At 74.6% G+C, this 43,446-nt stretch carries 37 protein-coding genes and 1 tRNA gene; 15 read left to right on the plus strand and 23 right to left on the minus strand.

All coding sequences use genetic code 11. The annotated features are described in order from the left end of the window. The 4 genes from ACFPBZ_RS24895 to ACFPBZ_RS24910 all read right to left on the minus strand — a co-directional run. A partial coding sequence (locus tag ACFPBZ_RS24895) for a hypothetical protein (protein ID WP_378038811.1) occupies positions 1 to 1,036 on the minus strand: 1,036 nt, incomplete at its 3' end. Between the two features lie 121 nt (positions 1,037 to 1,157). After that, a complete protein-coding gene (locus ACFPBZ_RS24900) occupies positions 1,158 to 2,138 on the minus strand; it encodes a ribose-phosphate diphosphokinase (RefSeq protein WP_378038812.1) in 981 nt (326 codons plus the stop codon). A gap of 2 nt (positions 2,139 to 2,140) precedes the next feature. Continuing rightward, positions 2,141 to 3,637, minus strand: a complete 1,497-nt coding sequence (gene glmU, locus ACFPBZ_RS24905) for a bifunctional UDP-N-acetylglucosamine diphosphorylase/glucosamine-1-phosphate N-acetyltransferase GlmU (RefSeq protein WP_378038813.1) — start codon at positions 3,635 to 3,637, stop codon at positions 2,141 to 2,143. 86 nt (positions 3,638 to 3,723) lie between these two features. Further along, positions 3,724 to 5,496, minus strand: a complete 1,773-nt coding sequence (locus ACFPBZ_RS24910) for a GGDEF domain-containing protein (protein WP_378038814.1) — start codon at positions 5,494 to 5,496, stop codon at positions 3,724 to 3,726. A 148-nt stretch (positions 5,497 to 5,644) separates the two neighbouring features. On the opposite strand from ACFPBZ_RS24910, the gene ACFPBZ_RS24915 reads away from it, so the two are divergent. Beyond that, positions 5,645 to 6,376, plus strand: coding sequence for a phosphatase PAP2 family protein (locus ACFPBZ_RS24915; RefSeq protein WP_378038815.1), 732 nt, complete (start codon positions 5,645 to 5,647; stop codon positions 6,374 to 6,376). Positions 6,377 to 6,388: 12 nt separating this feature from the next. Here the strand turns inward: ACFPBZ_RS24915 and ACFPBZ_RS24920 are convergent, their stop codons facing one another. The 5 genes from ACFPBZ_RS24920 to ACFPBZ_RS24940 form a co-directional block, all read right to left on the minus strand. Further along, a complete protein-coding gene (locus ACFPBZ_RS24920) occupies positions 6,389 to 6,802 on the minus strand; it encodes an ATP-binding protein (RefSeq protein ID WP_378038816.1) in 414 nt (137 codons plus the stop codon). A gap of 93 nt (positions 6,803 to 6,895) precedes the next feature. After that, positions 6,896 to 7,144, minus strand: coding sequence for a hypothetical protein (locus ACFPBZ_RS24925; protein WP_378038817.1), 249 nt, complete (start codon positions 7,142 to 7,144; stop codon positions 6,896 to 6,898). 67 nt (positions 7,145 to 7,211) lie between these two features. Beyond that, positions 7,212 to 7,685 carry a MarR family winged helix-turn-helix transcriptional regulator gene (locus ACFPBZ_RS24930; protein WP_378038818.1) on the minus strand — a complete coding sequence of 158 codons (474 nt, stop codon included), beginning with the start codon at positions 7,683 to 7,685 and terminating at the stop codon, positions 7,212 to 7,214. Between the two features lie 71 nt (positions 7,686 to 7,756). Continuing rightward, entirely contained in the window at positions 7,757 to 8,152 is a 396-nt protein-coding gene (locus ACFPBZ_RS24935) for an NUDIX hydrolase (protein WP_378038819.1), read from the minus strand. A 21-nt stretch (positions 8,153 to 8,173) separates the two neighbouring features. After that, positions 8,174 to 8,244: transfer RNA gene (locus ACFPBZ_RS24940), tRNA-Gln, on the minus strand. Positions 8,245 to 8,599: 355 nt separating this feature from the next. Here ACFPBZ_RS24940 and ACFPBZ_RS24945 point away from each other — a divergent pair. The 5 genes from ACFPBZ_RS24945 to ACFPBZ_RS24965 are packed head-to-tail and all read left to right on the plus strand — an operon-like array spanning position 8,600 to position 14,092. Continuing rightward, positions 8,600 to 10,240 (plus strand): sugar transferase, encoded by a 1,641-nt coding sequence (locus ACFPBZ_RS24945; RefSeq protein WP_378038820.1) that lies wholly within the window; start codon positions 8,600 to 8,602, stop codon positions 10,238 to 10,240. Positions 10,241 to 10,264: 24 nt separating this feature from the next. After that, positions 10,265 to 11,545, plus strand: coding sequence for a class I SAM-dependent methyltransferase (locus ACFPBZ_RS24950; RefSeq protein WP_378038821.1), 1,281 nt, complete (start codon positions 10,265 to 10,267; stop codon positions 11,543 to 11,545). A 22-nt stretch (positions 11,546 to 11,567) separates the two neighbouring features. Next, on the plus strand, positions 11,568 to 12,395 hold the full coding sequence (locus ACFPBZ_RS24955; RefSeq protein WP_378038822.1) for a sugar phosphate nucleotidyltransferase: 828 nt from the start codon (positions 11,568 to 11,570) through the stop codon (positions 12,393 to 12,395). 4 nt (positions 12,396 to 12,399) lie between these two features. Then, complete coding sequence (locus ACFPBZ_RS24960; protein ID WP_378038846.1) at positions 12,400 to 13,041, plus strand: PIG-L deacetylase family protein; 642 nt, start codon at positions 12,400 to 12,402, stop codon at positions 13,039 to 13,041. A 25-nt stretch (positions 13,042 to 13,066) separates the two neighbouring features. After that, positions 13,067 to 14,092: an NAD-dependent epimerase/dehydratase family protein gene (locus ACFPBZ_RS24965; protein ID WP_378038823.1), complete on the plus strand. Its 1,026-nt coding sequence runs from the start codon at positions 13,067 to 13,069 to the stop codon at positions 14,090 to 14,092. Between the two features lie 39 nt (positions 14,093 to 14,131). On the opposite strand, the gene ACFPBZ_RS24970 is transcribed toward ACFPBZ_RS24965, so the two are convergent. Next, positions 14,132 to 14,671, minus strand: a complete 540-nt coding sequence (locus ACFPBZ_RS24970; RefSeq protein ID WP_378038824.1) for a dTDP-4-dehydrorhamnose 3,5-epimerase family protein — start codon at positions 14,669 to 14,671, stop codon at positions 14,132 to 14,134. Between the two features lie 79 nt (positions 14,672 to 14,750). Here ACFPBZ_RS24970 and ACFPBZ_RS24975 point away from each other — a divergent pair, with 79 nt between their 5' ends. The 3 genes from ACFPBZ_RS24975 (at position 14,751) to ACFPBZ_RS24985 (ending at position 20,760) form a co-directional block, all read left to right on the plus strand. After that, entirely contained in the window at positions 14,751 to 15,914 is a 1,164-nt protein-coding gene (locus ACFPBZ_RS24975; protein ID WP_378038825.1) for a class I SAM-dependent methyltransferase, read from the plus strand. A gap of 194 nt (positions 15,915 to 16,108) precedes the next feature. After that, positions 16,109 to 18,385 carry an O-antigen ligase family protein gene (locus tag ACFPBZ_RS24980; protein ID WP_378038826.1) on the plus strand — a complete coding sequence of 759 codons (2,277 nt, stop codon included), beginning with the start codon at positions 16,109 to 16,111 and terminating at the stop codon, positions 18,383 to 18,385. A gap of 8 nt (positions 18,386 to 18,393) precedes the next feature. Further along, a complete protein-coding gene (locus ACFPBZ_RS24985) occupies positions 18,394 to 20,760 on the plus strand; it encodes a YveK family protein (RefSeq protein ID WP_378038827.1) in 2,367 nt (788 codons plus the stop codon). 376 nt (positions 20,761 to 21,136) lie between these two features. Here ACFPBZ_RS24985 and ACFPBZ_RS24990 read toward each other — a convergent pair whose 3' ends face one another. From ACFPBZ_RS24990 to ACFPBZ_RS25000, 3 genes are all read right to left on the minus strand, one after another. Further along, the gene (locus tag ACFPBZ_RS24990) at positions 21,137 to 22,174 is read right to left on the minus strand and encodes a glycosyltransferase family 4 protein (protein WP_378038828.1); all 1,038 of its coding nucleotides are present in this window, start codon (positions 22,172 to 22,174) and stop codon (positions 21,137 to 21,139) included. Further along, complete coding sequence (locus ACFPBZ_RS24995; protein WP_378038829.1) at positions 22,171 to 24,153, minus strand: glycosyltransferase; 1,983 nt, start codon at positions 24,151 to 24,153, stop codon at positions 22,171 to 22,173. The genes ACFPBZ_RS24990 and ACFPBZ_RS24995 overlap by 4 nt, the downstream gene beginning before the upstream one ends. 90 nt (positions 24,154 to 24,243) lie before the next feature. Continuing rightward, a complete protein-coding gene (locus ACFPBZ_RS25000; protein ID WP_378038830.1) occupies positions 24,244 to 26,049 on the minus strand; it encodes a flippase in 1,806 nt (601 codons plus the stop codon). A 111-nt stretch (positions 26,050 to 26,160) separates the two neighbouring features. Between ACFPBZ_RS25000 and galE the strand changes: the two genes are divergently transcribed. Then, complete coding sequence (gene galE, locus ACFPBZ_RS25005; protein WP_378038831.1) at positions 26,161 to 27,099, plus strand: UDP-glucose 4-epimerase GalE; 939 nt, start codon at positions 26,161 to 26,163, stop codon at positions 27,097 to 27,099. A 70-nt stretch (positions 27,100 to 27,169) separates the two neighbouring features. Here the strand turns inward: galE and ACFPBZ_RS25010 are convergent, their stop codons facing one another. From ACFPBZ_RS25010 to ACFPBZ_RS25020, 3 genes are read right to left on the minus strand one after another with little or no spacing between them, the layout of a single operon-like run. Beyond that, positions 27,170 to 27,832, minus strand: a complete 663-nt coding sequence (locus ACFPBZ_RS25010; RefSeq protein ID WP_378038832.1) for a hypothetical protein — start codon at positions 27,830 to 27,832, stop codon at positions 27,170 to 27,172. Beyond that, the gene (locus tag ACFPBZ_RS25015; protein WP_378038833.1) at positions 27,825 to 28,931 is read right to left on the minus strand and encodes a glycosyltransferase family 4 protein; all 1,107 of its coding nucleotides are present in this window, start codon (positions 28,929 to 28,931) and stop codon (positions 27,825 to 27,827) included. Before ACFPBZ_RS25015 ends, ACFPBZ_RS25010 begins: the two co-directional genes overlap by 8 nt. Then, positions 28,928 to 30,133, minus strand: coding sequence for a glycosyltransferase family 4 protein (locus ACFPBZ_RS25020; protein ID WP_378038834.1), 1,206 nt, complete (start codon positions 30,131 to 30,133; stop codon positions 28,928 to 28,930). The genes ACFPBZ_RS25015 and ACFPBZ_RS25020 overlap by 4 nt, the downstream gene beginning before the upstream one ends. Before the next feature lie 273 nt (positions 30,134 to 30,406). Between ACFPBZ_RS25020 and ACFPBZ_RS25025 the strand changes: the two genes are divergently transcribed. Next, positions 30,407 to 31,465 (plus strand): glycosyltransferase family 4 protein, encoded by a 1,059-nt coding sequence (locus tag ACFPBZ_RS25025; protein WP_378038835.1) that lies wholly within the window; start codon positions 30,407 to 30,409, stop codon positions 31,463 to 31,465. Between the two features lie 134 nt (positions 31,466 to 31,599). Continuing rightward, positions 31,600 to 32,496 carry a phytanoyl-CoA dioxygenase family protein gene (locus tag ACFPBZ_RS25030; RefSeq protein WP_378038847.1) on the plus strand — a complete coding sequence of 299 codons (897 nt, stop codon included), beginning with the start codon at positions 31,600 to 31,602 and terminating at the stop codon, positions 32,494 to 32,496. A gap of 51 nt (positions 32,497 to 32,547) precedes the next feature. Here ACFPBZ_RS25030 and ACFPBZ_RS25035 read toward each other — a convergent pair whose 3' ends face one another. Further along, positions 32,548 to 33,888 carry a glutamate-1-semialdehyde 2,1-aminomutase gene (locus ACFPBZ_RS25035; RefSeq protein ID WP_378038836.1) on the minus strand — a complete coding sequence of 447 codons (1,341 nt, stop codon included), beginning with the start codon at positions 33,886 to 33,888 and terminating at the stop codon, positions 32,548 to 32,550. A gap of 466 nt (positions 33,889 to 34,354) precedes the next feature. On the opposite strand from ACFPBZ_RS25035, the gene ACFPBZ_RS25040 reads away from it, so the two are divergent. From ACFPBZ_RS25040 to ACFPBZ_RS25050, 3 genes are read left to right on the plus strand one after another with little or no spacing between them, the layout of a single operon-like run. Continuing rightward, positions 34,355 to 34,666 (plus strand): hypothetical protein, encoded by a 312-nt coding sequence (locus ACFPBZ_RS25040; protein ID WP_378038837.1) that lies wholly within the window; start codon positions 34,355 to 34,357, stop codon positions 34,664 to 34,666. A 22-nt stretch (positions 34,667 to 34,688) separates the two neighbouring features. Further along, positions 34,689 to 35,474 (plus strand): hypothetical protein, encoded by a 786-nt coding sequence (locus ACFPBZ_RS25045; RefSeq protein WP_378038838.1) that lies wholly within the window; start codon positions 34,689 to 34,691, stop codon positions 35,472 to 35,474. Continuing rightward, the gene (locus ACFPBZ_RS25050; protein WP_378038839.1) at positions 35,471 to 36,418 is read left to right on the plus strand and encodes a polysaccharide deacetylase family protein; all 948 of its coding nucleotides are present in this window, start codon (positions 35,471 to 35,473) and stop codon (positions 36,416 to 36,418) included. Before ACFPBZ_RS25045 ends, ACFPBZ_RS25050 begins: the two co-directional genes overlap by 4 nt. 59 nt (positions 36,419 to 36,477) lie before the next feature. Here ACFPBZ_RS25050 and ACFPBZ_RS25055 read toward each other — a convergent pair whose 3' ends face one another. The 6 genes from ACFPBZ_RS25055 to ACFPBZ_RS25080 all read right to left on the minus strand — a co-directional run. Next, positions 36,478 to 37,455, minus strand: a complete 978-nt coding sequence (locus tag ACFPBZ_RS25055) for a hypothetical protein (RefSeq protein ID WP_378038840.1) — start codon at positions 37,453 to 37,455, stop codon at positions 36,478 to 36,480. Positions 37,456 to 37,685: 230 nt separating this feature from the next. Then, positions 37,686 to 39,392, minus strand: coding sequence for a glycine/sarcosine N-methyltransferase (locus ACFPBZ_RS25060; RefSeq protein WP_378038841.1), 1,707 nt, complete (start codon positions 39,390 to 39,392; stop codon positions 37,686 to 37,688). 248 nt (positions 39,393 to 39,640) lie between these two features. Beyond that, complete coding sequence (locus ACFPBZ_RS25065) at positions 39,641 to 40,846, minus strand: OmpA family protein (protein ID WP_378038842.1); 1,206 nt, start codon at positions 40,844 to 40,846, stop codon at positions 39,641 to 39,643. Further along, positions 40,843 to 41,892 carry a hypothetical protein gene (locus ACFPBZ_RS25070; RefSeq protein WP_378038843.1) on the minus strand — a complete coding sequence of 350 codons (1,050 nt, stop codon included), beginning with the start codon at positions 41,890 to 41,892 and terminating at the stop codon, positions 40,843 to 40,845. Before ACFPBZ_RS25070 ends, ACFPBZ_RS25065 begins: the two co-directional genes overlap by 4 nt. Beyond that, the gene (locus tag ACFPBZ_RS25075; RefSeq protein WP_378038844.1) at positions 41,889 to 42,617 is read right to left on the minus strand and encodes a hypothetical protein; all 729 of its coding nucleotides are present in this window, start codon (positions 42,615 to 42,617) and stop codon (positions 41,889 to 41,891) included. Before ACFPBZ_RS25075 ends, ACFPBZ_RS25070 begins: the two co-directional genes overlap by 4 nt. Next, positions 42,617 to 43,446, minus strand: an 830-nt coding sequence (locus tag ACFPBZ_RS25080) for a hypothetical protein (RefSeq protein WP_378038845.1), incomplete at its 5' end; no start/stop codon positions are given. The genes ACFPBZ_RS25075 and ACFPBZ_RS25080, both read right to left, overlap by 1 nt.

A 43,446-nucleotide genomic window follows, 5' to 3' on the forward strand; every position in this document is an offset into this window, starting at 1 on the left:
ACAGGCTCGCCGCCGACGCCCCGGCCGGGGCGAGCGCGGCGACGGCGGCGACGGCGGCGGCGGCGCGGGCCGCCCCGCCCGGGTCGTCCCGGCCGGAGGCCGACCGGTCGGGCTCGGGGTAGAACTCGGCCCACCACACCGGGAGCCCGGTGCGCTCCCGCAGCCAGGACGTGGTCGCGGCGAACCGCTCGGCCGCGGTGACGGCGTCGGTCACGAGACCGCCGTCGCGGGTCGCGGTCCCGCCGTCGACCACGACGAGGTCGGCCACGCTGTGGTTGGCCAGCCAGTACTCGACCGCGGCGAGGGCCCGGCCGTCGGTGACTCCCCACGGGCCTCGCAGGTCGCTGGGCGCGACGTCGCCGGACGCCCAGAGGTCCATCGGGACGTACGGGCCGCCGACGAGGACCTCGGGCCGGGCACGCTTCACCGCCGCCGCGACCCGCTCGTAGAGGTCGGTGTAGCCGGCCGCGTCCCAGCCGCCCCGGGCCTCGTCGTAGAAGCCCTTGAACTCGTTCCACACGAGCACCGCCGCCACCTGCGGGTAGCGCGCGACGGCGCGGGCGGCGAGGGCCGCGAGGTCGTCGTAGTGCCGGGGGAGCGGGGCCTCCTCGAGACGGCCGAAGTCGGTGGTCCCCGGCGGCGCACCCTTCATCCAGTCCGGCGCCCCCGCGACGGTGAGCACCGCCCGGCCGCCCGTGCCCGCGATCAGGGAGAACCGCGGGTCGAGCGAGGACCAGTCGTCGGCGCCGGGCGCGGGCTCGGGGTTGAGGGCGCCCCAGCCCATCAGGTGCTGGTTCTGCCACCGGCCGGCGCCGGCCAGGACGGCGCGCCCGCGCGCGAGGGCCTCCGGCGGGTCGGTGGGCGCGAGCGAGTACTCGACGTGGGTGACGCCGAGGTCGAGCGGGCGGGCCTGGCGCGTCCAGCCCCAGCCCGGCCCGTCGTCGTAGGCCTCCGGGATCGTGCGCGCGCAGCCCGCGAGGCCCGTCGTCAGGACGGCGCCCGCAGCGAGGAACGAACGTCGGCCGAGCGGCGGCATGACGGCACCCTAATGGCCGACGTCGTCCTGCTGCGTCCGCACACGCGCCGCCTCCCCTGAGGGAGCGAACGGCACTCCCGCTGCTTCTATGCGAGCGAGAGTGCCGTTCGCTCCGGCGGGGTCAGGCGTTGCCGTCGAACAGGTTGGTCACCGAGCCGTCCTCGAACACCTCGCGCACCGCGCGGGCGATCAGCGGCGCGATCGAGAGCACCGTGAGGCCCGGGAACCGCTTCTCGTCGGGGATCGGCAGCGTGTTCGTGACGATCACCTCGCGGGCGCCGCAGGTGGAGAGCCGCTCGACCGCGGGGCCGGAGAGCACGCCGTGGGTGGCCGCGATGACGACGTCGGACGCGCCGTCCTTCAGCAGCGCCTCGGTCGCCTTCGCGATGGTGCCGCCGGTGTCGATCATGTCGTCGACGAGGATGCAGCAGCGACCCTCGACGTCGCCGACCACGCGGTTCGCGACGACCTCGTTGGGCCGGGTCTTGTCGCGGCTCTTGTGGATGAAGGCGAGCGGCACCCCGCCCATCGTGTCGGCCCACTTCTCGGCGACGCGGACGCGGCCGGAGTCGGGGGCGACCACGGCGAGGTCCTCGCCGGAGTAGGCGTCGCGCAGGTGCTCGGCGAGGACCTTGTTGGCGAGCAGGTGGTCGACCGGGCCGTCGAAGAAGCCCTGGATCTGGTCGGTGTGCAGGTCGATCGTCATGATCCGGTGGGCGCCCGCGGTCTTGAGCAGGTCGGCCACGAGCCGCGCCGAGATGGGCTCCCGGCCGCGGTGCTTCTTGTCCTGGCGGGCGTACCCGTAGAACGGCACGACGGCGGTGATCCGCTTGGCCGACGCCCGCTTCAGGGCGTCGATCATGATCAGCTGCTCCATGAGCCACTGGTTGATCGGCTGGGTGTGGCTCTGCAGGACGAAGGCGTCGCAGCCGCGCACCGACTCCTCGAAGCGCACGAAGATCTCGCCGTTGGCGAAGTCGTACGCCGCCTGCGGGGTGATCGTGACGTCGAGCTCCTTCGCGACCTGCTCGGCGAGCTCCGGGTGGGCCCGTCCGGAGAAGAGCATCAGGCTCTTCTTGGGGGTCGACGACACTGCGCTCACGGTCACTGCTCCTCCTGGTCGCGCCGCTCGGGCGGCCGGACGGAGTCGTCCGGTCCTCCCTCGGGCGAGGTCGACGCCCGGCCGGCCGCCTCGGCGGCCGCCGTGCCCGGGCGCTTGCGCTCCACCCAACCCTCGATGGTCCGCTGCGGGCCCGAGGAGACGGCGAGGGCGCCCGGAGGGACGTCCTCGCGCACCACCGTGCCCGCTCCCGTGTACGCGCCGTCGCCGATGGTGACGGGCGCCACGAAGGTGTTGTCGCTGCCGGTCCGCACGTGGTCCCCGACGACGCTGCGGTGCTTGGTCACGCCGTCGTAGTTGACGAACACGCTGGAGGCACCGATGTTGCTGGCCTCGCCGATGGTCGCGTCGCCGACGTAGGTCAGGTGCGGGACCTTCGACCCGCGCCCGATCGAGGAGTTCTTCACCTCGACGAACGTGCCGATCTTCCCGCGCTCGGCCAGCTCGACGCCGGGGCGCAGGTAGGCGAACGGGCCGACCGAGGTCTCGGGGCCGACGGTCGAGTTGCTGCCGTGGGTGCGCACGACGGTGGCGCGCGCGCCGACCGTCACGTCGGTCAGCGTGGTGTCGGGGCCGACGGTGGCGGCCTCGCCGACGGTGGTGCGGCCGTGCAGCTGGGTGCCGGGCAGCAGCGTCACGTCGCGCTCGAGCCGGACCCCGACGTCGACCCAGGTGGACCGCGGGTCGACGACGGCCACCCCGGCGCGCATCCAGCGCTCCAGCACGCGCCGGTTGAGCTCGGCGCCGAGCGCGGCCATCTGCACGCGGTCGTTCACCCCGGCGATCAGCCACGGGTCGGACAGGGCGACGGCTCCGACGGCGAGCCCGTCGCGGTGGGCCACGCCGATCACGTCGGTGAGGTAGAGCTCGCCCTGGGCGTTGTCGGTGCCGAGCCCGGAGAGCGCCGTGCGCAGCAGTTCGAGGTCGAACGCGTAGACCCCGGAGTTGACCTCGGTGATCTCGAGCTGCTCGAGCGAGGCGTCGGCCTGCTCGACGATCGCCGTCACGCCGCCCTTCTCGTCGCGCACCACCCGGCCGTAGCCGGTGGGGTCCTCCATCTCGGCGGTCAGCAGCGTGACGGCGTTGCCGGCGTCGTCGTGCTCGGCGACCAGCGCGCGCAACGTCGCCGCGTCGAGCAGCGGGACGTCGCCGTAGGAGACGAGCACGGTGCCGGAGGCCCCGGTGGGCAGGGCGTCGACCCCGCAGGACACCGCGTGCCCGGTGCCGCGGCGCCGGTCCTGCACGGCGGTGCGGACCTCCCGGCCCAGCTCGGTGCCGATGAGCTGGCAGTGGGTGCCCACCTCCTCGCGACCGTGGCCCACCACGACGACGAGGTGGGTGGGACCGGCGCCCGCGGCGGCGTGCAGGGCGTGCCCGAGCAGGCTGCGACCGCCCACGGGGTGCAGCACCTTCGGCGTGGCCGACCGCATGCGGGTGCCCTCACCCGCGGCGAGGACGACGACCGCAGTCGGGGTCGGCACGGATCGACGCTCCTGGGGGCTCGGGGCGGTGTCTCGGAGAGCGGGGGGCTCGGCGCGCACCGGCCGCCCCGGTCACGGGAATCGTCTCACCCGCCGACGGCGAAGCCCCCCGCCGGGGTGTCGGTGGCCGCGTCGAGGACGACGGTGCCCCCGCCGGCCCGCTTGGCCTCGTACATCGCGCGGTCGGCCCGGGCGAGCAACGTGCCCGGGGTGAGGCCGGAGTGGCCGGTGCCCGCGACGCCCACCGAGACCGAGACCCACGACCCGTCGCCGACGGGCACCGACGCCACCGCGTGGGCGGCGCGCTCGAGCGCGGCCCGCGCCGAGGTCTCCGAGCTGCCGGGCAGCACGACGACGAACTCGTCGCCGCCGTAGCGCGCGACCACGTCGTCGGCCCGCAGGCACCGCCGCAGCGTCTGGGCCACCTGCCGCAGCACCTCGTCGCCGCGGGCGTGCGACATCCGGTCGTTGATCGTCTTGAACCGGTCGACGTCGACCATCGCGATCGCCAGCCCGCCGGTGCGGCCCGCGAGCGTCGTGAGGTGGCCGGCGAGGACGTCGTCGAGGGCGCGCCGGTTCGGCAGCCCGGTCAGCGGGTCGGTGACGGCCTGGACCGCGACCTCGCCGTGCTCCCGGCGCAGCTGCTCGTGCGCGATCCGGGTGGTCAGCGACAGCACGCGCGCCTGCTGCAGCGTCCACAGCTCGTGCTCGAGGTCGACGGTGTAGTCCCGCAGCGCCCGCGCGGAGGCGCGGTCGCCCGGTCCGTGATCCCCGGGCCCGCGGCCGTCGGTCGTCCGGGCGAGCTCGCGGCTGACGGCGAGCAGCAGGCTCGGTTCGCCGCGCGGACGACGGTCGCGGACGGCGGCGAGCGTCGCCGCGGCCTCGTCGTCCCGCCCGGTCGCGACGAGCGCCCTTGCCCGCCCGAGCGCCACGAGCAGGTGGTCGACGAGCCCGGGGCACGGCACCTCGAGCGGGCCGAGCGCGTCGAGGTCGGTCGGGGCCGTCACCCCGGGAGCGGTCCAGCCCTCGCGGCGGCGCGCCAGCGCGACGACGGCCCGCAGGCCGCGGCGGTGCTCGTCGGAGACCAGCGCGGGCTCCGCGCGCAGGGCGCCGGCGCGCAGGGCGGCCTCGTCGAGGTGGGCCGACCCGTCGCGCCCGGCGCGCTGCAGGCGCAGGCCCCACGCGGCCAGGACCCGGATGTGCTCGTGCTCGCACCGCGCCGCCGCGAGCGGGTCCCCGTCGTCGGTGGCGATCACGCGGGCGCGGGTGAGCAGCGGCTGGGCCACCTCGTGCAGGCCGAGCGAGGTCAGCGTGGTCGAGACGAGCCGGTAGGTGTCCTGCAGGTTGGCCCGGTGCTCGCGCGCGGTCGGCGCGTCGTCCACCGCCGACTGCTCGTCGAGCCGGGTCAGCGCCCCGGTGACGGCGGCGAGCGCGGCCTCCTCGTCGTCGGCGAGCATCGCCCGGCGGGCCAGCAGCGCCTCCGCGTCGACGGCGAAGAGCGTGAGGCCGTGCTCGGCCACCACGGCGACGAGCTCGTCGAGCAGGCGCTCCGCGGCCTCGGTGCCGACCGCGGCGGCGGGCCCGGTGCCGCCGCCGCGCACGGCGAGGTGGGCGGCCGCGGCCTCGCGCAGCAGGATCGCGCGGGTGGCCGGGGCGGTGCCGGCGCGGGTGCGGTCGACGAGGTCGGTGAGCGTGGCGAGCTCGGCGCCCGGACGGGGGTGCGGGACGCGCGCGGCCCGGGCGCCCGCGGCCCGGGCGAGCGCGATGAGGGACTCGCGCGGGATCGCGTCGGGGTGGCCGTCCGGGCTCCCGGTGGGTCGCCGCCGGTCGCCGACGAGCCCCGCCGGACCTTGTCCCATCCTCACCCCTCACCGTCGGGTCCGGGCCCGCCGTGCACACTCTCGGTCACGGACAGCGGAGGCTCCGTCGCTCGGTGTCACTCCGGATTCTGCACAGGCGGGCTCCGTGGGCGCCGTCCGGGTCGGGGAGTACGACAGGAGGGCCCTCGTGACGTCACCGGTCTGCCGCCCGGATCCCCTCGTGGTGCGGCGGGACGCCCCCGGGCGTCCGCGGCCGCTCGTCCGTCCGGCGCAGCGGCGGTGGGTCGGCCCCGTCGTCGGGACCGGGGCGGTCGTCCTCGGGGTGCTCGCCGCGCGCTACGCCGGCGACGGGCGCGCCGGCCGGGTGGACCGTCTCCTCGCCGAGCTCGTCCCGATGCGCCACGGCCCGACCGCGGTCGCGGGCGAGGCGCTGGTGGTGCTCGGCGACCCCGTGCCCGTCGCGGTCACGATGCTGCTGCTCCTCGGCCTCGCGTGGTGGGGCCGCGGCGGCCGGGGCCTCGCCCTGGTCCTCGTCGGCCCGCCGGCGGCGATGGTGACCACGTCGCTCGTGCTCAAGCCGATCATCGGCCGCACCCGCGGGGGCGAGCTCGCCCTCCCCAGCGGCCACACGACCGCCGTCGCGTCCCTGGCGGTGGTGGCGGCCCTGCTCGTCGTGGGCTCGGACCTGTCGCGCCGCGCCCGCGCGACGAGTGCCACCGGCCTCGGGCTGCTCGTGCTCGCGGTCGGGCTCGCCCTGGTCGGCCGGGGCGTCCACTACCCGACCGACGTCGTCGCCGCCCTCGCGGTGGTCGCGGTGGTGGTGCCGCTCGCGGCCCTCACGGTGGACGCCTTCGCCGACCTCGGCGAGACGGCCCGGCCCGACGACGAGGTCACCCGCCGCCTGCCCGTCCTGCGCTGACCGCGCGCCGGGTCAGCCCTGCGCCGTCGCGGCGGTCCCGCGGCGCAGGGTGACGACGGTGCCCGGCTCCCCGCGGTCGACCCGGGCCTCCGCCAGACTCTCCATGAGGGCGATCCCGCGGCCGCGGGTGGTCGGGCCGGTGTCGGGCTCGCGCCAGTGGCCGGCGTCGGTGACGACCACGGTGACTTCCGTGCCGTCGACGCGGGCCGTCAGCGTCATCGACCCGGGGGTGACCCCCTCGTAGGCGTGGTCGACGACGTTCTCGAGGGCCTCGCTCGCCGCGAGGATCAGGTCGTCGCCGAGGTCGGCCGCCTCGTCGTCGGGACCGAGGGCGTCGGCGAGCCAACGGCGCAGCGCGCGCCGGAAGGTGCCGACCTGGGCCGGCAGGGCCTCGGCGACGAGCTCGAGGGGGTAGTGCGGGGTCACGGTCGCAGGCTCCCGGAGGGCGGGACGTGGGCGCTGACCTCGACTGATGCCCCGCCCGTGGGGCGACCAAACCGGAGCGGGGAGCCGAACGGCTCAGGCGGTGGTCCGGACGCGCTGTTCGACCGGCAGGTACCCGGTGCGGTCGTCCAGGGGGGTCCGGACGTCGTAGCGGCACTCGTCGTGCACCACCGCCGGGCCCCACACCCACACCCGCGGGGCCTCCCGCGGGGCGAGGCCCACGACCCGCACCGTGCCGTCCGCCGCCGGGGACACCGGCCGGCCGCACACGGGGCAGCTGGGTCCGGTCGCCCGGGCGCCGCGGGGACGGGAGGTCTGGGGCACCCGATCAGATTGCCCCCCACCGAACGGAGTGGCAAGGCCCGACCGGGCGGAGGGGGCGACCGGCGGGTCAGGCCTCGGGCATCGTGGCGGCGCGGAGGCGCTCGGCGAGCTCGTTCAGCTGCCCGCGCAGCACGGCGAGGTCGCTGCCGTCGAGGCCGGTGGCGCGCTCGACCTCGTGCTGCACGGCGCGCGCGGTCTCGTAGAGCTCGCGACCCTCGTCGGTGCAGGCGATCTCGAGCGTCCGCTCGTCCTCGGGGCGCCGCCGGCGGGTGACCCGGCCCTGCTTCTCCAGGCGCTTGAGCAGCGGGGAGAGGGTGCCCGAGTCGAGGTGGAGCTGGTCGCACAGGAAGCCCATGGAGACGGCCCCGTGCTGCCACAGGACGAGCATCACGGCGTACTGGCTGTAGGTCAGCCCGAGGGCGTCGAGCCCCTGCCGGTAGCAGGCCGTCATCGCCCGGGATGCCGAGTGCAGGGCGAAGCACAACTGCCCGTCGATCGTGAAGGAGCTGTGCGGCCCGGCGCTCGCCTCGGCGGTGGTCATCGGACCAGGGTAAACGCCGAACCCGCCCGAGTGGACGGGTTGACCGTGCGGGTATGCGGCGACACGGACGGTCACAGCAGTCCGGCACGGTCGAGGTGGGTGAGGAGATCGGTGGTCAGGGGCAGTTCCACCATCTCCGCGGGCGAGAACCAGCCGGCGTCCGCGGCGTCGTCGCCGGCCCGCAGCGTCCCGCCGACCGCCTCGGCCAGGAAGTCGTGGATCTCGTAGGTCACCCCCGCGGGACCGGGGCGGTCGAGGACCAGCCACTCCCGCCCCACCACGACGACGATGCCGGTCTCCTCGGCGACCTCGCGGGCACACGCCTGCGCGGCCGACTCCCCGGGCTCGACGCGGCCGCCGGGCAGCGTCCAGCGGCCCTGCTGCGGGGGCGTGCCCCGCCGGACGAGCAGGAACCGCCCCCGCCCGTCGCGCACGACCGCCCCGGCCGCGGCCACCCGCTCCGTCACGCCCGAGATCATGCCTGCCCGCTCCGCCGCCTGGATTCGAACCAGGATCATCGGAACCAAAATCCGAGGTGTTGCCCTTACACCACGGCGGACCGCGGGCGTCGCGCCCGCGCGTCCATGGTGACACGCCCGATCCGGGGGCTCCGCCGAGCACGACCGTGACCCGTGGCGCGGCCGTTCGTTGAGGTCCGACAGAGCCGAAGCCGGTTCCGGGGTGGCGTGACTCACCCCGGGCAGGCGCGCAACCCGCCCGGTGCACGTGCGTCCTTCGTGGTGGAGGACCCCGTCCGCTGCAGCGGCGGACGCCGTGTGAGGGATTGGGAGGGTGGGACGAGGATGCGACGGCCACCCTGTCTCCCGACACCACCGCACGAGCGACCAGCGACGTCGGGCACCGCGGGGGCGGACGAGCGATCCCGCCCCGGTGCTCAGAACAGGGGCGAACGCGTGAGCGGTACCGAGCTCGACGGCCGGACCGACCCGGGCGACACCGGCGAGATCCCGGCCTTCCCGAACCGCCGGCCCACCCGGGCCGGGTCGGTCGACACCACCCCCGCGGCGCCTCCGGCGCCCGAGTCGAGGGCCGACGCGGCCCCGTTCGTCGACCCCGACCCCACGGCCCCCGGCTTCATCCGCATCTGGGACGACGAGGGCCCCGGCCAGCCGGGCAGCGTGGCGACGGCCACGAGCTGGCAGTCGAAGTTCGCGCTCTCCGTCGCCGCGAGCGACCTGCTGATCCTCGCGGTCTGTGCCGTCATCGGGGCGCTCGCCGGGTTCGGCGCGGGCAGCGGCACCCAGGGCACCAACCCGTGGATGCTCGCGCTCGTCGCGATGCTGCTGGTCCCGGTCACGCTCGGGTCCGCCCGGGCCTGGGACGCGCGGGTGCTCGGCCAGGGCTCCGAGGAGTGGAGCCGGCTGATGCGCGCGTACATCAGCGCCGCGATCATCCTCGCGCTCGCCGGCCTCGTCTTCGAGCGCACCGGCGTGCGCCCCTGGGTGTTCGGCATCCTCCCGGTGGCGGGCCTGCTGTCCATGGCCGGCCGCTACACGCTGCGGCGCTGGCTGCACCAGGCCCGCAAGCGCGGGCGCGGCCTGCTGCCCGTCCTCGCGATCGGCACCGAGGAGTCGGTGCGCGACCTCATCGAGCGGACCCGCCGCGTCGCCCACATCGGCTGGGTCGTCACCGGCGCCTGCACCCCCACCGGGCTCGGCGAGGACGGCCAGGGCCACGTCGCGGGCGTCCCGGTCATCGGCGACCTCGACTCGCTGCCCTCCTCGGTGCGCTCCGGGCGTTTCGGCGTCGTCGCCGTCGCGCAGACCCCCGGGTGGAGCCCCAAGCGGCTGCACCGCCTGGCGTGGGACCTCGAGGGCACCGGCTCGGAGCTCGTCGTCGACCCCGGCCTCATGGAGGTCGCCGGCCCGCGCCTGCACGTCGCCCCCGTCGACGGCCTGCCGCTGCTGCGCCTCACCGAGCCCCGCCTGTCCGGCGTCCCGCGCATCGGCAAGCTGCTCTTCGATCGGGCTGCCTCGCTCGCCCTCGTCGCGGCGCTCGCCCCCGTGTTCCTCGTCATCGCGCTGTGCGTGAAGCTCGACGGCGGCCCGGTATTCTACCGCCAGACCCGGGTGGGACTGCGCGGCAAGGTGTTCCGGATGGTCAAGTTCCGGTCGATGGTCCCCGACGCCGACCGGCTGCGCGCCCAGGTGGTCGCCAGCGGCAACGACGGGTCCGGCCCGCTGTTCAAGCTGCGCCGCGACCCCCGCGTGACCCGGATCGGCTCGCTGCTGCGCCGCTACTCCCTCGACGAGCTCCCGCAGCTGTTCAACGTCGTCGGCGGCTCGATGTCGCTGGTCGGCCCCCGGCCGCCGCTGCCCGGCGAGGTCGACGCCTACTCCGACGCCGCGAAGCGCAAGTTCCTCGTGCGCCCGGGCATGACGGGGCTCTGGCAGGTCAGCGGCCGGTCCGACCTGTCGTGGGAGGAGTCGGTCCGGCTCGACCTGCGCTACGTGGAGAACTGGTCGCCCGCGATGGACCTGGTCATCCTGTGGAAGACGGTCTCGGCCGTCTTCCGGGGCGACGGGGCCTACTGAGAGTCGTCTGGGACGCTGGACGAGATGACCACCGTGCCCGCCGCCGCCCTGACCTGCCGCCTCTGCGGGTCGACGGAGCTGGAGAGCTTCGTCGACCTCGGGGCCACCCCGCCCTGCGAGCTCTTCCTCACCGCCGAGGCGCTCGAGGCCCCGGAGCCGACGTTCCCGCTGCACCCGCGGGTCTGCCGGAACTGCCTGCTGGTGCAGCTCCCCCCGCTGATCGACCCCGACGAGACGTTCACCGAGTACGCCTACTTCTCGTCGTTCTCGACGTCGTGGGTGGACCACGCCCGCCGCTTCGTCACCGCCGCGACGGCCCGCGCGGGCCTGACGTCGGACTCGCTCGTGGTCGAGGCCGCCTCGAACGACGGCTACCTGCTCCAGCACGTCGTCGCCGACGGGATGCGCGCGGTGGGCGTCGAGCCCAGCGTCAACGTGGGCCAGGCCGCCCGCGACAAGGGCGTGCCGACGGTGACCGCGTTCCTGTCGCCGGAGACGGGCGCCGCGGTGCGCGCCGAGCACGGGCCGGCCGCCCTCGTCGTCGCGAACAACGTCTACGCGCACATCCCCGACGTCGTGGGGTTCACCCAGGGACTGCGGGCGATGGTGGCCGACGACGGCTGGGTGTCGATCGAGGTGCAGCACCTGCTGACCCTGGTAGGCCTGCGGCAGTTCGACACGATCTACCACGAGCACTTCCAGTACTACACGGTCGGCACGGCCATCCGGGCCCTCGCGTCCGGCGGCCTCGACCTGGTCGACGTCGAGCTGGTGCCCACCCACGGCGGGTCGATCCGCCTGTGGGCGCGGCCGAGCGAGCTGGGCGAGTCGCCCTCGCCGGCGGTCGCGCAGGTCCTCGCCGACGAGGCGAAGGCCGGGCTCGACACCGTCGAGGGCCACGCCGGGTTCGCCCGCGAGGTCTCCCGGATCCGCAACGACCTGATGCGGTTCCTCATCGACGCCGCCGACCGCGGGAAGACCGTCGTCGGCTACGGCGCGCCGGGCAAGGGCAACACGCTGCTCAACTACTGCGGCATCCGCCCCGACCTGCTCGCGTACACGGTCGACCGGAACCCCTACAAGCACGGGCGGTACACCCCCGGCACCCGGATCCCGATCCACGAGCCGGAGCGCATCGAGGCCGACCGGCCCGACTACGTGCTCGTCCTGCCGTGGAACCTGCGCGACGAGATCACGGCGCAGCTGGCGCCCGTCGCCGAGTGGGGCGGGAAGCTCGTCTTCCCGATCCCGGCCCTGCAGGTCGTGGAGCCCGGCTCCGGCGCGGCCGTCACCCCTGCCCCCTGAAGTCCACGCGAAGGAAACTGCGGTGAAGGTCGTCCTGTTCTGCGGCGGATTCGGCATGCGCATGCGGGATGGGGACTCCGACGTCCCCAAGCCCATGCAGATGGTCGGTCCGCGGCCGCTGATCTGGCACGTGATGCGGTACTACGCCCACTTCGGCCACAAGGAGTTCGTCCTGTGCCTGGGCTACGGCGCCCACCACATCAAGGAGTACTTCCTCAACTACCGCGAGACCGAGTCGAACGACTTCGTCCTGCGCGAGGGTGAGATCGAGCTGGGCGGGTCCGACATCGCCGACTGGACGATCCACTTCGTCCACACCGGTCTCGAGTCGCCCATCGGGGAGCGCCTGCGCCGGGTGCGCCACCTGCTCGAGGGCGAGGACATGTTCCTCGCCAACTACGCCGACGTGCTCACCGACGCCCCGCTCGACCAGATGGTCAAGCGGTTCGCCGACTCCGACGCCGAGGCGATGCTGCTGGCCGTGCTGCCGCAGGCGGTCTTCCACATCGTCGAGTCCGACGAGGAGGACCGGATCACCTCGATCCACCCCGTCACCGACATGGGCGTGCGGGAGAACGGCGGCTACTTCGTGCTGCGGCCGTCGGTGATCGACCGCATCCCGGAGAACGGGGACCTCGTCGGGGACGCCTGCACGGCGCTCGCGAAGGAGAACAAGCTGATGGGCTACCCGTACGAGGGCTTCTGGCTCCCGGCGGACACGCTCAAGGAGCGCAACCAGCTCGAGGCCTCCTACCGGGCCGGCAGCCGCCCCTGGATGCTCTGGGAGAAGGAGCGGAGGCCCGACCTCCCGCCGCTGGACGGCCTCGTCACGCAGCAGCTGCAGTCCTGACGTGATGCAGCGGCTGGTCCCGGAGCGGCTCGACGAGCTCGTGCTGCTCGGCGCCCACTGCGACGACATCCCCATCGGCGCCGGTGCGACGGTCCTGACGATCTGCCGGGCCCGGCCGGGCCTGCGCGTGCGCGCCCTCGTCCTCTCCGGCGGCGGGACCCCCCGCGAGGCCGAGGAGCGGGCGGCCCTCGCCGCGTTCTGCCCCGGCGCCGACCTCGAGGTCACCGTGCTCGACATGCCCGACGGCCGGCTGCCCCACCACTGGAACTGGGCGAAGGAGGCGCTGGAGACGTTCCGGCGCACCACCGAGCCCGACCTCGTGCTCGCCGGCCACCGCGCCGACGACCACCAGGACCACCGGGAGCTGGCGAAGCTCGTCCCCACCGTCTTCCGCGACCACGCGACGCTCGGCTACGAGATCCTCAAGGCCGAGCCCGACCTCGCCCAGCCGCCGCTGCTGTGGCCGCTGTCGCCGGAGGCGGTCGACGACAAGATCCGCCTGCTTCACGAGCACTACCCCTCGCAGACCGCCCGCACCTGGTTCGACGACGAGGCCTTCCGCGGTCTCGCGCGGATCCGCGGGGTGCAGGCCGGCACCCGCTACGCCGAGGGCTTCCACCCGACCCGCCTGCTGGTGGGTACCTGATCTCCCGAGAAGGAGCTGTTCCACCGTGCGCGTCCTGCTGACCGGCCACCAGGGGTACCTGGGCACCCTGGCCTCCCCGATGCTCGCCGCGGCGGGCCACGAGGTCGTCGGGCTCGACTCCGGGCTCTACGCCGACTGCATCCTCGGCGACCTCGAGCAGCCCGACCCGCCGTCGCTCGCGGTGGACCTCCGGGACGTGACCGTCGACCAGCTCGCCGGGTTCGACGCCGTCATCCACCTCGCAGCCCTGTCGAACGACCCGCTGGGCTCGCTCGCTCCCCAGCACACCTACGACATCAACCACCACGCCTCGACCCGCCTCGCCCGGCTGGCCAAGGAGGCCGGCGTCGGCCGCTTCGTCTACGCCTCGACGTGCTCGGTCTACGGCGCGTCCGGGACCGAGGACGTGCTCGACGAGGAGGCGCCGATGAACCCGGTGACCCCCTACGCCGAGTCGAAGGTGCGCGTCGAGTCCGACCTCGTCGACCTCGCCGACGCCGACTTCGTCCCGGTCTCGATGCGCAACGCGACCGCGTTCGGGTTCTCCCCGCGGCTGCGCGCCGACATCGTGCTGAACAACCTCGTCGGGCACGCCGTGCTCTCCGGGCGGATCCTCGTGATGAGCGACGGCACCCCGTGGCGCCCGCTCTGCCACGGCCGCGACATCGTCGGGGCCGCGATCGCCGCGATGGAGGCCCCCGCCGACGTCGTGCGCGGCCAGGCGTTCAACGTCGGGCGCACCGACAACAACGTGCAGGTCCGCGACATCGCCGAGGCCGTCAAGGTCGCCGTGCCGGAGGCCGAGCTGATCGTCACGGGCGAGACCGGCGGCGACCCGCGGTCCTACCGCGTCGACTTCTCCAAGATCGAGAAGATGCTGCCCGACTTCCGGGTTGCGTGGTCGGTGGCCGACGGCGCCGAGGAGCTGCTGCGCGAGTACCGCGCCCGCGGCCTGACCCAGGAGACGTTCGACAAGCGCTTCACACGCCTCGCCGTGCTGGCGGCCCGGCAGGCGGCCGGGACGCTCGACGAGACGCTGCGCCCGGCCTGACGGCCCGTGCGGGACGTGGGGCGGTGCCCCACGTCCCGCTCACAGGGTGTCCCGCAGCTCCTTCCAGGAGCCGGCGGTGCGGTCGCGCTCGGAGATCGCGGTGACCTCGACCGGCCAGGAGATGGCCAGGTCGGGGTCGTCGTACGCGACCCCGAGGTCCTCGCCCGGCGCGTGCGGGGTGTCGATCCGGTAGCAGACGTCGGCGTCGGTGATCGCCTGGAACCCGTGCAGCAGCCCGGCCGGGACGTACAGGTGGTGGAAGTCGACGTCGTCGAGCCGGAAGCTCGCGACGACGCCGAAGGTGGGGGAGTCGGGGCGGGCGTCGACGAGCACGTCGTGCACCGCGCCGTGGGCCACCCGCACCAGCTTCGACTCGCCCGCGCCGCGGCGGCCGTGCATCCCGCGGATCGTCCCGGCGCGCGAGCGGGACTGGCTGTCCTGGGCCAGCGGCCCGAGGTCCACGCCGTGCTCCGCCGCGATCGCCGCGTCGAAGGTGCGGGTGAACAGCCCGCGGTCGTCCCGGTGCGGGGTGGGGACGAACAGCAGGACACCGTCGATCGTGCTCGTGCGAACCTCCATGCGCGCCACTCTCCCACCCAACCCGGGTCGAGCTCCGCTCCGCTCCGTCTCCCACCCCCTCCCGAGAGGACCCCCGCTCGTGTCGACCCGCGAGGTCAGCGACCCCGTCACCTGCCGCTGGTGCGCGAGCACCACGGGCACCGTCGTGCTCGACCTCGGCGACCAGCCGGCCGCCGACCACTTCCCGGCGCTCGACGACCCGGGCCCCGACCCGGTGCACCCGCTGCGGATGTGGCTCTGCGCGCAGTGCGGCCTGGCCAACCTCGCCGAGGACCCGACCACCCCCGAGGAGCCGCGCGGCGCCGAGCCGCAGGCGATGGTCGACCAGGCCCGTGACGCGGTCGCGCGGGTGCAGGCCGCGGGCCTGCTCACCGGGCCCGACGGCGCCCCGCGCACGACGGTCACCGAGTTCGGCAGCCCGCACGGCGGGTCCTGGCTCGACCTGCTGGAGACCGTCGGCCTCGTCCCCGGGACCGAAGGCGGGCCGGCGGACCTCGTCATCGACTGCTTCGGGCTCATGCACGCCGCCGACCAGGCGGGCGGGCTCGCCGAGCGGGCCGCCGCGGTGGCGCCGGACGGCACGCTGCTGCTGCAGTTCCACACCCTCGCCGCGATCGTGGCCGACGGCGGGTGGAACGCGCTGCGGCACGGGCACTTCGCCTACTACTCGACGCCCGTGCTCGTCCGGATGCTCGCCGGGATCGGCTTCGAGGCCACCCACGCCTTCCGCTTCGACCTCTACGGCGGCACGGTCCTGCTCGCCGCCCGGCGCACCGGGGTGGCCGGCGCCACCGACCTCCCCTCGGTGCAGGGGCTGGTCGAGGCCGAGCTCGCCGCGGGGGTGCTCGACCCCGAGGTGGTGCAGGGGCTCGACGCGGCCACCACGGCCAGCGCGGACGCCCTGGCCGAGCACCTGGGCCAGGCGCGGGACGCGGGCCGGCAGGTCCTCGGCTACGCGGCGGCGTCGCGGGCCGTCCCGCTGCTCAACCGCGCGCGGATCGGGCCCGACCTGCTGCCCGCGGTGGCCGACGGGTCGCCCGGCAAGCAGGGCCGGCGGTTCCCGGGGGTGCCAGTCCCGATCGTCGCGCCCGAGGAGGTCGCCCGGCGCTCGCCCGACGAGGTCGTGCTGTTCGTCACCGACCTGCTCGACGAGATGCGCCGCCGGATGCCCGGGGTCGAGGCCGGCGGGGGCCGGTGGGTGGTGGTCGACCCGGTGGTGCGGGTCGCGCACCCGCTCGGCTGAGAGCCACGTCACCGCCGCGCTACCCGGCGGCGCGGCGCGGCGTCTTGCGGCGGAGATGCTCCGACCGGCTCCCGTTCCCGGCGGGTGGGGGAGCTGTCGGGGGTCGGCCCTAGACTCCCGGGGCGGGCCCCTTCCGCACGGGCAACGGGGACCGTACGAGTCGGACGACACGATCGAGGGATGGGGCGCGAGGCATGACGGCAGTCGAGGCCCGCCGGGCGCCGGGCGCGGGAGCCATCCCCGGGCCCCGGCCCCCCGGTGCCGGGCTGGTGCCGCCCGGTGGCCGCACGTCGCACCTCTGGGTGGCCACGGCCGTCGTCGTGGGGGTGACCCTGCTGGCCGGGCTGGTGACGTTCGTCGGGCTCCTCTCGACGACGAGCCGCTGGCAGAGCACCAGCGAGATCGTCTTCAACAGCACCCAGCCCAACGACGAGAACATCGCCCGCGGATCGCGCTACGTGCAGGACCGGCTGGGCACCTGGGAGCGGATCGGGGCCAGCGAGGCCGTCGAGCGCCGGGCGGTCGAGCTGGGCGCGGCCTCCGGAGGCACGCCGTTCGACGCGGCCGGCGTCACCGTCACCGCCAAGCACCCCACCGGCACCGAGGTCCTCCAGGTCACGGCGACCTCGGACGACGACGCGACCGTCGCGGCCGACTCCGCCACCGCGGCCCAGGCCGTCGTCGACGTCGTCGTGGGCAGCGAGCGGTTCCCGGGCACCGACCGGTCGAAGATCACCGGGCGGGTCGTCTCCGGCGGCGGCCCCGTGGTCGACCACGGTCTGCAGGTCGCCCGCTGGTGGGCGGTCGTCGCCGCCGTCGCGGGCTTCATGCTGTCGCTGCTCGCGTGCTCGCTGCTGCGTCCCGGCCGCTGGGCGCGCGACCTCACGCCGTACACGATCCGTTCCCGACGACGCATGGTCGAGCTCAACCAGGCCGTGATGCACGAGGCCCTGCGCGACCTGATCGTCCACGGGCTGCGCACGCCGGTCGGCAAGGTCACGGTCGGCATCGCCGCCCTCTCGATCGCGGGCTACGGAGTGACGGGGCTCGCGATCTTCCCGCTGCTGCCGGTGCTCGCCGCGGCGGTCTGGACCTGGAAGAAGGCCGACCCGCGCTGGTCCACCGCGGCGCTGCTCTTCTCCGGCGTCGGCGTGTTCCCCGAGAAGGTCGACCTGGTCAAGGTCGGCCCCGTGACGCCCACGGTGCTCGAGGTCGCGCTGCTCCTCGCGCTCCTGCTGATCCTGCGCGGCCGCGGGATCGCGCGGGCGCCGCGGCCGGTGTTCTCCGCGCCGGTCATCGCGATCCTCGTCGCGGCCACGGTCGGCGCGGTGGCCGGGCTCGCCATGGGCGGCGAGTTCAGCCTGATGATCGACAACTACCGGGCGCTCCTCATCGTCGCCACGTTCTTCCCGGTCTACTTCGCCTTCGCCCGGCGCCCCCACCAGCTGATCGCGGTGCTGCTCTCGATCGCCGGGGTGTGCAGCGCGGTCGTCCTGGCCGCCGCCGCCATGGGCTGGAGCCGGCTGCTGGTCGACGAGCGCAGCTCGGTCATCACCGGCCAGTCGACCTCCGAGGTCGCCCGCCTCTCGGGCCCCACCCTCGACCTGTGGGCCCCGCTGCTGATCCTGCTGCTCTCGGCGCTCATGCCCCGCCGGCCCCGCTGGCTCTGGCTCGGGCTGGTCCTCATCGGCGTGCTGCACCAGGCCGCCAGCTTCAACCGCTCCACCTGGGCCCCGCTGATCCTGCTGATCGTCGCCGTCGCCGCGGTCACCCACGGACCGAAGGGCCTCGTGCGCCGGGCCGCGGTGCTCGTCGTCGTCGGTGCCATCGGCCTGACGCTGGCGCTCACCGGCCTCATCGGCGGGCAGGCCGAGGCCATCGCCCAGCGCGCGACGAGCGTCGTCACCGGCCAGGCCTACGGCGAGGACAGCCTCCCCGACCGGTTGCGGGAGAACAGTGCCGCGTACGCCACGCTCGAGCGGCAGCCGTTCTTCGGTGTCGGCGTCGGGCAGTACTACGGCGGGGAGCTCCCGACGTACGACTCCGAGCACAGCCGGACGGTCGTCGACCCGCGGCCCTACATCCACAACCAGTACCTGCGGATCTGGCTGTTCATGGGTGTGCTCGGCCTGTTCGCCTACGCCTTCGCGGGCACCCGCATCCTCGCGGTGGTGCTGTCGTCCTGGCGACGGCGGACACCCGGGGCGCCCATGGTCGTCGTGGTGGGGATGGGTCTCGCCTGTCTCGCCGCCCAGTCGGCCCTGCAGACGATGCTCGTCGACCGACCCGCGATCATCACCACCGTCTCGCTGATGGCTGCCCTGTCCGCGTTCGCCACGTGGTCCCCCTGGCCCACCCGGCCCAGCCCCGACCGGCGCCGTCCCGCGGCCCCGCCCCGGGGTGCCCCGATGCGACCCGCACCGAGTGCCCCGAGACGGCCTGCGGCCCCCGCAGGCACCATGGAGGAGTGAGCTCACCGATGACCGTGTCGTCAGCACTGCGCAAGGCGTGGTGGGTGCTCGTGCTGGGTGTCGTCCTCGGCGCCGTGGTGGGCCTGATCCTCGACCTGCGTGTCTCCGGCCAGGGGTACACCTCGTCGTCCCAGGTCCTGATCTCCGGCGGGGGGTCGCAGGACGCGGACGACGTCTACAACACGAACCAGTACATCAACCAGCGGATGTCGACCTACGCCGAGTTCGCCACCAGCAGCCAGGTGCTCGGGGCGGCGAGCCAGCAGCTCGGGATCGAGCAGTCCGACCTCGCCTCCCGCGTCACGGCCACGGTCGCCGGCGACACCACGGTGCTCACGATCGACGTGCGCGGGGCGAGCCCCGACGACGCCGTCCGCTCGGCGCAGGCCGTCACGCAGTCCTTCACCCAGGCGGTCGCGGTCCTCGAGACCCCCGCCCCCGGGCAGCCGCCGCGCGTCGGCACCGACGTCACCGGCGACCCCACCACCCCGTCGGCGAGCCAGTCCAACTCGGTCCTGCGCGTCGCGGGCGGTGCGCTCGTCGGCCTGCTGCTCGTCCTCGTGGGAGTCGTGCTCTGGGGCTCGCAGTACGTCCGCCGGACCGGGCGCCGGATTTACGCCTGGATCTCCACCGACCCCGACGCCCAGCGCACGCCGATGGGCCCGCCCACCGGGGCGCACCCGGCGATGGGCCCGCCCCCGGGCTTCTACCCGCCCGGGCGTCCGCTGCCCCCGCCGCCCCGCGCGGCCATGCCGCCCCAGCACCCCGGCCCGGCCGTCGACCCGACGCCCACCACGCCGGTCCCCGCGAGCGTGCTCGCCGCGGCCGCGAAGGCCGCGCAGGCCGGCAAGGGTGGGCCGGGCTCGGCCGAGGCCACGCAGCGTGTGAACCCGGCGGGCAAGCCCGACGGTGAGAACAAGTCCGGCGGGTCCTCCTCGTCCGACGCGGCCCCGTCCCCGGGCGGGTCGGCTTCGGGCGGGTCGCCTGCGGGCGGGTCGTCCTCGGGCGGTTCCTCCTCCGGTGGGTCGTCCGGGGTGAAGGAGGCCGCCGCGGGCGCAGCGGCCGGTGCCGCGGGTGCCGCCGCGGCGAAGAACGGGGCCGCGAAGAACGGGACCCCGGGCACCACCCAGGCCGCCGGCGTCAACGGCGTGAAGCCGTCGGGCCCGCAGGCCGGTGGCCCCCAGCAGCCGGGCCAGCAGGGCAGCGTCCCGAAGCCGACCGGGCAGAAGCCGGGTCCCCAGCAGCAGTCCGGCCCGCAGCCGTCGTCCGGTCCGCAGGGCTCGCAGGGCAACGGAGCCCAGGGGAACGGCTCGCAGGGCAACGGCCCGAAGCCGACCGCGGGACCGGGCGGCCAGAAGCCGTCGGGTGCCCAGAAGCCGTCGGGTGCCCAGCAGTCGTCCGGTGCCCAGCAGTCGTCGGGGTCCCAGCAGTCCGGGGCCCCGGGCAACGCCCCGAAGCCGTCGGGGTCCCAGCCGGCCTCCGCGCCGCAGGGCGGCTCGACCCCGAACGGGCGGCCGACGCCGTCCCCCGCGGGGTCGTCGAAGCCCTCCCCGAACAAGCCGTCGGCCGGCCCGGCTGCCGCCGGTGCCGCGGCCGGTGCGGCCGCGGCGGCGGGTACCGCTGCCGCGGGTCGGGCCTCCGGGCCCACGCCGGGCTCCGCGCAGAACGGCACGCCGGGGGCGCAGGGTGCCCAGAAGTCGCCGGCCGGCCAGCAGACCCCGGGCAGCCAGCAGACCCCGGGCGGCCAGGCCCCCGGGAACCAGCAGGGGTCGAGCGGTCCGAAGGGCCCGGGCGGCCAGAACGGTGCCGCCGCGGGCGGCTCGGCCGGTCAGAAGGCCCCCGCGCCGCAGAACGGCACGGCGAAGCCGACCGGTGCGGCGTCGCAGGGCACCGGTTCCCCGAGCGCGGGGCCGTCCTCCGGCCCGGGCGCCCCGGCGAACGGGGCCCAGGGAGGCTCCAGCCAGGACAAGGGCGCGTCGGGCAAGGGCACCAACGGCTCGTCCTCGTCGGCCGGGAACGGTGCCGGTGCGCCGGCTCCCGACGCACCGACCGCCACGGTCAAGCGGCCCCGGTCCTCCACCCCGACGCCGGGCCGGCCCTCGCCGGGCAAGCCGGTGTCGATCAAGCCGAAGGGCTCCGGGAAGCCGGCGCCGACCGTCGCGCCCGGCCGCAACACGCCGCCGGCCCGCAACGCCGGGCTCGACGCCGACACGGTCGCGGTCGACATGCGCCCCAAGGGCGGCCCGAGCCCGACACCGCGGCCCCGGCCCGCCGCCAACGGCTCCGCCGCCACGGGGTCCGCCGCGAACGGCTCCGGCGGGCGCGCCGGGTCCGCCGCGGTGACCGACACCGAGCGCAGCGCCCGGGAGAACTGAGGTCCCGTGTCCGTGTTCGGAGCAGTGGCGAAGGTGGCCGGTCGGGTGCGCGGGTGGTCCCGGGGGGCGCGTCCGTCGTCCGCCGACTCGGCGCCCTGCGCGCAGTGCGCGCACGCCCGGGAAGCGCACGAGCACTATCGGCGGGGCACCGAGTGCTCCCTGTGCGACTGCTCCCGCTTCCGCTGACGAGACCGGGTCGACGCACGGCCCGGTGCCCGGGGGATCCCCGGCGCCGGGCCGTCGTCGTGCGTGCCCCGCTCGAGTGGGCGCCGAGGGCTGCGGGGAGGACCCTGCACGCCCACTCGGGCGCCGACTCACGCTCGAGTGGGCGCCGAGGGCTGCCGGGACAACCCTGCACGCCCACTCGGGGGCCGGACTACGCCCGGGCCACCCGCCCGAACACCGCCCCCCAGGTCACGGCGGCCCGGTCGGCGGAGAAGTGCGCGCAGTAGTGCTCCCGGGCCGAGGCGCCCAGCTCGGCGGCGACGGCCGGGTCGGCCAGCCGGGAGAACACGGCGGCGAGCCCGGCCTCGTCGTCGACCCCGAGGGGCGGGAGCGAGGCCGGGGCGAACTCGGGGAGCCCGCCGTGGTCGGAGACGACCGTCGGGATCCCGAGCTGCATGGAGAGCACCTGCACGCCGCTCTGGGTGGCCAGCCGGTAGTGCGCGAGCGAGGCCTTGGCCCGGGCGAGCACGGGGAGGACGTCGGCGTAGGCGAAGTGCTCGCGGCGCCACTCCACGTGCTCGGGCAGGGTCACCGCGTCCAGCGGGCCGTTGCCGAGCAGCAGCAGCCGGTCGCCGCGGTAGTCGGGCGAGGCGGTGTGCCGGGCCCACGCCCTGAGGGTGAGCTCGACGTTCTTGTACGGCGACATCCGGCCCAGCAGCACCATGTCCCGGCGTCCCTCGGTGGGGACGGGCACCGGGGGCAGCGCGGACTCGGGCACGTCGGAGGTCAGCGGCACCACGTCGACCCGGCGCCCGAAGCGCGCCGACAGCACGGCGGCGACGTGCGCGCTCGGGGCGACGACGGCCGCGGCCGCGCGCGTCTGGTGGTCGAGCACCGCGCGGCGGTGCCACGGGCGCTCCTCGGTGGCGTCGTGCGGGCGGTCGTCGTGCACCACCTGCACCAGCGGGGCGAGGCGCGTCATCGGGAGCCAGCGCGGGTCGTGCATCAACTCGGAGACCACGACGTCGGGCGCGAACCGGCGGGCCTCGGCGGTGACGCGCGCGAGGGCGGGCACCGTGCGCGGGTCCTTGATCGAGGGGTCGAGCACCCGCTCGTCGGGGCGGGCGGCGACCTTCTCGTAGTGCTGGTCGGTGGTGACGACGAGGCACTCGTGCCCGGCGGCGGTGAGCGCGTCGACCTGCACGCGCGTCAGGGTGCGCAGCCACGGCGAGAGCCAGAGGACCCTCACAGCACGTCCGCGGGCTCGGCGGGGGCGCCGGGCACTGGGCGCCCGAGCAGGCGGGCGAACGCGCGCTGGTAGGAGTCGGCCATCGCCGTGTCGGTGTACTGCGCGAGCGCGCGCTCCCGTCCGGCGCGCCCGAGGGCGGCGAGTCCCTCGCGGTCGTCGAGCGCGGTCGTCAGGGCGGCCGACCAGGCCTCGCAGGTGGTGGGGGAGACGACGACGCCCGCCCCGCCGTGGGCGAGCATCTCCGGCACCGTCCCGCTCGCCGACGCCATCACGGGGACCGCCCGCGTCATCGCCTCGACCATCACCAGGGGGAAGGCCTCGAAGCCGCTGGGGACGCACAGCACGTCGATCTCGGCGAAGGCGGCGTCGGGCCCGGACACCTGGCCGCGCCAGCGCACTCTCTCGCCCAGCCCCGGCGGGGTGAGCGCCTCGAGGCGGGCCCGGTCGGGGCCGTCGCCAAAGATGTCGAGCGTCCAGTCGTCCCGGCCGAGCGCCTGGAGGGCGTCGATCAGCAGCAGCGGGTTCTTGTACTCGAGGATGCGCGTGAGCATGCACAGGCGCAGGGGCCCGGAGGTGGCCCGGAACGGGCGCGCCGCGGCGGGCGGGATGCCGTTGGGGGCCGCCATGACGACGTCGGTGAGCCGCTGGTGGCGGGTCAGGTCCGTGTGGTGCTGCGCGGAGAGCACGAGCAGCCCGTCGGCGGCCCGGAGGCTCCGCGCGAGGCCCTCGGAGTAGGTGGGGTCGTCGAGCTCTGCCGGGTCGTGGGTCGCGGGCAGCCAGAAGCGCTGCTGGCCGGCCAGCCGGCCCTGCGCCCGCCACGCCCGCGCGAACGCCACCTCGGTGTTGGTGACCCCGCCGACGACGATTGCGTCGTCGCCCGCCACGTCGACGAACGGCTGCCACCACGGCTGGAACGCGAGCCGCACCCGCGGGTCGAGCTCCGCGGTGTAGAGCCCGAGCGCCTGCAGACAGACCATCGTCACGGCGTGGCCACGGGCGACGAGCGCGTTCGCGAGCAGCACCCGCTGGCGCTCGGCGCCGCCGAGGTCGAGGCCGTTGGTGGTGACGACGATGCCGGGGCGCCCGGCCGCGCGCTCGGCCAGGGCGTCCCGACGACGGCGCGCGGCCGTCCGCTTGGAGCGCTGCACCCGCTCGAGGACGAGGGAGCCGAGCGAGAACACGGTCCCGGGACCGCGGTTGCGGGCGTTCCCGAGGGCCATGACCTGGGCCGCCCGCAGCAGGTCGTCACCGCGCAGGGAGGCGAGCGGGTCGTCGGTCTGGGTGCCGGCGGCGGTGTGGCGGACCTGCGGGCCGTCGTCGTCGACCAGCTTCAGCGTCCAGCCCGCGCGCCGGGCGGCGGGCTGCCAGGTGGCGTCCTCGCCGTAGACGAAGAAGCGCTCGTCGAACGGCCCGAGCGCGGTCCAGGCGTCGCGCGAGATCAGCAGGCAGCAGCCCGCCATGTAGCCGTCGACGTCGTGCGGCGCCTCGGGGTAGAGGTCCGAGAACCGGTACAGGCGCGGGTGGTCGCGCAGCCGCTTCGCGTAGCCGGCGGCGTTGAGCAGGTTGCGCAGGACGCTCTGCTCACGGTGCGCGACGTCCCAGGGGCGCTCCCGGCCCTCCGGGTCGAGCACCGTCGGGGACACCGCCGCGACCCGGGGCTGCGCGAGCGCCGCACGGGCCGCCACGAGCGGGCCGATCAGCTCGGCGTCGGGGTTGAGGTGGAGCATGTCGGCGTCGGGGCACTGCGCCGCGAGCCGGTTCATCGCCGCGATGTAGCCCAGGTTCGACTCCGAGAACGTCCAGGTCACCTCGGGCCAGGCGCTCGCGAGCTCGCGCACCTGCGGCGAGCCCGACGAGGCGTTGTCCCAGACGTACACGGGCGAGTCGGGCAGGTGCTTTTCCACGCTGCGCAGCGCCCGGTCGAGCAGATCGGCGCGCCGGTAGGACACGATGAGCACCGCCAGATCCCGACCGCCCACGCCGCGTCTCTCCCTCGTCCCGTCCGACAACGAACGGTGACGATCGTGGCACGCGGCCCGGGGTGACCCGGCCCGGCCCCTCCCGCGGCGCTACCCGCGGCGGATGACCCGCATGTCGACGTACTTGCCCTGCTGCCGCATCCGCAGCGTCTGCAGCGCGGCCATGTCGAGCTCCATGGTCGGCACGTCGGTGATGTCGGAGAAGTCGCGGCGGGACGTGGTGCGGGTGCCCGCGGCGACGGTCGGCCGGGACGACGTGACCCCGAGCTGGGTGGTCTCGGCGTCGAGGGCCTCGTCGGGGGCCCGGCGCTCCGGGACGGGCGCCATGCCGGGGAGCACCGTGGTCGCGGCGTCGAGCCCGACCCCGGAGGGGTCGACCCGCGGCTCCACCGTGGGGGCGGACGGCGCGACGCCGAGGCCGTCGTCGTCCCCGGCCGCCTCGGCCTCCATGCGGTCGAGGCTCTTCGGGCGCAGGGCGCCGAGCAGGGCGTTGCGCATGGCCGCGGGGATCGCCCCGACCAGCAGGGCGCCGCCGAAGTAGGCGATCCCGCCCGCGGCCATGGGGACGATCAGCGGCAGGTCGTAGGTCAGCCAGATCGCCCCGAGCGCCAGCAGCCCGGCCGGCGCGAGGCGCAGCAGGTAGCCGAACGGCAGCGGGTGCACCCCGTGGCGGCGCAGGCGCCACTGCGAGGCGAGCACGCCGATCGTCTCGGTGACGATCAGCATGATGCCGCAGGCCACGGCGCCGAGCCGCGGGATGAGGATGATGTTCCCGACGATGTTGATGGCCAGGTTGATCGTCGACATTGTCGTCAGGTAGCGCTGCTCGTGCGCGGCGATGAGCCCGTCGGACACGATGGCCGAGAGGAAGGTCATCGCGACGGCGATGAAGAAGAACTGCAGCGGCGGGCCCGCGAACACGCCGACGCCGTCCTCGCCGCCGACGATGTCGGCCATGCGGTGGGCCAGCGGCCAGCCGATCACGGCGATCGGGAGCCCCACGAGCAGCAGGAACCGGTAGCCCTGGTCGACGGCGCGGGCGAACCGGTCGCGGTCGGAGTTGTACGTCTCGTTGATCGTCGAGAGCACGGATCGCTCGAAGACCTGGGAGATCAGCGTCAGCGTGAACGCGATCTGCAGCGCCGTGTAGTAGCCGGCGACCTGTTCGGAGGTGCCGAGGAGCGAGAGCAGCAACCCGTCGGCGCGCCAGTAGAGCACCGCGATGATCGAGATGATCGTGAGCGGGAAGGCCTCCTTGAGGAGGCGCCACATCTCGGTCCAGTCGACGACCCAGCGGATCTCGGTGAGGCGCCGGGCGCCCCACCACTGGATCCCCAGGCGCAGGGCCTGCGGGATGATCTGCACCGCGCACATCGCGAGCAGGCCCCAGTCGAAGTAGGCGACCGAGGCGCCCGCCGACAGGGTCAGCACGCGCGAGAGGAACTCCGCGGAGGCGGCCGAGGAGTAGCGGACCTTGACGTCGAACACCGGCTCGAAGCAGGACGAGACCGTGGTGAAGATCAGCCCGGCCGCCAGCACGCAGACGGCCGCCTGCTGCTCGAAGTCGCCCCAGTAGACGCCGATGCCCGCGATCGCGGCGATGATCGCCAACGGGAGGGCGTACGCCGTCGAGAAGGAGATGTTCATCCCGACGAGGCGTTCGAGGTTGCCGCCGAGGCCCGCGACCCGGCGCACGATGATCGTGCCGACGCCGAGCTCGGTGAAGGCCTCGAAGGTCTGGGCGAAGACGACCGCGGCGGCCATGATCCCGTAGCCCTCGGCGCCGAGGTAGCGCGTCGCGATGGCGATCGTGAGCAGCGACAGGGGCAGCGCGGAGAACTTCGCCAGCACCTGGATGACGACGCCGCGCGCGATCGCCGTGGACCGGGTGCTCATCGGCGTCGATGCTACTCGGGGCCCGGACGACCGGTGCCGGGGCGGCCACGGCGGGCGGCGCGGCTAGGGTGTCCGATCGTCCGAGAGTCGTCGCACCACCCGGAGGAGTACGTGGGCACCTGGCTGCTGACCGGCGGCGCGGGCTACATCGGCTCCCACGTGCTGCGGGCCCTGCGTGACGCGGGCCACGACGCGGTCGTCCTCGACGACCTGTCCACCGGCCTCGTCGAGCGTCTCCCCGGCGACGTCGAGCTGCTGCGCTGCTCGCTGCTGTCGGACTCCCTCGACGAGGTCGTCGGCGAGCTCGCGGGCCGGCGCGCCGTCGACGGCGTGGTCCACCTGGCCGCGAAGAAGTCGGTACCCGAGTCGGTGGCGCGGCCCCTGGACTACTACGAGCACAACGTGGGCGGCACGGTCGCGATGCTGCGCGCCGCGGCCGCCGCCGGGATCACGCGGTTCCTCTACTCCTCGAGTGCCGCGGTGTACGGCGAGACGTCGGCCGAGCCGGTCACCGAGGACGTCGCGACCCTGCCGACCAGCCCCTACGGCGAGACGAAGCTCGCGGGGGAGTGGGCGGTGCGCCGGCACGCCGAGGCCGTGGGCGCGTCGTGGACGGCGCTGCGCTACTTCAACGTCGCCGGGTCCGCCGCGCCCGAGCTCGCCGACCGCGGGGCGACGAACCTGCTGCCGCTGGTGATGCGCGCGGCGCGCACCGGGGAGCCGGTGAAGGTGTTCGGGGACGACTGGCCGACGCCGGACGGCACCTGCCTGCGCGACTACGTGCACGTGGCCGACCTCGCCGAGGCGCACGTCGCGGCGGCGGCCGCCCTGCTGGAGGACCGCTCGCCGGGGGCGCTCAACGTCGGCCGCAGCGAGGGCACGAGCGTGCTCGAGGTGATCGCGGCCGTGGAGCGGGCGCAGGGCCCGGTGCCCCGCGAGATCGTCGAGCGCCGCCCCGGCGACCCGGCCCGCGTGGTCGCCGACGCGTCCCGCATCGCCGAGGTGCTGGGCTGGCGGGCCCGGTTGGGCATCGACGACATGTGCCGGTAGTCGCGCCGGGACGGACGCCGAGGGTGCGCTCGTAGTTCGCGCTCCCTCGGCCGTCCGTCGGCGCGTGGCGTCAGCTCGCGAACTGCCCGTCGGCGTTCAGTCGACGGTAGTAGCCCGAGAGGTCCATGCGGCGCTTGGCGTTGACGGTGGACTTGCCCTCGTCGACGAACAGCCGCAGCGGGATCGCGCGGAAGTCGAAGCTCACGCGCGAGGTGTCGGTGTCGTTCGGGTAGTTGCCGTGCCGGTTGTTCACGGCGTCGAACCGGAACACCTCGCCCGGCTCGACGACGGCCGGCGAGAAGGTGTCGCTGCCCGGCGAGTCCTCGATCCACATCGAGTTCGTGCCGTAGGCGCGGGTCAGCGGCAGCCAGTAGTTGAGCGTGGCCGGCTGGTGGTTGTAGTCGGAGTCCTTGTGGAACTCGGACACGGCCACGCTGCCCGGGCGGTGCACGCGGAAGGTGGGGACGCGCTGCACGGCCAGGTCCTCGCCGTACTGCGGGAGGATCCACTCGACGAGGAAGCGGTCGTAGAGGTCCCGCACCTGGTCGTACTCGCGGTAGAAGATCGAGTGGTCGTCGGAGTCCTGGTCGTGGTTGTCCACGTCCGCCCGGCGGTTCAGCTCGTGGATCTTCTCGAGGTCGGGGGTGTCGAGGATCTTCGCGACCACCGTCGAGAACGGGAACTCGATCGGGTCGTAGGTGAGCACGGTGCCGTGCTCGCTGCGATCACTCATCGACTGTCCTTTCCGTGCCTGTCGTCAGTTCTCGGTAGAGCCCCACGAGACGGTCCGCCCAGGCGTCGGCGCCGTAGGGCGCCACCGCCTCGCGCGCCCGGGCTCCCAGCTGAACCCGGACCTCGTCGTCGGAGAGCAGCTTGTCGAGGGCCGCGCCGAGCGCGGCCGGGTCGTTCACCGGCACGACGACGCCGTTGTCGCCGTCCCGGACGAGGGTGGCCAGTCCGCCGACGGGCGTGACGACGGGGCACAGGCCCCACGCCATCCCCTCGAGGACCGACATCGGCAGGCCCTCCCACCAGCTCGGCAGGAGGAGCAGCTGCGCGGTGCCGAGGAGCTCGTCGCGCTCCGCCGGCCCGATCCACGTGCGGACCTCGACGGTGCCGTCGAGACCCGCGTCGGAGACCGCCCGCCGGACCGCGTCGGCGTCGCCGTGCCCCGCGAGGGTCAGCCGGAGGCGCTCGCGGTGCGCGGCCTGCAGGCCCCCGACGGCCTCGACGAGGTCGAAGACGCCCTTGCGGTCGATGAGCCGGCCGAGGAAGACGCCGTGGACGGCGGCCGCGTGCGGGTCGCGCCGCGGCACCGTCGCCGGCCACTCCACGGGGTTGGGCAGGACGAGCACGCGGTCGTCGGGAAGTCCGAGGCGCGAGGTGTAGACCTCGCGGGCGTCGGGGGCCAGGACGATCACGCGGTCGGCGCGCAGCAGCCGGGCGACGACCGCACGCAGTGGCGACGGGAGCCCGTCGAACCACTCGGCGAAGGCGCCGGCGTGGGTGTGCAGCACGGTGGGGACGCCCCGGGCGCGGGCGGCCGCGACGACGAGGCCCTTGCGCAGCGCCGAGAGGCCCTTGGCGACGTGCAGGTGGACGACGTCGACCCGCCCGGCGGCGATCAGGCCCAGGGCCCGGGCGAGGCCGCCGACCATGAGGCGCAGGCGCGACAGCACCCCGACCTCGTCGTACGTGGTGACCACCCGCACCGCGACGTCGTCGCGGGCCGCGAGGAAGCGCACGTGCAGGCGCTGCACCGAGGAGATGCCCCCGGGAGTGCCCTCGGCCTGCCCGACGACGAGGACGCGCAGCGGGGTGGGGTGGCTCACCGGTGGGCGACCGCCGGGTCGACCGTCTCGTACGCGGCGAGCAGGGAGCGCTGCGAGTGCGGCCAGGAGAGCGCGCCGGCCACGCGTTCGCGGCCGACCTCGCCCATCTGCTTGCGGCGCACCGGGTCGTCGAGCAGGTCCGAGACGAGCGAGGCGTACTCGTCGACGTCGTTGGGCCGCGCGTACAGCGCCGCGTCGCCGGCGGAGACCCGGCTCTCGGTGAGGTCGAACGAGACCATCGGGAGGCCCATCGCCATGTACTCCATGATCTTGTTCATGGTGGACACGTCGTTGAGCGGGTTCAGCGGGTCGGGCGCGATCCCGAGGCTCGCCGTGGAGAGGTAGCGGCGGACGTCGGGGGTGTCGGCCATGCCCGTGAACGTCACGCGGTCGTCGAGACCGAGGCGGTGGGCGAGGTCGACGACGTCGTCGAAGGCGTCGCCGCCGCCGAGGAACGCGGCGTGCCAGTCGTCGCGGCGGTCGGCGAGCCGGGCGAGCGCGCGCACGGCGTAGTCGACGCCGTCCTGCGGCCCCATGACGCCGAGATAGACCAGCAGGTGCTCCGCGCCCCGGGCCAGCTCGGGCTCCGGGGGGACCTGCTTGAAGCGGTCGAGGGCGGGTGCGCTGCGCACCGTGAACGCGCGCTCGCCGCGGACCCGGCCGCGGCCCACCGCCCGGGACCGGTAGCTCTCGTTGGTCGAGATCACCACGTCGGCGCTGCGGTAGGTGAGGAACTCGACGAGGCGCAGGCCCCAGTAGAGGGCGTCGCGCTTGGGGCGGAAGCGGGACAGGTAGAGCTCGGGCACGAGGTCGTGCTGGTCGAACACCACCTTGGTGCGGCCACCGCTGAGCACCTTGAGCACGAGCGCGACCACGAACAGCAGGTCGGGCGGGTTGCACAGGTGGACCACGTCGACGGGCTCGCGGCGGTGGATGCGCCGCGCCAGCCGGATCGAGTGGAAGAGCGCGGTCGCGTACTCCTTGAGGTAGCCCTGCGGGCCGCCGGACGCCGCCTTCAGCGGGTAGCGGTGGATACGGACCCCGTCGACGGTCGCCTCACGCTCGGTGTCGCGGTCGGTGCCCTGCGGGCAGATCACCTCGACGTCCCAGCCGTGGTCGCGCAGCGTCGTGGACTCCTGCCACACGCGCCGGTCGAACGGCACAGAGAGGTTCTCGACGAGGATGAGTGCTCGTCCGGGCAAGGTGTGTCCGTCCTGTCGGGGGCCAGGGCCGGCCCGATCGGCGCGCCGTCCGGGCTCGGACCACGGTAGCGATGCGGTCGGCGACCTCGGTCGGGTGCCCGGGGCGCAGGTCGGGGCACCCCCTTCCAGACGCCCCACCGCACTCCGGGTTGCCCGGGATCGCCCGTTCGGGACCTGTGACGTCGTCGGTGCGTCCGCCGGGTCGGTCGTCGGGGCACATCGGTAGCGTCGACGTCGCCCGAACGGGGCAGCATCGGCGAGGGGGGACGGGACATGCACGTGCACGTGGAGCTGCCCGAGGAGCTCGACGTGGAGGCGTACCGGCGGCGGAACGCCCGCGGCGAGATCCCGGACCACACGCCCTACGGCCTGCACCACATGGGCGACGAGGGTGACGTCGTCACCTTCCGCACCCCCGCGGGCGGGCCGGTGGCGTGGGTCTCGCGCAAGGTCCGCAACCGTCTCGACGGCTACGAGGCCGTCACGGCCGTCACCGGCGCGGCCCAGCGTCGCGGCGCCGACGTGCTGTTCTGCATGGACGAGCGCACCGGGATGCCGGCCCTGCTGAGCTCCCCCCGCCGCCCGGTGGTCAGCGGCATCGCGTGGCTGGAGCGCCCGGACATGATCTCGGGCTGGGAGCGCCGCGCCGCGGAGGCCGCCCTGCGGCGGGCCGGCGCGATCTTCACCCAGAGCCCGGCGATGGTGCCGATCCTGCGCGAGCACTGGGACGTCCCCCCGGAGCGCGTGCACGGGGTGGGGCTGGGGATCGACCCGGCGTTCTACCCCGAGCAGCCGTGGTCCGACCGCGACCCGGCGGGTGTGACCGTCACGAGCGTCGGTGACGACCGGGGCCGCGACCACGCGACGCTCGTCGCGTCGGTGCTGCGTGTGCGGGAGCAGGGCCTGCCGGCCTGGCTCGAGCTCGCGACGACGCTGCCGGTCGACCTCCCGCCCGAGGCGGGCGTGGTGCACGCCCGGCGGATGAACGCCGCGATGCGGGGCCTCTACGCCCGCTCGTCGGTGGTGGCGATCGCCCTGCGCCCCAACCCGCAGGGCTCGGGACTGACCGTGGCGCTCGAGGCCCTCGCGAGCGGGCGGCCGGTGGTCGCGACCGACAACCCGGGGATGGACACCTACGTCGAGCACGGCCGGACCGGGCTGCTGGTGCCGCCCGGGGACGTCGAGGCGATGTCCCGGGCGATCGGCGACCTGCTGGCCGACCCGGTCCGGGCCGCGGAGATGGGGGCCGCGGGGCGCAAGGAGGTCGAGCAGCGGTTCACCTCAGCACACATGGCCGCGGAACTGCGGGAGATCGCGCGCGGCACCCTCTAGGGCGCACCGGCATCGTCCGGAAACGGACCGTCGGCGCGAGAACCAGACAATTCATCCCCTCGGGTGATCGACTCTGCACCGGTTAGTCTCGTACCGATCTTTTCGGTGACGAGGGGGGTTCGACCTTGACCACGGTGCACTCCAACCCGGCGTTCGACGACGCGGGACGACGCGAGCACCTCTACGCGGGCGACGTGATGGTCTACGGGGCCACCCCGGCGACGCTGGCGCTGGTGCAGTTCACGCGGGAGCTCGTCGAGGAGGCCTTCGGGGCCCTCGACCCGCAGACGGCGCAGGACGAGATGCCGGTCGAGGAGTTCGCGGCGCTGCTCGCCGACCTCAAGCCCCGGTTCATCCACCACCCGCGGTGCAAGGAGATCCTCCCGCAGATCCTCGCCGAGCGCGGCTGCGACCCGGAGCGGACCTACTTCGACGTGCCGCGGCTGCGGACCTCGACCTCGGACGGCTACCTCACCACCGGGATCGCGTACGCCTTCCACCCCCACCGCGACACCTGGTACTCGGCGCCGATGTCGCAGACGAACTGGTGGATGCCGGTCTACCCGGTGACCGCCGACAACGTGATGGCGTTCCACCCGAAGTACATGACCCAGGGCGTGCGGAACTCCTCGCGGAACTACGACTACGCCGAGTGGAACCGGGTGAGCCGGTTCAACGCCGCCTCGCAGATCGGCAAGGACACCCGCGAGCAGCCGAAGCCCGAGGAGCCCGTGGAGCTCGACCCGCAGGTGCGGCTCGTGCCCGAGGTCGGCGGGATGATGGTGTTCTCCGGCAACCAGCTGCACTCCTCGGTGCCGAACACCTCCGGGCGCACCCGGTACTCGATCGACTTCCGCGTGGTCGACCTCGACGACGTCGAGGCGGGCCGCGGGTCGCGCAACGTCGACTCGGAGTGCTCCGGGACCACGCTGCGCGACTTCCGTCGCTGCTCCGACCTCGCCCCGATGCCCGAGGAGCTGGCGGAGCGCTACGACGGTCGCAACGTGGTGGACGTGCCCGTAGGTGCCTGAGGCACGTGAGCACTGATCCGTGCCCAGGCACGGATCAGTGCTCACGCGTGTTCACCTCCGCCGCGGCTCCGCCTGCGGCCGCAGCGCCGGCGCCACCGGTCGGCCGTCGAACAGGCCGGCGGTCGAGCCCAGCTCGATCGCCTTCGAGTAGGTCGGCAGCGCGTCGGCCACCGCCTGGATCGTCCGGTCGACGTCGTCGTCGGTGTGGGCGGCGGAGATGACGAACGACTGGCCGAGGACCCCGCCGCGCAGCATCTCGCCGAGGAACAGGGTGCGGAACTCCTGGCTCGGCCGCCCCTGCCCGTCGCGGGTGAGGAACACCAGGCAGTTCGGGTGGCCCGCGACCTCGAGGTACTCGCGCATCCCGGCCTCGTCGATCGCGGCGTTCGCGCCCTCGAGCAGGCGGGTTCCCTGGCGGTGCATCGTCGCGACCGGGTCGGTGGTGCGGTAGGCCTCGACCACCGCACGGAAGGCCGTGAGGCCGACCGTCTCGGGGCCGTTGGTGGTGGAGAGCAGGAAGACGCGGTCGGCGTCGGTGGCCAGGCCACCGAGCTCCATGAGCTCGCGCTTCCCGGCGAGCGCGGCGATCGGGAAGCCGTTGCCCATCGCCTTGCCCCACGTGGAGAGGTCGGGCACCACCCCGAAGACCTCCTGCGCGCCCCCGGGCGCCCAGCGGAAGCCGGTGATCATCTCGTCGAACACCAGCACCGTGCCCTCGGCGGTGCACAGCTCGCGCAGGCCCTCGAGGAACCCGGGCTCGGGGGCGACCATGCCGGTGGTCGCCTCGGTGAACACGGCGGCGATCCGGCCGGGGTACCGCGCGAACAGGGCGCGCACCGAGTCGAGGTCGTTGAAGGCGAACCGGACCGTCGCCCGGCGGGTCTCGTCGGGGATGCCGGCGTTCATCGCGGTGGAGCCGATGAACCAGTCGTCGGTGGAGAAGAAGGGCTGGCCCGCGACGGCGACCATGTCGCGGCCGGTGGCGGCGCGGGCGAGCTTGAGCGCCGCCGTCGTCGCGTCCGAGCCGTTCTTCGCGAACTTGACCATGCCGGCGCCGGTCACCACGGACACGAAGTCCTCGGCGGCGGCGAGCTCGAGCGTCGTCGGGCGGGTGAAGCTGACGCCCCGGCCGAGCACGTCGCGCACCGCGGCGAGGACCGGCTCGTAGGCATGTCCGAGGGTGATCGCGCGCAGGCCCATGCCGTACTCGACGAACTCGTTGCCGTCGGCGTCCCACACCCGCGCGCCGAGGCCGCGCTCGAGGACCGGGGCCATGCCCTCCGGGTACTGGTCGTCCCCGCGTGCGTAGGTGTGCGCGCCGCCGGGGACGAGCCGGTGCAGGCGGTCGGCCAGGTCGGTGGAGCGGGCGAAGGTCGGGGCCCGGTCGGGCATCGGCGGTTCCTCCCGGAGGTCGTCGTGAAGGGGTGGAGAGGCCGACGTCGGTCCGTCCCTGGGAGGCATCGTCCCGAATCCGATGATCCGGACACCGACGGGGGTCGGTGGTACGACGATGCCGTGCGGGGGACGCCGCGATCGGCTCCCGGGTTGCCGCGGGGAGCAGTGGCGCCGGTCGCACTCGTTGCAGAGGGTAGACGATGGGTACGCAGCGTGACCAGGACTGCGGTCGCCCGCGGGACGTCGTCGGCGCGGCGGCCCGTTCGGCAGGCGTGTCGGACCGGTGCTGGGGACGGTGGTGCAGTCGGTGCGGGAGTGCTCGTCCCGGACGGCCCAGCAGAGGTCCCCCGGGAGAGAAGAGCCTCCGGGCACTTTCAGACTGGTCCACATGGCGGAGCGTGGTACCTGCGACACGAGCAGCGACGGACCCTCGGGTCGGTCCGGCGCGGTGGTCCTGCGAGTGGTGACCCGACAGCCGGTCGATCGCCGGCCGGAGTCGTCGGCCCCCCAGTGGGCCCCGGCCGCGGCGATGACCGGGGGGTGGAGTCCGGACGAGGGCCTCGTCCCCTTCGGTGCCGAGCTGCCCTTCGAGCCCGACCCCGAGGCGGCGGCGTTCCTCAACGCGCCCCGGCGCACCCTCGACTTCTACGTCGCGCCGTTCGGCACCCCGCCGTTCGGCAACGCGGCGGGCGGCCGGCGGTCCGACGCCGGCCCGCAGGCCGTCGTCCGGCGCGGCGGCACGCAGTGGGGCGAGGCGTACCCGGCCGGAGCCTGACCGTTCTGGCACCCTTCCGCGGGTGGGGTCCCTCGGCGCGGTCCTGAACCGGCCGTTGCCGATGACCGGGCCGTACCGGGCTCCCGACGAGGCCGAGCAGGCCCGGGCGGACGAGCTCGCGCGCGGTCTGCTGGACGGGCCGGACCCCGGCCGCGCCGCGGCCCTCGGCTTCACGACGACGACCGTCGCCGGCCGGACCCTCCTCGAGGCCGATCCGGCGACCGAGCGGTCGTGGGGCGTGGTGGTGCTGCCCCGCGGCCCGGCGGAGGTGCTCGTCGAGGTCCCGCACCCGCAGTCCGACCTGCGGACCGAGCAGATTGGCCTCGCCCTGCTGGAGCGCCTCGACGGGGCGCTGCTGCTGCAGGCGGGGGCCCACCGGCGCGCGGGCGCGGCGGACGGCGCCTTCCCGGCCGACGTCGCGCACCGACCCGACTCGGTGTTCGCGCGGCTCGCGGCCGGGCTCGTCGCCGCGCACGGGCTGCCGCAGGTGCAGGTGCACGGGTGTGCCGACCGGCCCGGCTTCGACGTGGTGGCCTCGTCGGGGGCGGCGGCCGGTTCGGAGCTGCTCGAGGCGATCGTGGCGGGGCTGCGGGACGCCGGCGAGCGGGTGCGCCTCGGCGGCGATCCCGGCTGCGAGGACCTGTCGGGGCGGCGGAACGTCCAGGGCCGGACGGCGGCGCGCCTCGGCACGGTGTTCGTGCACCTGGAGCTGTCGCGCTCGGTGCGGCGCTCGCCGCATCGTCGGGAACAGGTGGCGGACGCGGTGGCGGGGGCCGTGAGGGCCGCGACCTACCATCGGCCGCCATGAGCAACCGGCTCCTCGTGCTCGGCTGGCACAACATCGACCCGACGCCGGGGTTCCCCGACCCGCCGGGCGTGGGCCGGCTGGGCTTCGCCAAGCAGCTGCGGATGCTGTCGCGGTTCGCGAACGTGCTGCCGCTGCAGACCGCGCTCGGGCTGATCGAGGCCGGCGAGCCGCTGCCGTCGCGGGCCGTGGTGCTGACGTTCGACGACGGCTACCGCGACAACCTCGAGCTGGGCGTGCCGATGCTCGAGCGCGCCGGGCTGCCGGCCACCTTCTTCCTCGTGCCCGGCTTCCTCTCGGGCACGGTCGGGGCGTGGTGGGAGGACCTGTCCTCGGCGTTCGACCGGGCCCGGGCCTCGTCGCTCGAGTTCGGCGGGGTGACCTGGCCGCTGACGTCGCCGACGGAGCGCGACGCCGCCCACGGGGCGGTGCGCGCGTCGCTGAAGACGCTCGACCACGCGTCGCGGGTGGCGGAGGTGGCGCGGGTGTCGGCGCTGCTGGAGCCCGCGACGTCGCCGGTCGACGAGGGCCTGTTCATGGACTGGTCGGGTGCGAAGGCGCTGCTCGCGGCCGGGCACGAGATCGGGTCGCACACCGTCTCGCACGCCATCCTGGAGCGGGAGACCGAGGACGGGCAGCGGGCGGAGCTGGCGGAGTCGCGCTCGGCACTGGAGTCGGGCCTCGGGATCACGGTCGACACGCTGGCGTTCCCCAACGGCGCGGCGTCGGACTACTCGGAGACCACCACGCGGATCGCGGCCGAGGCGGGCTACCGGTGCGCGGTGACGACCCGGGCCGGGCTCGCGTCGGGCGGGGTGTCGCCGTACGAGATGCGCCGGGTGGTGGTGACCCCGACGACCGACCTGGCGAGCGTGGCGGAGAAGGGGTGGCGCAAGGCGCGGTCGCTGGTGGGCCGGAAGGCGGCGGCCCTCGCGTCCCGTCGCTGAGGGAGTGTCAGCACTGCGGCCATGCTGACACTGGACGTCACAAACGGGCCATGTACGGCTCAGCTGCTGCGCCGTCCCGGCTCGCCGTAGAGAACGGTCGGCTCGGGCATGCCCGCGGCGATCTCGAGACCCTTCACGATCTCGCGCCGCACCCCGTCCGGGTCGTCACGGAGGTCGTTGGGGCGGCTGCTGAGCACGTAGACGTTGTGCTCGAACAGACGCTGACGCCGTCGTCTCGTCGCGAGGACCTGACTCCGGGTGGCGAAGTGCTCCTGGACCGAGTCCTGTTCCCACGCGAAGCCGACACCCTTGACGAGGGCGTCCGGGATGGCGATGAGCGAGCGGTCGCCGGGTGCGAGGAGCGGCACGTTCCAGAGCGCCTCGGGGAAGTCGTGCGAGTTCCAGAACTCGAAGGCGCCGAACTCGGCGGGCGAGCGGACCCCGAGCCGGACCGCGCCGAGGACCGCGCGGGGCGCCGCCGTCCCGCGACGGCAGCCGGCCTCGAGCTCGTCGTGAATCTGCTCGACGACCAGGAGCTCCCGCTGGACCGGGTCCGTCATCAGCGCGGAGATGCGGTCGTGGTCCTTCATCCGGCGCACGGCGTCGGTGAGGCAGCGGACGAGGTGCGCCACGGGCAGGCCGTCGCGCTCGACCCTCGGCGGCATCCGCATCGTGCGCTCGATGACCGCGAATCCGTGACTGCGCACCTGGTGCGTCCACGGGACGAGGACGTGTATCGACGGCGGCTCCTCGACACGGCGGAGCCGGTGCAGACGTAGTCCGGCGAGACCGCTGATCAGGGCGTCGTCCCCGGCGTGGAGGAGCGCCGCGACCACGAGTTGCCTCCACGTGGGGGGACCGCTGGTGAGCTTGATGATCCCCGGCAGGAGCCATAGCCACGGCCCGTCCTGCTGGCACCGCCGGTAGCTCGTCCGCTGCGGCACCCCCAGCTGCTCGAGTCGGCGCACGCGGATGACGTCGTCGTCCGCCTCGCGCCTCAGCGCGGCCATGTCCTCGGCCCAGGAACCTCGTCGCATGGCGCCACGGTCGGTTCTGCGGTGCCGATCCGGCCAGGAACTCGCTCGGAGCTGTGGACAGGCGGGCCTCGCGGTGCCGGTGGGGACGGACGACGGGGCCGTCCGGACCAAGGGCCGCCTACGACGAACAGCCCGTCCTCCGGCGCGGGAGGACGGGCTGCTCGCGGTTCGTACAGGGCCCGATTGTGACGTTCAGTGTCAGCATGGCCGCAGTGCTGACACCCAGGTGGCTAGCGCTTGATGCGGAAGATGCCCCACGCCAGCTGGCCCGACCGGCCACCGTTGACCCAGTTGCGCAGGCCGGTCTTCATGTTCGCGATGTACTCCTCGGAGATCTTCCCTGCGAAGGCCTTCTCGGCGCGCTCCAGCTCGGCGAGGACGCGGCCGTAGTGCGTCGTCAGCTGGTCGGTGTGGTCGTCGAACGTGCAGTCGGTGAACCCGTGCTTCGCGAACTCGTCCCGGTAGAACCCGGGCGAGCCGAGGCTGTCCAGGTGCAGACGGGCGAGGATCGGCGTGAGGGCCCCGGTGTCGGCGTCGTCGGCGGCCATCGGGTCGGTGAAGACGACCTGCCCGCCCGGGACGAGCACGCGGGTGATCTCCGCGACCACCGACGAGCGCTCGCCGGAGTGCAGGAACGCGTCCTGGGACCAGACGAGGTCGTAGGCGTTGTCCTGGATCGGCATGTTCTCGAACGAGCCGTCGACGACGTCGACGAGGTGGTCGAGACCCTGCTCGTGGGTCTTCTCCCGGTTCCGCTCGTTCTCGACCTCGGAGAGGTTCAGGCAGGTCACCTTGCAGCCGAACTTCCGGGCCAGGTGCCGGGCCGCGCCGCCGTAGCCGGCGCCCATGTCGAGCACGCGGGTCTCGGCGGTGATGCCGGCGGTCTCGGCCATCCGCTCGACCGTGCGCGCGGAGGCCGGGGCGATCGGCTCGTCGGGGGTCTCGTAGAGCCCGACGTGGATGTCCTCGCCGCCCCACACCTCGTGGTAGAAGGTGTCGGCGTCGGTGGAGTTGTAGTAGTCGCGGGCCGTGTGCACCGCCGTCGAGTACGACTGGGTCAATTCCTCGTCCGTCCGATAGGTCTTCTCGGCCACGTGGATCCAGAAGTCGGGAGTGTCCTGGCTGTAGGTGTCCTGGAAGTCGCCGTAGGTGTCGATCTTCTGGAACCCGACCTCCCGCATGAGCCGGCGCACGTAGTCCTTGCGCAGCGGGAACATGTTCAGGTGGTACACGGATCCGTCGTCGTGGAACGTGTACCGGAAGCGCGCGAGGCCCTCGTCGAGGTACTCCGGCTCGGCGGTGACGGTGTCGCCGCTGTAGTAGTACTTGTGCTTCGACGAGAAACCGTCGTCGAGGATCGAGTCGTAGTTCCGCTGGTCGAGGATCAGCACCCCGTCGTGGGAGAGCATCGCGTAGAACTCGGCCAGTGCCTTGCGGCGGTCGCGCTCGGAGAACAGGTGCGTGAACGAGTTCCCGAGGCAGATGATCGCGTCGTACTCGCCGTGGACGTCGCGGTTGAGCCAGCGCCAGTCGGCCTGGACCACGCGCAGGACGTGCCCGCGCTCGCGGCCGTTGGCGAAGGCCTTGGCGAGCATCTCGGCGCTGCCGTCGGCGGAGACGGTCTCGAAGCCCGCCTCGAGCAGCTGCACGGAGTTGAAGCCGGTGCCGGTGGCGACGTCGAGGACCTTCTCGACCCCGCGCGCCCGGAGCTGGTCCATGAAGAACGTGCCCTCGCTGGCGGCGCGTCCCTCCCAGCCGATGTAGTCGTCCCACTTGTCGACGAATCCCTTGATGTACTCGTCCTGGTAGTGGTTCGTGTCGCGTACCTCGGCGGGGTTCTCCCCGAAGTCCTGGTGTACGTCGGGGTCGTGCTGGGGGGCCTCGATCGGTGCAAGGCCAGCCGCGGTGTCGGGGCTCCGGTCTGCGGCTGTGGTCATGAAGGGGTCCTCCGGACGTTCGGCGACGCTTCCGGAGACGAAACGTTAGGGCGGTCCGGTGCGGATGGGTACCGCACTCGGTCACACTGCGTGTCGACAACGATTCAGTTGACCGATCCGGAACACGGGTCGCTGGGCCGATCAGCCCTGTTGGGAGGGGGCGTACGGCTCGCGACGATCAGGTTGCCGTCGTGTGAAGAGATACCGGTCACGTGCGCGGAACGGGCGTTTACGAGATACTCCGCCGCTCACCCGGTCGGGTCGACGATGACCTTCCGGTTCGTCGAGGCGGGGCCGGGGAGCTGGCGGCCGCCGGGGCCCTGGTCGTTGACGTAGCCCGGGAACCGGCTGCCGACCCCCGTCGTCGTGATCTGGTCGGGCTTCGCCCCGAGGTCGACGAGCAGGCCCTTCACCGCCTCCGCGCGCCGCGTGGACAGCTCGACCTGGCTCTGGTCGGTCCCCGCCCGCGCGCTGGTGCCCGTCAGGGCGATCTTGCGGGCCGGCGACTGCTTGAGGAAGTCCGCGAAGGGCGTCAGGACGCCCCGGGCGGCGGCGACGTCGCGGAAGTCGGCGGTGTCGGGCTGGAAGCCCACCGACCCGTCGTCGGGCAGGACGCTCGCCTGCCCGGGGGTGATCTTCGGCGGGGGCGGCAGGTCGACGGGGGTGACCGGCGGCGCGTCCGAGGGCGCCTCGCCGGAGCGCGGCTCGTCGACGACCGCGACGCACGCGGCGCCGGAGGCCTCCGCGATGCCCTTCCACAGCGCGACGAGCGACGCCCGCTGTGCGGTGTCGAGCGCCGGCTGCGGGGCCGCGACGTCCCCGATGCCGGCCAGCACGACGGTGGCACCCGTGAGGGTCGGGAGCGCCCGGTTGTCGCGCAGGAAGGCGACGGTGTCGGCGACCGGGGCGGCGAGCAGGCCCGGCTGACGGAAGTCGAGGGGCGCGACCGTGGACAGCCCGGAGTCGACGAGCACCACCGTGCCCGGCCGCGAGCCCTGCACGGAGCGCCCGGCGAGGGTGAGCGCGCCGAGGGTGTCGGCCTCCGGGGTCTGCGCGCGGAGCGTGGGGATCGCGCTGCCGAGCCCGGAGAGGAAGGCGTTCTGGTCGTCCTGCGCGGCGATCGCGTTGCCCGCGTCGGTGCGGTAGGTATCGCTGCCGGCCACCGAGGGCCGCCCGTCGACGTTCACGACGGTGAACTTCGGCTGCACGTTCTGCTCGGAGGCGCCCGACACGACGGTGATCGCCGCCTGCTGCACCGGCCCCGGCAGGCTCGGCTCGGGCTCGTTGGACCGGCCCCCGATCGCGATGGCCATCGGGCCGACCGGCACGGGGCACGACAGCGGCGCGCCGCCGCCCCCCGAGAACCCCCCGGCGGACTCGTCGCCGGAGGAGCAGGCGCCGAGCGCGAGCAGCGTGGCGAGCGAGGCGGCGACCAGGGCGGCGCGCGAGGTCACGGATGGTCTCCGTTCGGGGTGGTGCGGGCGCGGTGCGCTCCGCCGGAATGGCCGTTCACACCGTTGACCACCGCGGGGGTGGGCGCGCGGCGGGCCGGCGGGTCCTCGCGGTGCGGCGGGATCGCCTCGCGCCCGGGCTCCAGGGCGCGGGCGGGGCTGAACAGCGGGTACGGCGGGTAGGGCGCGCCGTTGGTGAGGCCGTCGGTCACCGACGGGTTCTGCTTCTTCGAGGCGATGAGCGTGCGCGCGTAGTTCTGCAGCTCGAACATCTCCGCGGTCACCTGCGCGTGGGCGGCCTTCCAGCGCTCGTTCTCGCGGTCGCGCTCGTTCTGCTGCTGACGCAGCGCCTCGCGGGAGCGCTCGAGCTCCGCGCGGCTCGTCCGCTCGGCGGCCGTGGCCTCCTCGAGGCGCCGCTCCGCACGCCGCAGCGCCCCGGCGACCGGGTTGAACGACACGAACGTCGCCACCATCGCCGCGACGCCGCTGGCGAGGAACAGCGCGCCGAAGAGCATCGCGGGCAGCACCGCGGACGCCTCCAGCCCGCTCGACGACGACCCGCCGAAGCCGCCACCGCCCCCGAAGCCGCCCCCGCCGCCGAAGCCCCCGCCCCCGCCGCCGAAGCCGCCGCCCGAGCCCGAGGACCCGAAGGGGTTCGACGAGGTCGACGACGGCGTGAGCAGCCGGGTGACGAAGGAGGAGATGCCGAGGACCAGCCACACGACGAAGGCGGCCAGCGTCAGCAGCACGCTCGCCCGCGGGTCGCCGCAGCGGCGACGCGCGAGGCCCTGCCCGACGAGGTGGGCGAGGCCGACCGCCGCGGCGGCGAAGCCGATCGTCCCGATGACGATGAGGAACGTCGAGCCGCGGAACACGCGCGCGAGCACGACGTAGAAGGCCGCGATGTCGCCGCCGATGGCCAGGATGATGATCCCGAGCGCGAGATAGTCCTCCCGCGACCGGTCCACCAGCATCGTGGAGTCGCGGTACGAGCGCGGGGCTCCGGGGTCGGCGGGCCGCGCCCGGCCGCCGAGGCTGAACCTGCTCATCGGGTCTCCTGCTCGGTGACGGCCTCGTCGGCCGGTCGGCCGGTGGCCGGCCGGTCGGTGGCCCGCAGGGGCCCGGTCAGGGCGTCGTCGGGCGGCCCGGGCGGGGTGCGCACCGACAGCGCCTGGCGGGCGGCCCGGGGACCGCGGGCGGCGCTGCGGCGGGGGTCGGACGAGCCGTTCGGGGTGGGCGGGACCGCCGCGGTGGGCGCGTCGGGGTCGGGGCCGGTGCCGCGACGGGGGCCGGCGGGCTCCATCAGCCGCTCGCGGGCGTCGGCGTAGTCGAGGCGGGCCACCTCGAGGGCGCGCCGGTCGCGCTCGTGGGTGGCCTCGGCGTCGGCGAGCTGCTGGCGGGCGCCCCCGACGAGCCGGTCGATGACGGCGTGGTGGTCGGCGTGCTCGGAGTCGACGCGCGCGAGCCAGCCCGAGGCCCAGGAGGCGACGAGCGGGTCGAGCGCCGCGCCGGTGCCCTCGTCGACGGCGTTGGGCAGCAGGTCGTTCACCAGCGAGCGCACCCGGCCGCGGGCGGCGGCGACGTCGGGGGTGGCCTGGTTCGGGTAGGGCATCGGGCCCACCCGGTCCTCCGCGTAGACCGACGCGAACCGCTTCTCCTCGGGGGTCGACGGCGCGCGCAGCCCCGTCGAGCCCTGGCCGGGGCGGGCCGCGGGCGTGCCGCCGGGCGGGGTCTGCTCAGCGGCGGCGGGGCGCCGGCGCAGCCATCCGAACATCAGGACTCCTCGCGCACGCGGCCGTGGTGGCCGGTCGGGTCGGGGGTGCCGGCGGGCGGCGTCGGCCCGGCGCCGCTGTGGGCGGCCGGGGGCACGGTCGGGTCCTCGGCGGCGAACACCCAGCCGGGGATGCGGGGGTGCTGCGCGGCGAGCGTGGGGCCGATGCGGTCGCGCTGCGGGTGGAACCGCACGAGGTGGCGCTCGTAGGCCGAGATGCGGCGCATGATCTGGGCGTGCAGGCGCCGCACGCGGGTGGCGCCGACCACCTCGCGGGCCCGCAGCGCCGCGCGGACGCGGGCGAGCTCCTCGCGGGCCGCGGTGGCCGCGGTGGTCAGCCGGGCGATCTCATCGACCATCGGCCGGCGCAGCGCCTCGTACTCGCGGGCGCGGCGGGCGCGGACGATGTCGTCGGGCGTCTGGGACTCGCCGCCCCGGCGCAGGCCGAGCTGGCCGTCGTCGAGCAGCACGGGCCACGACTCGGCGCGCTGCTCCGCGCGCTGGGCGGCGGCCTCCGTGGCCCCGATGCGGACGACGAGGGCGGCCTCGGTCTCGAGCAGCGGCGCGAGCTCCACGTCGAGACGCAGGCGCTCGCGGTGGCTGCGGGCGAGGAAGTCCTGGGCGAGCTCCTCGAGCGCGGGAGTGCCCGAGCCGGTGCCGGGGATGCCCGCCCGGCCGTCGGCGCGGGCCCGCCGCCAGTCGGCGAGACGGTTCGCCAGCGTGTAGGCGGGCACGCCGGGTCCCGACGAGGTCGTCGGCGGGATGGGTGGGCCGGCGGGCGCCGCGACGTGGCGCGACGGCGGCGGGGGCGGCGCGCCCGTGGGGGCCGGGG

This window comes from Actinomycetospora atypica, assembly GCF_042653685.1.
Classification (GTDB): domain Bacteria; phylum Actinomycetota; class Actinomycetes; order Mycobacteriales; family Pseudonocardiaceae; genus Actinomycetospora; species Actinomycetospora atypica.

What these genes read in the sequence shown, in the direction of transcription:
- ACFPBZ_RS24910 (WP_378038814.1), bottom strand. Translation starts at nt 5,496, where the DNA reads ATGGGACAAGGTCCGGCGGGGCTCGTCGGCGACCGGCGGCGACCCACC.
- ACFPBZ_RS24930 (WP_378038818.1), bottom strand. Translation starts at nt 7,685, where the DNA reads ATGACCACCGCCGAGGCGAGCGCCGGGCCGCACAGCTCCTTCACGATC.
- ACFPBZ_RS24950 (WP_378038821.1), top strand. Translation starts at nt 10,265, where the DNA reads ATGACCACCGTGCCCGCCGCCGCCCTGACCTGCCGCCTCTGCGGGTCG.
- ACFPBZ_RS24960 (WP_378038846.1), top strand. Translation starts at nt 12,400, where the DNA reads ATGCAGCGGCTGGTCCCGGAGCGGCTCGACGAGCTCGTGCTGCTCGGC.
- ACFPBZ_RS24970 (WP_378038824.1), bottom strand. Translation starts at nt 14,671, where the DNA reads ATGGAGGTTCGCACGAGCACGATCGACGGTGTCCTGCTGTTCGTCCCC.
- ACFPBZ_RS24980 (WP_378038826.1), top strand. Translation starts at nt 16,109, where the DNA reads ATGACGGCAGTCGAGGCCCGCCGGGCGCCGGGCGCGGGAGCCATCCCC.
- ACFPBZ_RS24985 (WP_378038827.1), top strand. Translation starts at nt 18,394, where the DNA reads ATGACCGTGTCGTCAGCACTGCGCAAGGCGTGGTGGGTGCTCGTGCTG.
- ACFPBZ_RS25000 (WP_378038830.1), bottom strand. Translation starts at nt 26,049, where the DNA reads ATGAGCACCCGGTCCACGGCGATCGCGCGCGGCGTCGTCATCCAGGTG.
- ACFPBZ_RS25010 (WP_378038832.1), bottom strand. Translation starts at nt 27,832, where the DNA reads ATGAGTGATCGCAGCGAGCACGGCACCGTGCTCACCTACGACCCGATC.
- ACFPBZ_RS25025 (WP_378038835.1), top strand. Translation starts at nt 30,407, where the DNA reads ATGCACGTGCACGTGGAGCTGCCCGAGGAGCTCGACGTGGAGGCGTAC.
- ACFPBZ_RS25035 (WP_378038836.1), bottom strand. Translation starts at nt 33,888, where the DNA reads ATGCCCGACCGGGCCCCGACCTTCGCCCGCTCCACCGACCTGGCCGAC.
- ACFPBZ_RS25050 (WP_378038839.1), top strand. Translation starts at nt 35,471, where the DNA reads ATGAGCAACCGGCTCCTCGTGCTCGGCTGGCACAACATCGACCCGACG.
- ACFPBZ_RS25055 (WP_378038840.1), bottom strand. Translation starts at nt 37,455, where the DNA reads ATGCGACGAGGTTCCTGGGCCGAGGACATGGCCGCGCTGAGGCGCGAG.
- ACFPBZ_RS25060 (WP_378038841.1), bottom strand. Translation starts at nt 39,392, where the DNA reads ATGACCACAGCCGCAGACCGGAGCCCCGACACCGCGGCTGGCCTTGCA.
- ACFPBZ_RS25070 (WP_378038843.1), bottom strand. Translation starts at nt 41,892, where the DNA reads ATGAGCAGGTTCAGCCTCGGCGGCCGGGCGCGGCCCGCCGACCCCGGA.
- ACFPBZ_RS25075 (WP_378038844.1), bottom strand. Translation starts at nt 42,617, where the DNA reads ATGTTCGGATGGCTGCGCCGGCGCCCCGCCGCCGCTGAGCAGACCCCG.